The organism is Phaeovulum molybdatiresistens (assembly GCF_023544865.1).
Taxonomy (GTDB): domain Bacteria; phylum Pseudomonadota; class Alphaproteobacteria; order Rhodobacterales; family Rhodobacteraceae; genus Pontitalea.
Window position 1 is genome coordinate 1 of sequence record NZ_JAMJFX010000007.1, and the last position, 53472, is coordinate 53472.

The 53472-nt window shown below is 66.7% G+C and carries 59 protein-coding genes, 1 tRNA gene and 1 pseudogene (1 of these 61 only partly in view); 40 read left to right on the forward strand and 21 right to left on the reverse strand.

What is annotated here, in order from left to right; translation table 11 throughout:
• Positions 1-86: 86 nt before the first annotated feature.
• Both MXB90_RS06705 and gph read left to right on the forward strand, forming a co-directional pair.
• Positions 87-212, forward strand: a pseudogene (locus tag MXB90_RS06705) (IS5/IS1182 family transposase); the annotation flags it as partial.
• A 113-nt stretch (positions 213-325) separates the two neighbouring features.
• A complete protein-coding gene (gph, locus tag MXB90_RS06710; protein WP_250042699.1) occupies positions 326-982 on the forward strand; it encodes a phosphoglycolate phosphatase in 657 nt (218 codons plus the stop codon).
• A gap of 185 nt (positions 983-1167) precedes the next feature.
• Here gph and MXB90_RS06715 read toward each other — a convergent pair whose 3' ends face one another.
• The 3 genes from MXB90_RS06715 to MXB90_RS06725 all read right to left on the reverse strand — a co-directional run bounded on the left by MXB90_RS06715 (position 1168) and on the right by MXB90_RS06725 (position 3648).
• Positions 1168-1656, reverse strand: a complete 489-nt coding sequence (locus MXB90_RS06715; RefSeq protein ID WP_250042701.1) for a bactofilin family protein — start codon at positions 1654-1656, stop codon at positions 1168-1170.
• Entirely contained in the window at positions 1646-2956 is a 1311-nt protein-coding gene (locus MXB90_RS06720; RefSeq protein WP_250042704.1) for a M23 family metallopeptidase, read from the reverse strand. The genes MXB90_RS06715 and MXB90_RS06720 overlap by 11 nt, the downstream gene beginning before the upstream one ends.
• 212 nt (positions 2957-3168) lie before the next feature.
• Positions 3169-3648: a peroxiredoxin gene (locus tag MXB90_RS06725; RefSeq protein ID WP_250042706.1), complete on the reverse strand. Its 480-nt coding sequence runs from the start codon at positions 3646-3648 to the stop codon at positions 3169-3171.
• Positions 3649-3788: 140 nt separating this feature from the next.
• Here MXB90_RS06725 and MXB90_RS06730 point away from each other — a divergent pair, with 140 nt between their 5' ends.
• From MXB90_RS06730 to lpdA, 5 genes are read left to right on the forward strand one after another with little or no spacing between them, the layout of a single operon-like run.
• Complete coding sequence (locus MXB90_RS06730; protein ID WP_250042709.1) at positions 3789-7160, forward strand: hypothetical protein; 3372 nt, start codon at positions 3789-3791, stop codon at positions 7158-7160.
• A complete protein-coding gene (queA, locus tag MXB90_RS06735) occupies positions 7157-8221 on the forward strand; it encodes a tRNA preQ1(34) S-adenosylmethionine ribosyltransferase-isomerase QueA (protein WP_250042711.1) in 1065 nt (354 codons plus the stop codon). The genes MXB90_RS06730 and queA overlap by 4 nt, the downstream gene beginning before the upstream one ends.
• Before the next feature lie 60 nt (positions 8222-8281).
• On the forward strand, positions 8282-9541 hold the full coding sequence (locus MXB90_RS06740; RefSeq protein ID WP_250042714.1) for an MFS transporter: 1260 nt from the start codon (positions 8282-8284) through the stop codon (positions 9539-9541).
• A gap of 45 nt (positions 9542-9586) precedes the next feature.
• Positions 9587-10162 (forward strand): DUF924 family protein, encoded by a 576-nt coding sequence (locus MXB90_RS06745; protein ID WP_250042716.1) that lies wholly within the window; start codon positions 9587-9589, stop codon positions 10160-10162.
• Between the two features lie 53 nt (positions 10163-10215).
• On the forward strand, positions 10216-11610 hold the full coding sequence (lpdA, locus tag MXB90_RS06750; protein WP_250042718.1) for a dihydrolipoyl dehydrogenase: 1395 nt from the start codon (positions 10216-10218) through the stop codon (positions 11608-11610).
• A gap of 169 nt (positions 11611-11779) precedes the next feature.
• Here lpdA and MXB90_RS06755 read toward each other — a convergent pair whose 3' ends face one another.
• Complete coding sequence (locus MXB90_RS06755) at positions 11780-12160, reverse strand: rhodanese-like domain-containing protein (protein WP_250042720.1); 381 nt, start codon at positions 12158-12160, stop codon at positions 11780-11782.
• A gap of 224 nt (positions 12161-12384) precedes the next feature.
• Between MXB90_RS06755 and uvrA the strand changes: the two genes are divergently transcribed.
• Entirely contained in the window at positions 12385-15246 is a 2862-nt protein-coding gene (uvrA, locus tag MXB90_RS06760) for an excinuclease ABC subunit UvrA (protein ID WP_250042729.1), read from the forward strand.
• A gap of 21 nt (positions 15247-15267) precedes the next feature.
• Here uvrA and MXB90_RS06765 read toward each other — a convergent pair whose 3' ends face one another.
• The 6 genes from MXB90_RS06765 to MXB90_RS06790 all read right to left on the reverse strand — a co-directional run bounded on the left by MXB90_RS06765 (position 15268) and on the right by MXB90_RS06790 (position 20818).
• Positions 15268-15633, reverse strand: coding sequence for a hypothetical protein (locus tag MXB90_RS06765; protein WP_250042731.1), 366 nt, complete (start codon positions 15631-15633; stop codon positions 15268-15270).
• A 97-nt stretch (positions 15634-15730) separates the two neighbouring features.
• Positions 15731-15931, reverse strand: a complete 201-nt coding sequence (locus MXB90_RS06770; protein ID WP_250042733.1) for a YgaP family membrane protein — start codon at positions 15929-15931, stop codon at positions 15731-15733.
• Between the two features lie 98 nt (positions 15932-16029).
• Positions 16030-16902, reverse strand: a complete 873-nt coding sequence (mmsB, locus tag MXB90_RS06775; RefSeq protein ID WP_250042736.1) for a 3-hydroxyisobutyrate dehydrogenase — start codon at positions 16900-16902, stop codon at positions 16030-16032.
• A gap of 3 nt (positions 16903-16905) precedes the next feature.
• A complete protein-coding gene (locus MXB90_RS06780) occupies positions 16906-17949 on the reverse strand; it encodes an enoyl-CoA hydratase/isomerase family protein (protein WP_250042738.1) in 1044 nt (347 codons plus the stop codon).
• 1 nt (position 17950) lies between these two features.
• The gene (locus MXB90_RS06785; RefSeq protein ID WP_250042741.1) at positions 17951-19096 is read right to left on the reverse strand and encodes an acyl-CoA dehydrogenase family protein; all 1146 of its coding nucleotides are present in this window, start codon (positions 19094-19096) and stop codon (positions 17951-17953) included.
• 222 nt (positions 19097-19318) lie between these two features.
• Positions 19319-20818 carry a CoA-acylating methylmalonate-semialdehyde dehydrogenase gene (locus tag MXB90_RS06790; protein WP_250042744.1) on the reverse strand — a complete coding sequence of 500 codons (1500 nt, stop codon included), beginning with the start codon at positions 20816-20818 and terminating at the stop codon, positions 19319-19321.
• Between the two features lie 103 nt (positions 20819-20921).
• On the opposite strand from MXB90_RS06790, the gene MXB90_RS06795 reads away from it, so the two are divergent.
• The 3 genes from MXB90_RS06795 (at position 20922) to coaD (ending at position 22923) form a co-directional block, all read left to right on the forward strand.
• The gene (locus MXB90_RS06795) at positions 20922-21854 is read left to right on the forward strand and encodes a LysR family transcriptional regulator (RefSeq protein ID WP_250042752.1); all 933 of its coding nucleotides are present in this window, start codon (positions 20922-20924) and stop codon (positions 21852-21854) included.
• A gap of 55 nt (positions 21855-21909) precedes the next feature.
• Entirely contained in the window at positions 21910-22344 is a 435-nt protein-coding gene (locus MXB90_RS06800) for a CBS domain-containing protein (protein WP_250042754.1), read from the forward strand.
• An 87-nt stretch (positions 22345-22431) separates the two neighbouring features.
• Positions 22432-22923 carry a pantetheine-phosphate adenylyltransferase gene (gene coaD, locus MXB90_RS06805; protein WP_250042757.1) on the forward strand — a complete coding sequence of 164 codons (492 nt, stop codon included), beginning with the start codon at positions 22432-22434 and terminating at the stop codon, positions 22921-22923.
• A 155-nt stretch (positions 22924-23078) separates the two neighbouring features.
• Here the strand turns inward: coaD and MXB90_RS06810 are convergent, their stop codons facing one another.
• The 5 genes from MXB90_RS06810 to purB all read right to left on the reverse strand — a co-directional run bounded on the left by MXB90_RS06810 (position 23079) and on the right by purB (position 27207).
• Positions 23079-23222, reverse strand: a complete 144-nt coding sequence (locus MXB90_RS06810; protein WP_250042759.1) for a hypothetical protein — start codon at positions 23220-23222, stop codon at positions 23079-23081.
• Between the two features lie 2 nt (positions 23223-23224).
• On the reverse strand, positions 23225-24229 hold the full coding sequence (gap, locus tag MXB90_RS06815) for a type I glyceraldehyde-3-phosphate dehydrogenase (protein ID WP_250042761.1): 1005 nt from the start codon (positions 24227-24229) through the stop codon (positions 23225-23227).
• 262 nt (positions 24230-24491) lie between these two features.
• Complete coding sequence (locus MXB90_RS06820; protein WP_462982233.1) at positions 24492-25580, reverse strand: flagellar motor switch protein FliG; 1089 nt, start codon at positions 25578-25580, stop codon at positions 24492-24494.
• A 62-nt stretch (positions 25581-25642) separates the two neighbouring features.
• On the reverse strand, positions 25643-25795 hold the full coding sequence (locus tag MXB90_RS06825) for a hypothetical protein (protein WP_250042763.1): 153 nt from the start codon (positions 25793-25795) through the stop codon (positions 25643-25645).
• Positions 25796-25902: 107 nt separating this feature from the next.
• The gene (gene purB, locus MXB90_RS06830) at positions 25903-27207 is read right to left on the reverse strand and encodes an adenylosuccinate lyase (RefSeq protein ID WP_250042766.1); all 1305 of its coding nucleotides are present in this window, start codon (positions 27205-27207) and stop codon (positions 25903-25905) included.
• A gap of 79 nt (positions 27208-27286) precedes the next feature.
• On the opposite strand from purB, the gene MXB90_RS06835 reads away from it, so the two are divergent.
• The 5 genes from MXB90_RS06835 (at position 27287) to MXB90_RS06855 (ending at position 29915) form a co-directional block, all read left to right on the forward strand.
• On the forward strand, positions 27287-27694 hold the full coding sequence (locus MXB90_RS06835) for a DUF6314 family protein (RefSeq protein WP_250042768.1): 408 nt from the start codon (positions 27287-27289) through the stop codon (positions 27692-27694).
• 212 nt (positions 27695-27906) lie between these two features.
• Positions 27907-28314, forward strand: a complete 408-nt coding sequence (gene rpsF, locus MXB90_RS06840; protein ID WP_250042771.1) for a 30S ribosomal protein S6 — start codon at positions 27907-27909, stop codon at positions 28312-28314.
• Positions 28315-28341: 27 nt separating this feature from the next.
• Positions 28342-28569, forward strand: coding sequence for a 30S ribosomal protein S18 (gene rpsR, locus MXB90_RS06845; protein ID WP_068765176.1), 228 nt, complete (start codon positions 28342-28344; stop codon positions 28567-28569).
• Between the two features lie 12 nt (positions 28570-28581).
• The gene (gene rplI, locus MXB90_RS06850) at positions 28582-29160 is read left to right on the forward strand and encodes a 50S ribosomal protein L9 (RefSeq protein ID WP_250042773.1); all 579 of its coding nucleotides are present in this window, start codon (positions 28582-28584) and stop codon (positions 29158-29160) included.
• 158 nt (positions 29161-29318) lie between these two features.
• Positions 29319-29915: a hypothetical protein gene (locus tag MXB90_RS06855; protein WP_250042774.1), complete on the forward strand. Its 597-nt coding sequence runs from the start codon at positions 29319-29321 to the stop codon at positions 29913-29915.
• Here the strand turns inward: MXB90_RS06855 and MXB90_RS06860 are convergent.
• Together MXB90_RS06860 and tig are read right to left on the reverse strand one after the other, a co-directional pair.
• On the reverse strand, positions 29906-30235 hold the full coding sequence (locus tag MXB90_RS06860; RefSeq protein WP_250042777.1) for a hypothetical protein: 330 nt from the start codon (positions 30233-30235) through the stop codon (positions 29906-29908). The genes MXB90_RS06855 and MXB90_RS06860 overlap by 10 nt on opposite strands.
• A 234-nt stretch (positions 30236-30469) precedes the next feature.
• Positions 30470-31804, reverse strand: a complete 1335-nt coding sequence (tig, locus tag MXB90_RS06865) for a trigger factor (RefSeq protein WP_250042779.1) — start codon at positions 31802-31804, stop codon at positions 30470-30472.
• 200 nt (positions 31805-32004) lie between these two features.
• Between tig and MXB90_RS06870 the strand changes: the two genes are divergently transcribed.
• Positions 32005-32265, forward strand: a complete 261-nt coding sequence (locus MXB90_RS06870; RefSeq protein WP_250042789.1) for a glycine zipper 2TM domain-containing protein — start codon at positions 32005-32007, stop codon at positions 32263-32265.
• 67 nt (positions 32266-32332) lie between these two features.
• Here the strand turns inward: MXB90_RS06870 and MXB90_RS06875 are convergent.
• Both MXB90_RS06875 and MXB90_RS06880 read right to left on the reverse strand, forming a co-directional pair.
• Positions 32333-32417: transfer RNA gene (locus MXB90_RS06875), tRNA-Leu, on the reverse strand.
• A 99-nt stretch (positions 32418-32516) separates the two neighbouring features.
• A complete protein-coding gene (locus MXB90_RS06880) occupies positions 32517-33374 on the reverse strand; it encodes an NAD(P)H-hydrate dehydratase (RefSeq protein WP_349665900.1) in 858 nt (285 codons plus the stop codon).
• Positions 33375-33712: 338 nt separating this feature from the next.
• Between MXB90_RS06880 and MXB90_RS06885 the strand changes: the two genes are divergently transcribed.
• The gene (locus MXB90_RS06885) at positions 33713-34051 is read left to right on the forward strand and encodes a P-II family nitrogen regulator (RefSeq protein ID WP_250042791.1); all 339 of its coding nucleotides are present in this window, start codon (positions 33713-33715) and stop codon (positions 34049-34051) included.
• A 76-nt stretch (positions 34052-34127) separates the two neighbouring features.
• Complete coding sequence (gene glnA / locus MXB90_RS06890) at positions 34128-35537, forward strand: type I glutamate--ammonia ligase (RefSeq protein WP_250042793.1); 1410 nt, start codon at positions 34128-34130, stop codon at positions 35535-35537.
• A 70-nt stretch (positions 35538-35607) separates the two neighbouring features.
• Here glnA and MXB90_RS06895 read toward each other — a convergent pair whose 3' ends face one another.
• Positions 35608-36615, reverse strand: coding sequence for a lysine-2,3-aminomutase-like protein (locus tag MXB90_RS06895; RefSeq protein ID WP_250043025.1), 1008 nt, complete (start codon positions 36613-36615; stop codon positions 35608-35610).
• A gap of 345 nt (positions 36616-36960) precedes the next feature.
• Between MXB90_RS06895 and MXB90_RS06900 the strand changes: the two genes are divergently transcribed.
• A complete protein-coding gene (locus MXB90_RS06900; RefSeq protein ID WP_250042795.1) occupies positions 36961-37536 on the forward strand; it encodes a YceI family protein in 576 nt (191 codons plus the stop codon).
• 149 nt (positions 37537-37685) lie between these two features.
• Here the strand turns inward: MXB90_RS06900 and MXB90_RS06905 are convergent, their stop codons facing one another.
• The gene (locus tag MXB90_RS06905) at positions 37686-38939 is read right to left on the reverse strand and encodes a cytochrome b/b6 domain-containing protein (protein WP_250042797.1); all 1254 of its coding nucleotides are present in this window, start codon (positions 38937-38939) and stop codon (positions 37686-37688) included.
• Between the two features lie 228 nt (positions 38940-39167).
• Here MXB90_RS06905 and fabD point away from each other — a divergent pair, with 228 nt between their 5' ends.
• From fabD to MXB90_RS07005, 20 genes are all read left to right on the forward strand, one after another.
• The gene (gene fabD, locus MXB90_RS06910) at positions 39168-40097 is read left to right on the forward strand and encodes an ACP S-malonyltransferase (protein WP_250042799.1); all 930 of its coding nucleotides are present in this window, start codon (positions 39168-39170) and stop codon (positions 40095-40097) included.
• 164 nt (positions 40098-40261) lie between these two features.
• Entirely contained in the window at positions 40262-40999 is a 738-nt protein-coding gene (fabG, locus tag MXB90_RS06915; RefSeq protein ID WP_250042801.1) for a 3-oxoacyl-ACP reductase FabG, read from the forward strand.
• Positions 41000-41170: 171 nt separating this feature from the next.
• Positions 41171-41404 carry an acyl carrier protein gene (locus tag MXB90_RS06920; RefSeq protein ID WP_068765186.1) on the forward strand — a complete coding sequence of 78 codons (234 nt, stop codon included), beginning with the start codon at positions 41171-41173 and terminating at the stop codon, positions 41402-41404.
• 116 nt (positions 41405-41520) lie between these two features.
• Positions 41521-42072, forward strand: coding sequence for an RNA 2',3'-cyclic phosphodiesterase (gene thpR, locus MXB90_RS06925; protein ID WP_250042802.1), 552 nt, complete (start codon positions 41521-41523; stop codon positions 42070-42072).
• 116 nt (positions 42073-42188) lie between these two features.
• The gene (gene fabF, locus MXB90_RS06930) at positions 42189-43451 is read left to right on the forward strand and encodes a beta-ketoacyl-ACP synthase II (RefSeq protein WP_250042803.1); all 1263 of its coding nucleotides are present in this window, start codon (positions 42189-42191) and stop codon (positions 43449-43451) included.
• Entirely contained in the window at positions 43451-44620 is a 1170-nt protein-coding gene (gene mltG / locus MXB90_RS06935) for an endolytic transglycosylase MltG (RefSeq protein ID WP_250042804.1), read from the forward strand. Before fabF ends, mltG begins: the two co-directional genes overlap by 1 nt.
• A gap of 200 nt (positions 44621-44820) precedes the next feature.
• A complete protein-coding gene (locus MXB90_RS06940) occupies positions 44821-45144 on the forward strand; it encodes a hypothetical protein (RefSeq protein WP_250042805.1) in 324 nt (107 codons plus the stop codon).
• On the forward strand, positions 45095-46441 hold the full coding sequence (locus MXB90_RS06945) for a DNA-packaging protein (RefSeq protein ID WP_250042806.1): 1347 nt from the start codon (positions 45095-45097) through the stop codon (positions 46439-46441). The genes MXB90_RS06940 and MXB90_RS06945 overlap by 50 nt, the downstream gene beginning before the upstream one ends.
• A 91-nt stretch (positions 46442-46532) precedes the next feature.
• Positions 46533-47726, forward strand: a complete 1194-nt coding sequence (locus MXB90_RS06950; RefSeq protein ID WP_250042807.1) for a phage portal protein — start codon at positions 46533-46535, stop codon at positions 47724-47726.
• A gap of 1 nt (position 47727) precedes the next feature.
• The gene (locus MXB90_RS06955) at positions 47728-47961 is read left to right on the forward strand and encodes a GTA head formation protein, RCAP_rcc01685 family (protein ID WP_250042810.1); all 234 of its coding nucleotides are present in this window, start codon (positions 47728-47730) and stop codon (positions 47959-47961) included.
• A 9-nt stretch (positions 47962-47970) separates the two neighbouring features.
• Entirely contained in the window at positions 47971-48534 is a 564-nt protein-coding gene (locus tag MXB90_RS06960; protein ID WP_250042819.1) for an HK97 family phage prohead protease, read from the forward strand.
• 38 nt (positions 48535-48572) lie between these two features.
• Positions 48573-49772 (forward strand): phage major capsid protein, encoded by a 1200-nt coding sequence (locus MXB90_RS06965; protein WP_250042820.1) that lies wholly within the window; start codon positions 48573-48575, stop codon positions 49770-49772.
• Positions 49773-49924: 152 nt separating this feature from the next.
• On the forward strand, positions 49925-50521 hold the full coding sequence (locus tag MXB90_RS06970) for a head-tail connector protein (RefSeq protein WP_250042821.1): 597 nt from the start codon (positions 49925-49927) through the stop codon (positions 50519-50521).
• On the forward strand, positions 50518-50856 hold the full coding sequence (locus MXB90_RS06975) for a head-tail adaptor protein (protein ID WP_250042822.1): 339 nt from the start codon (positions 50518-50520) through the stop codon (positions 50854-50856). Before MXB90_RS06970 ends, MXB90_RS06975 begins: the two co-directional genes overlap by 4 nt.
• Complete coding sequence (locus tag MXB90_RS06980) at positions 50853-51260, forward strand: DUF3168 domain-containing protein (RefSeq protein WP_250042823.1); 408 nt, start codon at positions 50853-50855, stop codon at positions 51258-51260. The genes MXB90_RS06975 and MXB90_RS06980 overlap by 4 nt, the downstream gene beginning before the upstream one ends.
• 54 nt (positions 51261-51314) lie before the next feature.
• The gene (locus MXB90_RS06985; protein WP_250042824.1) at positions 51315-51728 is read left to right on the forward strand and encodes a phage major tail protein, TP901-1 family; all 414 of its coding nucleotides are present in this window, start codon (positions 51315-51317) and stop codon (positions 51726-51728) included.
• The gene (locus tag MXB90_RS06990) at positions 51728-52084 is read left to right on the forward strand and encodes a gene transfer agent family protein (protein ID WP_250042826.1); all 357 of its coding nucleotides are present in this window, start codon (positions 51728-51730) and stop codon (positions 52082-52084) included. The genes MXB90_RS06985 and MXB90_RS06990 overlap by 1 nt, the downstream gene beginning before the upstream one ends.
• Complete coding sequence (locus MXB90_RS06995; protein ID WP_250042828.1) at positions 52081-52344, forward strand: rcc01693 family protein; 264 nt, start codon at positions 52081-52083, stop codon at positions 52342-52344. The genes MXB90_RS06990 and MXB90_RS06995 overlap by 4 nt, the downstream gene beginning before the upstream one ends.
• Positions 52292-52954 carry a phage tail tape measure protein gene (locus MXB90_RS07000; protein WP_250042830.1) on the forward strand — a complete coding sequence of 221 codons (663 nt, stop codon included), beginning with the start codon at positions 52292-52294 and terminating at the stop codon, positions 52952-52954. The genes MXB90_RS06995 and MXB90_RS07000 overlap by 53 nt, the downstream gene beginning before the upstream one ends.
• 10 nt (positions 52955-52964) lie before the next feature.
• A protein-coding gene (locus tag MXB90_RS07005; RefSeq protein WP_250042832.1) for a DUF2460 domain-containing protein crosses the window boundary here: on the forward strand, positions 52965-53472 show its 5' portion. Its footprint extends 125 nt past the window's final position; only the first 508 of its 633 coding nucleotides appear in the window; it begins with the start codon at positions 52965-52967; its stop codon lies beyond the right edge, outside the window.

The window sequence follows — 53472 nt, forward strand, 5'->3', positions numbered from 1 at the left end:
GCAACTCTGGAAACTGAACCCATGGCCGCGTAACTAAATAAAATCAGCCTCCGGCAAACCCGGCGCGGTTCATTCCGAAGGTCCGCGAAGCGAAACTGCTGGGCCTGCGGCTCATGGCACGGGATTTCGAGCGTCAGGCCGCTGAGCTCAAAGTCCGGATTACCGTCCTGAACGGCTACACCGCGCTCGTCAGATCCGTCACAGAGACCGTGGATAAATCTGTCCGGGGAAAGGGGGAGCCGTGGTCAGCAGCCGATTTATGTAACCGTGCACCGCAAATGGCGCGCTCATGCGCCTTGAACTGCCCGCCTGACAGGAGACCGACATGGCCGCGATCATCTTCGACCTTGATGGAACGCTTGTGGACAGCGTGCCCGACATCCACGCCGCGGTGAACCGGATGCTGGCGGACCATGGCGATGGCCCGATGGATGTCGCGCAGGTGCGCAGCTTCATCGGCAACGGGGTTCCGGCCCTGATCGCCAAGGTGATGGCCGCCCGGGGCGAAAACCCCGGCGATGTCGCGCGCCATGCCGAACGCGAGGCCTGTTTCATGCGCCATTACATGGCCGCCCCGACCGACCTGGGCGCGCCGTTCCCCGGTGTCGTCGCCGCGCTGGATGCGCTGGCCGCTGCGGGGCATCGGCTGGGGGTCTGCACCAACAAGCCGGTGGAACCCGCCCGCGCCATCCTGCGCGATCTGGACCTTGCCGATCGTCTGCCGGTCGTGATCGGGGGCGATAGCCTGCCGGTGCGCAAGCCCGAACCGGCCCCCCTTCTGGCCGCCGCCGAGGCGCTGGGCGGCACGCCCGTCATCTATGTGGGCGACAGCGAGGTTGACGCTGAAACCGCGCAGCGGGCTGGCCTGCCGTTTCTGCTGTTTTCCGGCGGCTATCGCAGGACCCCCGTCGCCGAGCTTGCCAATGACGGGGTGTTCGACGCCTTCGCGGACCTGCCCGGGCTGGTGTCAAAGTTTCGCTAACGGCCTGCGGCAGCCCGGGCCAGCGTCACCGGAACAGGGGCGACAGCCGCGCGGTTGTTCAGCCGCGTCGCCACGCGCGGGGCTGCGCGGGGGGGGCCGGAAAATGCGTTCGGCCGCGATGGTGCCATCGCGGCCGTGCGGTCAGATCGGGGGGCGCGGCGGGCAGGGCCGGCCGCGCTTGGGGATCATTCGGTCGGCGGGGCCAGCTTGGGCGTGCCCTGACCGCTGGACAGCGGGTCATCCTGACGCTGGACCGAGCCTTCGAAATGCGCGCCTGATTCGATCGCGATGGTCTTGTGAATGATGTCGCCTTCGACCCGCGCGGTCGAGGTCAGGCGCACCTTCAGACCGCGCACGCGGCCGACCACGCGCCCGTTGACCACAACGTCATCGGCCACGATCTCGCCCTTGATGGTGGCGCTTTCGCCGACCGTCAGCAGATGGGCGCGGATGTCGCCTTCGACCACGCCTTCCACCTGGATGTCGCCCGTGGTCTTGATGTTGCCCACCACCGTCAGATCCGACGACAGAACCGAAGCCGCGGGCTTGGCGCGCGCCGGTGCGGGCATGAAATCACCTGCGGGCCGCGAGGGCGCCGCGTCAGGGGACTTGGCCTTTTCGGGTTCTGCCGCGGCTTTCGGGCCGGGATCGTGAATCTTGCTTTTAGAAAACATCTTTCGCCGCCTTGATGAAGGTCATCGGATTGACGGGCTTGCCGCCGACCCGGATTTCATAGTGCAGATGCGGCCCGGTGGACCGCCCGGTATTGCCCATATCACCGATCCGTTCCCCGCGCGAGACCTTTTGGCCGGCCTTCACATGCATTTTGGACAGATGGCCATAGACGGTTTGAACGCCGAAATCATGCTCGATCCGGATCATGTTGCCATAGCCCGATTCCCAGCCCGACTTGATCACGCGGCCATCGGCAGGGGCCAGGATCGGGGTGCCGACGGGGGCCGCGAAATCCACGCCCGCATGCAGCCGGCCCCAGCGATAGCCATAGGGCGAGGTGAAACGGTGGCTTGCCCGCACCGGCATCGCAAAGGGCAGTTGGTCGGCCGCGATGCGATACATGTTCATTTCATCCAGGCGGCGCAGGATGTCGGCGGCGCGTTCTTCCTCGGGGGTCAGCCGGCCCTTGGACGAAAAGGCCACCGGCATCAGCGGCCCGCCCTTGCCCGAATAGCCGCGCCGGACCTGCGACAGGATCTGGTCGGGGTTCATGCCGGCGGCCTTGAACATCTTGTCCAGCGGCGCCATCGAGACGCTGACCGCGCCTTCCAGCGTGGTAAAGATCTCGTCGTTGCGTTCTTCCAGCAGCCGCTTTTCCAGCGCGATCTGATCGGCCTCCAGGCGCGCGGCCTCGGCATCGCGGGCCAGCGCGTCGCGTTCGGCGGCGGTCTGGCCAAGGGCGCTGGACAGCACATCCAGCGTCTGCGCCAGATCCTCGGATTGCGCGACGGTCCGGGCCGGGCCATCCGCATCGCCCGCGGCTGCCGCGGCCAGTTCGGCCCGCGCGGCATCGCGTTCGGTCATGGTGCGGCGCAGGGTGGTCTGGATCACCTTGATCCCGGTTTCCAGCTCACGCCTGCGTTCCTCGCTGTCCAGCAGCGCCGATTGCATGGTCGAGACCTGTTCCAGCGCGGTCTGGAACCGGCCCTGAGCGGCCAGCGCCTCGGCGGCGCGGGCATCGCGTTCGCGCGACAGGCTGTCCAGCCGGCGTTCAAAGGCCGCCTGCGCCAGCACCGTCTGGTCGCGCGCGGTGCCTGAACTGATCCCGTCGATGAACAGAAGCGAGGTGGCAATCACCGCCCAGCCAAAGACCACCCCTGTCACCCCCAGCGCTGTCGCCTGGGTTAGCGGCCGCAGCCGCACGAAGCGTGTGGCCGTGTCCGATTTCAGAAACAGCCGCTGTTCGGGCAGCCAGCGTTCCAGTGAACTGTTCAGTCGGTCGATGATGCGTCTGGGCAAACCCTGCGTCCTGTCCTGTCTTTTAACTGGTCCCTCCGCCGGATGGCCGGCGCCCCGTGCCGCCTGCCGCGGTCTGTGTGGTTGTTGGCAGGGGCTTAGCAAGCGGCTGGACCGTCGCGCAACCGGTTTTGCCCGCCCCGGGCGTCAAAGGGGCGGGCCGGGCGCGCATTTGGCGGTTTCCCGCCGATTGCGACGGGGGCAGGGAACCGGGTCTAGCGGGGCAGCGCGCGCACCGCGGCCAGCACCTCTTCGGCATGGCCTTTGACCTTGACCTTGGGCCAGACCTGCACCACGCGGCCGGTGCCGTCGATCAGCACGGTGGACCGCTCGATCCCCATGTAGGTCTTGCCATACATGTTCTTTTCCACCCAGGTGCCATAGCGTTCGCAGGTGTCGGCACCTTCATCGGACACCAGGATCACGCCCAGCCCGTGCTTGGCGCAGAATTTTTCGTGCTTGGCCGGGCTGTCCTTGGACAGGCCCACCACGACCGCGCCTGCGGCGGCGAAATCGGCGGCCAGGCGGGTAAAGTCCAGCGCCTCGGTGGTGCAGCCGGGGGTGTCGTCCTTGGGATAGAAATACAGCACCACCGGCGCCGGGCGCAGCGCCGACAGCGTCAGCGTATCGGTGTCACCGCCATTGGCGGTGCGGGGCAGGGTAAAATCAGGCGCGGTTTCGCCGATGCCGATCATGTCATTCTCCTGTCACTGGGTTCGGGATTTACGTTCTATGGCGTTGTGCGCAAATATAAAGGCGAAGTTGCGGCCCGGTCGCGCGGCCCCGTCAGGGCGCGGTGGCGCGGGGCCGTCCGGATTGGCCCGTTCGAGGTGGAATGACACAACCAGACGCCGCGCATCGGACCGACGGGGCCGACCGCCCCGGGGCTGTGCCCGACGGGCCCGCACAGGCGGGTGCGCCGCGCCCGCGCGGGCGGATCGGCATCTGGCTGCTGCTTAGCCTGCCGCTGATCGTGGCGGCGGCGGCCTTTGCGGTGATGGCGCTGACCCATCGCCCGCTGCCGGCGCCCGGCTGGCTGATCACCCGGCTGGAGGCGCGCGCCAATGATGCGCTGGCGGGGCGGTTGTCGCTGCGGCTGGCCGAGGGCGCCGACCTGATCATCGATGAGGGATTCGTGCCCCGGCTGCGCTTCAAGGGCGTGGTGCTGATGCGCCCCGATGGCCGTCCGCTGGCGGTGCTGCCCGAATTGCGCAGCACGTTGCACGCCCAGCCGCTGTTGCGCGGCAAGCTGCAACCCAAAAGCTTTCGCATCCGCGGCGCCAGCCTGTCGCTGCGCCGGCTGGCCGATGGCACGCTGGATCTGGACCTGGGCGGCGGCGCGATGGCGCTGCCGCGCCCCGGGTCGCTGGCCGATTTGACCGAACTGGTGGAACGGGTCTTTGCCACGCCCGCGCTGGCCGCGCTGGACCGCATCGAGGTGCAAGAGGTCGCCCTGCGCCTGGATGACCGCCGCCTGGATCGCGTCTGGCAGGTGTCGCAGGGCCGGCTGGTGCTGACCCAGACCGATCAGGATATTTCGGTCACGCTGGGGCTGGATGTGGCGGCGCGCAACGAAAGCCCGGCGCGGGTGTCGCTGTCGGCCAGCACGCGCAAGGGCAGCGCCGAGGCCAGCTTTGGCGCCTCGGTCACGGGCGTGAAGGCGCGCGATCTGGCGGTGCAATCGCCCGCGCTGGCCTGGCTGGGGGTGCTTGAGGCGCCGATTTCCGGCGCGATCCGGTCGGGGATTGATGCGGCCGGGCGGGTGGCGCGGCTGGATGCGATGCTGGAAATCGGCGCAGGCGCGCTGTCGCCGGTGCAGGGCGCGCAGCCCTTGGCCTTCGACGGTGGCAAGGTCTATCTGGGCTATGATCCGGTCAGCCAGCGCGTGACCTTCACCGATCTGTCGGTGCAAAGCCGCGCGCTGCGGCTGCGGGCGACGGGCCATGCCGATCTGAAGGATTTTGCCGCCGGCCTGCCCGGCACGCTTCTGACGCAGGTCGCGATCAGCGATCTGCAGCTGGACCCCGAAGGGCTGTTCGAACAACCCGCGCGGTTTTCCAGCGGCGCGGTAGACCTGCGGCTGCGGCTGCAGCCCTTTGCCATCGATCTGGGCCAGTTGCAGCTGATCGAGGGCGACCGGCAGATATCGGCCAAGGGGCGGGTCGGCGCGGATGCGGCGGGCTGGCGGGTGGCGCTGGACATGGGGGTGAACCGGATCGGGCAGGCCGATCTGCTGGCGCTGTGGCCACCGGCGCTGGTGCCGCGCACGCGGGTTTGGGTGGCCGATAATGTCGCCACCGGCCAGTTGCACAACGTGCAGGCCGCGCTGCGCCTGGCGCCGGGGGCCGAGCCGCGGCTGGCGCTGGGCTATGAATTCCAGGGCGCCGAGGTGCGGGTGCTGCGCACCCTGCCGCCCGTGCAGGACGGGCGCGGCTTTGCCACGATCCGCGACACCACCCATGCGCTGCTGGTCGAACAGGGCCATGTCACCGCGCCCGCGGGCGGGCGGGTGGATGTGACCGACACGGTGATGACCGTGCCCGACATCCGCATCAAGCCCGCGCCCGCGCGTGTGCGGCTGGTCACGCGTTCCACCATCCCCGCGGCGCTGTCGTTGCTGGATGAACCGCCCTTCGAATTCCTGACCAAGGCCGGCCAGCCCACCGATATCGCGCAAGGCATGGCCCATGCGGTGACCGATCTGGACTTCGTGCTGAAACCCAAGGTGCCCCCCAATGAGGTGGGCTATGCCGTCACCGCGCGCCTTGACGATGTGCGATCCGACAAGATCGTCCCCGGCCGGGTGTTGGAGGCCGAAACCCTGACCTTGCGCGCCGATCGTGACGAAGGGCTGGTGCTGTCGGGGCAGGGGCGGCTGTCGGGTGTGCCTTTCGACGCCACCTGGCGCCAGCGGTTAGGCCCCGAATACCGCGGGATTTCCGAAGTCGAGGGGCAGATCCAGATCTCGCCCGCGGCGCTGGACGCCTTTGCCATCGGCTTGCCGAAGGGCAGCTTGACGGGCACCGGGTGGGGGCGGATCGCGCTGGACCTGCGCCGGGGGGAACCCACGCGCTTTCGCCTGCAATCGGATTTGCGCGGGCTGGCGCTGGCGATCCCGCAGATCGGCTGGTCCAAGGGGGCGGCAACCGCGGGCCAGCTGGATCTGTCGGGCCGTCTGGGCGCGCCGCCCGCGGTCGAGGCGCTGCGCCTTGAGGCCCCGGGCCTGAGCGCGCAGGGCAGCATCAGCCTGCGCCCCGGCGGCGGGCTGGATCTGGCGCGCTTCGATCAGGTCAGCGCCGGGCGGTGGTTTTCCGGCGCGGCGGAATTGCGCGGGCAGGGCGCGGGCCGGGCGGCGGATGTCTTTGTCACCTCGGGGCGGGCCGATCTGCGCCGCGCGCCCTTTGGCGCGGGTGGCGGTGCCAGCGGCGGCGGTGGCGGGGCAGGGGGCGCGGGCGGCGCGATTCGGGTGGCGCTGGACCGGCTGACCCTGTCCGACAGCATCGCGCTGACCGGATTTCGCGGCGATTTCGTCACGCGCGGCGGGTTCCAGGGCCGCTTTGCGGGCCGGGTCAACGGCGCCGCCCCGGTTGAGGGCGAACTGACCCCCGGCCCGGGCGGGCGCGCGGCGGTCGCCTTGCGCGCGCCCGATGCGGGGGCCACGCTGGCCGCGGCGGGGATCTTTGCCCGCGCGGGCGGTGGCAGCCTGGACCTGCGGCTGACGCCGGTGGGGGGGGCGGGCAGCTATGACGGGGTGGCGGTGATCCGCAACCTGCGGGTGCGCGATGCGCCGGTGCTGGCCTCGATGCTGTCGGCGGCCTCGGTGATCGGGCTTCTCGAACAGTTGAACGGCGAGGGCATCCTGTTCTCGGATGTCGAGGGCGCCTTCCGCTTGACGCCGCAGGGCGTCACCCTCACAAGGGGCGAGGCCGTCGGCGCCTCGCTTGGGGTGACGATGACGGGCCGCTATATTCCGGGGCAGGGCGCAGGCAGCGGGCAGATCGACATGGCAGGCGTGGTTTCGCCCTTCTACCTTCTCAATTCCATCGGCCAGATCCTGACCCGCCGGGGCGAGGGGCTGTTTGGCTTTACCTACACAATGGCCGGCCCCACCGCCGTGCCGCGGGTGACGATCAACCCGTTGTCGATCCTGACGCCGGGGATGTTCCGCGAAATCTTTCGCCGCCCGCCGCCGCAGGTTGCGCGATGAAACTGTCGGATTTCGATTTCCACCTGCCCGAGGCGCTGATCGCGACCCGCCCCGCCCGGCCGCGCACCGCCGCGCGGCTGCTGCTGGCCGAAGGCGACCGGATCAGCGATCTGCATGTGGCCGATCTGGTCGATATCTTCCGCCCCGGCGACCGGCTGGTGCTGAACAACACCAAGGTCATCCCCGCGCGGCTGACCGGGACGCGCACGCGCGCCACCCCGCAGGGCGCGGCGGTCGCGAAGATTGAAGTCACGCTGCTGGAACCCGCCCCGGGCGGCGAATGGACAGCGCTGGCCAAGCCGCTGCGCAAGCTGCGCGCGGGCGAGGTGATCCGCTTTTCCGAGGCGCTGTCGGCCACGGTGCAATCGATTGGCGACGCGCAATTGCGCCTGGCCTTCAACCTGTCGGGCGATGATTTCGACGCCGCCCTGGCGCAGGCCGGGGCGATGCCGCTGCCGCCCTATATCGCCGCGCTGCGCCCGCCGGATGAAGCCGACAAGCACGATTACCAGACCGTCTTTGCCCGCCATTCCGGCGCCGTGGCTGCCCCCACCGCCAGCCTGCATTTCACGCCCGAGCTGCTGAAGGCGCTGGCCGCCAAGGGCGTCCAGTTCACCGAGGTCACGCTGCATGTGGGCGCGGGCACCTTTCTGCCGGTCAAGGTGGACGACGTGACCACGCACCGCATGCATGCCGAATGGGGCGAGGTCAGCGCCCGCGCCGCCGAAGAAATCAACGCCACCCGCGCCGCGGGCGGCCGCGTCATCCCGGTGGGCACCACCGCGCTGCGGCTGATCGAAAGCGCCGCAACCGCGGGTCGGGTTGCGGCTTTTTCCGGCACGACGGATATCTTCATCTATCCCGGCTACCGCTTTCAGGTGACCGATGCGCTGATGACGAATTTCCACCTGCCGAAATCGACGCTGCTGATGCTGGTTTCGGCGCTGATGGGCAAGGACCGGATCGACCGGATCTATGCCCATGCGGTGGACAAGGGCTATCGTTTCTTTTCTTATGGCGATGCGTCGCTTCTGATCCCCGAAGGTCGCTGCGGCGCGTGACGGCTTCCTGCCGGGGGTCAGACTGGCCCGGCACTGGATTGTTTGCGAAAGGTTTTCCCGATGCTGTCGGTATTGCGCAGTTCCTGGGCCCTGCTTTTGGGCATCATGCTTCTGATGGTCGGCAACGGCATGCAGGGCACGCTTCTGGGCATCCGCGGCGAGATCGAGGCGATCGGCACATTCGAGATGTCGGTGGTGATGTCGGCCTATTTCGCGGGCTTCCTGCTGGGGTCGCGCACGGTGCCCGACCTGATCCGCAATGTGGGCCATGTGCGCGTCTTTGCGGCGCTGGGCAGCCTGATTTCGGCGGTGCTGATCCTGTATGCCGCCGCCCCCAACTGGATCGCCTGGACTTTGATGCGGGTGCTGATCGGGTTTTCCTTTTCCGGGGTCTACATCACCGCCGAAAGCTGGCTGAACGCGGCCTCGACCAATGAAAACCGCGGTCAGGCGCTGTCGGCCTATATGATCGTGCAGATGATCGGCATCATCGCGGCGCAGATCCTGCTGAACACCGCCGACCCGGCGGGGTTCCTGCTGTTCGTGATCCCCTCGGTCCTGGTGTCGATCGCCTTCACGCCGATCCTGTTGTCGGCCGCGCCCGCCCCCGCCTTCGCCACCCTGCAGCGGATGAGCTTTGCGCGCCTGTGGGTGGCCTCGCCGCTGGGCTGCGTGGGTATCTTCCTGCTGGGCGGGATATTTTCGGCGCTGTTCGGGATGGCGGCGGTCTGGGGCACGCAGGCGGGGCTGACGGTGCCGCAGATCTCGGCTTTCGTGGCGGCGATCTATGTCGGCGGGCTTTTGTTCCAATATCCGATCGGCTGGGCTTCGGACCGGATGGACCGGCGCAAGCTGATCCTGGGGCTGGCGGTGGCAGGCGCTTTGGCGATGGCGGCGACCTACCTGGCCAATCCGCCCTTCGTGGTGCTGCTGGTGATGGCCGCGCTGATCGGGGGCATCGCCAACCCGCTTTACGCGCTGCTGTTGGCCTATACCAACGACTTTCTGGACAATGCCGACATGGCGGCGGCCTCGGCGGGGCTGTTGTTCATCAACGGGGTGGGGGCGATCGGCGGGCCGATCGTCACCGGCTGGCTGATGGCGACGGTCGGGACGAACGGCTTTTTCCTGTATCTGGCGCTGCTGAATGCGGTGCTGGCGGTCTATGCCGGCTGGCGCATGACCCGCCGCCCGGCCCTGCCGACCGAGGAAACCGGCGCCTTCGCCGTGATCTCGCCCGCCGCGACCCCGCTGGCGGTCGAGGCCGCGCTGGAGGCCGCGCAGGACATTACCCCCCCCGAAACCCCGCCACAGGATTGATCGCGCGCGCCACCTCTGTCAGCCTGTGCCAAACAGGGGGGCGCCATGGATCACATCACCGACATCCTTCAGTTCTGGGACCGGATCGGCCCCGAGGGCTGGTATCGCGGGGACGACGCGCTGGACCGCGATATCCGCACACGCTACGCGGGCCTGTGGGAAGAGGCGCGCGACGGCGGATTGTCCGGCTGGCAGGCCACCGCGCCGGGGGCGCTGGCGCTGATCCTGTTGCTGGACCAGTTTCCGCGCAACATGTTCCGCGATCATGCCGACAGCTTCGCCACCGATGCCCGCGCCCTGGATGAGGCCACCCGCGCCATCGCCGCCGGCCACGACCTGGCCACCGACCCGCCGCTGCGCCAGTTCTTCTACCTGCCCTTCATGCATGCCGAGGATCGCGCCGCGCAGGACCGCTGCATCGCCTTGTTTGCCGAACGCATGCCGGGCGACAACCTGCGCCACGCTCGGGCACATGCCGATGTCATCGCCCGCTTTGGCCGCTTTCCCTGGCGCAACGCGGCGCTGGGCCGGGTGACCACCGCTGCCGAACAGGCCTTTCTGGATGCCGGCGGCTATGGCGCGGCGCTGCAACGGATAGGCCCGGCGGATGCGGGCCATTGAAGCGCGCGGGAAAATAGTTTAAGGCCAAACTAGTTTTTTGATGGGGGAATGACATGGCAGCCAGAAGCTTCGACATGATCGTGATCGGCGCAGGCCCCGGCGGCTATGTTGCCGCCATCCGCGGCGCGCAGCTGGGCCTGAACGTGGCGATTGTCGAACGCGAACACCTGGGCGGCATCTGCCTGAACTGGGGCTGCATCCCGACCAAGGCGCTGCTGCGTTCCGCCGAGGTGTTCCACCTGATGCACCGCGCCAAGGACTTCGGGCTCAGCGCCGAAAAGATCGGTTTTGATCTGGATGCCGTGGTGGCCCGGTCGCGCGGGGTGGCCAAACAGCTGTCGGGCGGTATCGGCCACCTGATGAAGAAGAACAAGGTCACCGTGGTGATGGGCGAGGCCAGCCTGCCAAAGCAGGGCATGGTCGCGGTCAAGACCGACAAGGGAACCGAGGAGCTGACCGCGAAGGCCATCGTTCTGGCCACCGGCGCGCGCGCGCGCACCCTGCCGGGGCTGGAAGCCGACGGCGATCTGGTCTGGACTTACCGCCACGCGCTGCAACCCAAGCGCATGCCCAAAAAGCTCCTGGTGATCGGATCGGGCGCAATCGGCATCGAATTCGCCAGCTTCTTCAATACGCTCGGCGCCGACACCACGGTGGTCGAGGTGATGGACCGCGTCCTGCCGGTGGAAGATGCCGAAATCTCGGCCTTTGCGAAAAAGCAGTTCGTGAAGCAGGGGATGAAGATCCTGGAAAAGACCACGGTCAAGAAACTCGACCGGGGCAATGGCAAGGTCACCGCGCATCTCGAAGACGCCAAAGGCACCACCACGGCGGAATTCGACACGGTGATCTCGGCCGTGGGCATCGTGGGCAATGTCGAGGGCCTGGGACTGGAACAGCTGGGCGTGAAGATCGACCGCACCCATGTCGTGACCGATGACTATTGCCGCACCGGGGTGCCGGGGCTTTACGCCATCGGCGATATCGCCGGTGCCCCCTGGCTTGCGCACAAGGCCAGCCACGAAGGCGTGATGGTCGCGGAACTGATCGCGGGCAAACATCCCCATCCGATCAAACCCGGTTCGATCGCGGGCTGCACCTATTGTCATCCCCAGGTCGCCTCCGTCGGCCTGACCGAGGCGAAGGCGAAGGAACAGGGATATCAGGTCCGCGTCGGCCGCTTCCCCTTCGTCGGCAACGGCAAGGCGATCGCGCTTGGCGAACCCGAGGGGCTGGTGAAAACCGTCTTTGACGCCAAGACCGGCGAGCTTCTGGGCGCCCATATGGTCGGCGCCGAGGTGACCGAGCTGATCCAGGGCTATGTCATCGGCCGCACGCTGGAAACCACCGAGGAAGACCTGATGAACACCGTCTTCCCGCATCCCACGCTCAGCGAAATGATGCACGAATCCGTGCTGGACGCCTACGGTCGCGCGCTGCATTTCTGACATGGATTTCTGACCGGATCGGGCAGGGGGCGCCGCCCCCTCTGGCCTGCGGCCATTCACCCCCGAGGTATTTCGGGCAAGATGAAACGGCCGCTTTCACCTTGCCGAAAATACCTCGGGGGGAGTCGCGCAGCGACGGGGGGCAGCGCCCCCCGCCTTGGGCGCTTGATCAGCGCTCGATTGCGCCGCCCGCGGCGTGCCAGTCATGCAGGCCGCCCAAGTTGTAGACCGTCTTGTAGCCCATCTGCGCCAGCATTTGCGCGGCGCCTGCGCTGCGCCCGCCGCTGGCGCAATAAAGCGCCACCGGCTTGTCCACCGACAGGCCGGGCAGGCATTCCGGGCTGGCGGGGTCGCATTTCATCCGCAGCACCATCAGCGGCACATGCAGCGCGCCCGCCGCCTTGCCCGAGGCGCGCAGTTCCGCGACCTCACGCACGTCGATCAGGGTCATCTCCCCCGCCGCGACCTGGCGGACGGCCTCTTGCGGGGCGATCCGGTCGGCGCGCGCGAAGGACGGGCGCAGGAAGTTCAACATGTCGAAACCTTTCATCAAGCAGGCCGCGTGGCTTTGACGCTGATCTGGCAGATCGGGGACGGGAATCAAGAGGCTCTGCTGATAATTATATTCACAAAATGGAATTCGACGAGGGAAATCCGCTGCGGCCCGCCCGCCCCGGGTTACATGTTCATTTTTCGTTCGCATATTTGGGTTGGAGACTCGGGCGCCATGCCCTATCTAGGGCGGGGATCACCGGCGGGGTCACGGGGGCTGCCATGGCAGAGCAGAAATTCATCGAAGTGCGCGGCGCGCGCGAACATAACCTTAAGGGCGTGGATCTGGATATCCCGCGCGACCAGTTTGTGGTGATCACCGGGCTGTCGGGGTCGGGCAAATCCAGCCTGGCGTTCGACACGATCTATGCCGAGGGTCAGCGGCGCTATGTCGAAAGCCTGTCGGCCTATGCGCGCCAGTTCCTTGACATGATGGGCAAGCCCGATGTCGACCATATCTCGGGCCTGTCGCCGGCGATCTCGATCGAGCAGAAGACGACCTCGAAGAACCCGCGGTCCACCGTCGGCACCGTGACCGAAATCTATGACTATCTGCGCCTGCTGTTTGCGCGCGCGGGCACCCCCTACAGCCCCGCCACCGGTCTGCCGATCGAGGCGCAGCAGGTCCAGGACATGGTCGACCGCGTCATGGCCCTGCCCGAGGGCACGCGCGCCTATCTGCTGGCCCCCGTGGTGCGCGACCGCAAGGGCGAATACCGCAAGGAATTTCTGGAATGGCGCAAGGCGGGCTTTCAGCGCGTCAAGGTGAACGGCGCCTTCTACGACCTTGAAGAACCGCCCACGCTGGACAAGAAGTTCCGCCACAGCATCGATGTGGTGGTGGACCGGATCGTCGTGCGCGCGGGGCTGGAAACGCGGCTGGCCGACAGTTTCCGCACCGCGCTTGATCTGGCCGACGGGATCGCGCTGTTCGAAACCGTCGCGCCTGAAGGCGAGGCGCCCGAGGTCATCACATTCTCGGAAAAATTCGCTTGTCCCGTGTCCGGCTTCACCATCCCCGAGATCGAGCCGCGGCTGTTTTCCTTCAACGCGCCGCTAGGCGCTTGTCCGGTCTGTGACGGGCTTGGGGTCGAGCTGTTCTTTGACGAACGGCTGGTGGTGCCCGATGTGTCGCTGTCGGTGGCGGCGGGGGCGCTGGCGCCCTGGGCCAAGACGAAAAGCCCCTATTTCACCCAGACGATCGAGGCGCTGGCCAAGCATTACGGTTTCGATAAACGCAAGCCCTGGAAGGACTTGCCGGACGACGTTCAGAAACTTTTCCTGTATGGGTCCGGCAAGGATGAGATCAAGTTCCGCTTTGATGAAGGCGGCCGCGTCTATGAGGTTAGCCGCAGTTTCGAAGGCATCATCCCCAATATGGAACGCCGCTACCGCGAGACCGACAGTGCCTGGTCGCGCGAAGAGATGGAGCGCTATCAGAACAACCGCCCCTGCGGCGCCTGTGGCGGCCACCGGCTGAAGCCCGAGGCGCTGGCGGTGAAGATCGGCGGCAAGCATATCGGCCAGCTGGTGGAGCTGTCCATCCGCGACGCCCATGCGCGGATCGAGGAGGTGCCCGGCCAGCTGAGCGCGCAGAAGAATGAAATTGCCCGGCCCATTCTGAAGGAGATCCGCGAACGCCTTGGATTCCTTGTCAATGTCGGGCTGGACTATCTGACGCTGTCGCGCGCGGCCGGCACGCTTTCGGGCGGCGAAAGCCAGCGGATCCGGCTGGCCAGCCAGATCGGATCGGGCCTGACAGGGGTGCTTTATGTGCTGGATGAACCCTCGATCGGGCTGCATCAGCGCGACAATGACCGCCTGCTGGGCACGCTGAAGAACCTGCGCGATCAGGGCAATTCGGTGCTGGTCGTGGAACATGACGAGGATGCGATCCGCCACGCGGATTACGTGTTCGACATCGGCCCGGGTGCGGGCGTGCATGGCGGGCGCGTGGTCGCCCAGGGCACGCCCGAGGCGATTGCCGCCGATCCGGCCAGCCTGACGGGGCAGTATCTGTCGGGCAAACGCGCCATTCCGGTGCCTGCCGAACGGCGCACTGGAAATGGCAAAAAGATAACCGTGGAAAGGGCTTGCGGGAACAACCTCAAGCATGTCACGGTGGATTTCCCGTTGGGGGAATTCGTTTGCGTCACCGGTGTGTCGGGGGGCGGAAAATCCACGCTGACCATCGAGACGCTGTTCAAGACCGCCTCGATGCGGCTGAATGGCGCGCGCCAGACGCCCGCGCCCTGCGACACGGTCAAGGGGCTGGAACATCTGGACAAGGTCATCGACATCGACCAGCGCCCGATCGGGCGCACGCCCCGGTCAAACCCCGCGACCTATACCGGCGCCTTCACGCCCATCCGCGACTGGTTCGCAGGCCTGCCCGAGGCGCAGGCGCGCGGCTACAAGCCCGGGCGGTTCAGCTTCAACGTCAAGGGCGGCCGGTGTGAGGCCTGTCAGGGCGACGGTGTCATCAAGATCGAGATGCATTTCCTGCCCGATGTCTATGTCACCTGCGAAACCTGCAAGGGCCAGCGCTACAACCGTGAAACGCTGGAAGTTAAGTTCAAGAACAAAAGCATAGCCGACGTTCTTGACATGACGATTGAAGATGCGCAGGCGTTTTTCCAGGCCGTTCCGGCGATCCGCGAAAAGATGGATGCGCTGGTCGAGGTGGGGCTGGGCTATATCAAGGTGGGCCAGCAGGCCACGACACTGTCGGGCGGCGAGGCGCAGCGCGTCAAGCTGGCCAAGGAACTAAGCCGCCGCGCCACGGGCCGCACGCTTTACATCCTGGACGAACCCACCACCGGCCTGCATTTCGAGGATGTGAAAAAGCTGCTTGAGGTGCTGCACAGCCTGGTCGATCAGGGCAATACCGTCGTGGTGATTGAACATAATCTGGATGTCATCAAGACCGCCGACTGGATCATCGACATCGGTCCCGAAGGTGGCGATGGCGGCGGCGAGGTCGTGGCCGAGGGCACACCCGAAACCATCGCGACCGTGCCCGGCAGCCATACCGGGCGCTATCTGGCGCCGATGCTCAAGGCGCGGCGGGTGGCGGCGGAATGACCGCCGCCGCCTGCGGTTGACTTAGTTCAGCACCCGCGACAGCGCGCCCATCAGTTCCAGCACCTCGCCGGTCTTGCGGTTGACGCGGTAGAAATCGTCGCCGACGCGATAATAGGTCGCGCCGCGATCCAGGCCATAGCGCCAGGGGTCACGCACCAGGACATAGCCGTCGCGGATGCGGTCGCCCTTGCGGAAGCCGGACCATTTCTTGGCCTGACCGGGTGGCACGCAGGGCGGGTTCTTCTTGGCCAGGCCCGGCGGGCAGCCCTGCACGCGGTATTCGTGGCGGAACTGGTCCTGATGGTTGAAACGGTGCTTGCCCTTGCCATCGGCCAGCGCCACGGCGGGCGCCAGCGCGATCAGGGCTGCTAGGGTCATGGTCTTCATCGGTTGCCTCCGAAAGCTTTCCCCCCTCAATGCATCAGGTCCGCCGCCGGTTCCAATCACCTGGCGGTGAAGCGGCGGAACCTTGCCACCGCCCGGCTTACTTGCGCGGGCAGGTGTTCATCCCAAGGATCGAATACAGCGGGCAGGTCGAGAAGATCCCGGTCAGCAGCGGCACGATGCCAATCAGGTAGGCCCAGCGATAGGTCGCCTCGGCGTTAAGGAAAAACCCCAGCAGCAGGGCGGCGCCCACGACGATGCGCAGGATGCGGTCGATGCCGCCGACATTGGTCTTGAACATGGCACACTCCATCAAAAAGGCGGGCGTTCTGCCCGCCTTATCGAAGTGTAACGCAAGAAAGCCCGTTCTGTCAGTGGCTTGTTTCGGCGCTGCGCGTCTCAGCCACGCCCGCGCTTTTCAAAGCGCGGCAGCATGGCGGAAAAATCGCGGCCCTTGCCATCCTCGGCTTCCACGAAGCTGGTATAAAGCGCCGCGGCCAGCTGGCCCATCGGCGTGTCGGCATCGGCGGCCTCGGCGGCCTGTTGGGACAGGCGCAGATCCTTCAGCATCAGCTCGGCGGCAAAACCGGGCTTGTAGCCATTGTCGGCAGGCGAGGTCGGCCCGACACCCGGCGCCGGGCAATAGGCGTTCATCGACCAGCTGTAACCCGACGAGGTGGACACCACATCAAACATCTTCTGCCGGTCCAGCCCCAGCTTGTCGGCCAGGGCAAAGGCCTCGCAGGTGGCGATCATGGTCACGCCCAGGATCATGTTGTTGCAGATCTTGGCGGCTTGGCCCGCGCCCGCGGCGCCGCAGTGAACCGCCTTCTGGCCCATGATGTCAAACAGCGGCTTGACCGTGGCAAAGGCCGCGTCCGACCCGCCGACCATGAAGGTCAGCGTGCCCGCCGCCGCCCCGCCGACGCCGCCCGACACCGGGGCATCCAGCGCGCCAAGCCCCGCCGCCGCTGCCTGATCGGCCACCGCGCGGGCGCTTTCCACATCGACGGTGGAACAGTCGCACAGCACCGCGCCCGCGGCCATCGCCGGGATCACCTCGGCCGCGACGGCGCGCAGGATCGCGCCATTGGGCAGCATGGTGATGACCACATCCGCGCCCGTGGCGGCCTCGGCCGCGCTGGCGGCCTTGGTGACGCCTTCGGGCATGGGCGCGGCCAGGTCAAAGCCCGTGACCGCGTGGCCTGCCTTGACCAGGTTCGCGGCCATCGGGCCGCCCATGTTGCCAAGGCCGATAAATCCGATCTTCATCCTTCACTCCTCCCAGATGGCCGCCTCGGGGCCCAGTGGTTCCAGCATTGCCGCGACCTCTTGCGGGCGCAGGCTGTCAATGGTGTGTTGCCAGCGCGGGTTGCGGTCCTTGTCGATGATCTGCGCGCGCACGCCTTCCAGGAAATCGCCCTGCGCGCAGGCCCGCCAGGTAAAGCGGAATTCATGCGACAGCGCCGCGCGGATCGTGGGATTGGCCCGCGTCATCCGCACCAGCGCCAGCGTGGCGGCCATCGAAAGGGCCGAATTGCGCCCGATCGGCTTCAGCGTCTCGGCGGCGAAGGCATCGCCCTGCGCCTGAAGCGCTGCGACGATGCTGGCAAGATCCGCCCCGCCAAAGGCCGCATCCACCGCGGCCTGATGGTCCGCAAGCCGGCTGGCCGGGGCAGGGTGGGCGGGGATCACGCCCGGATCGCCCGTGTCGATCAGCCGGTCCTTCAGCGCGGGCCAGTCGGCCTCGGGGACGAAGGCATCGGCAAAACCCGCATGGATCGCATCGCCCGCATCCATCCGCGCGCCGGTAACGCCCAGATATTCGCCCAGATAGCCCGGCGCGCGCGCCAGGATCAGCGTGCCGCCGACGTCGGGGATCAGGCCGATGCCGCTTTCGGGCATCGAGACTTGCGTGCTTTCGCCGACGATGCGGTGGCGCGCATGGCCACCCACGCCCACGCCCCCGCCCATCACAAAGCCCTGCATGAAGGCCACGATCGGCTTGGGGTAATCGGCGATCTTGGCGTTCATGCGGTATTCGTCGCGCCAGAATTCGCGCCCCAGCGTGTAATCGCCCGCCCGGCCCGCGTGATAGACCGCCGCGATGTCGCCGCCCGCGCAGAAGGCACGATCGCCCGCCGCGTCGATCAGCACGATCTGCACCTCTTCATCCTCGCGCCAGTCATCCAGTGCGCTTTCGATCACCAGCGCCATGTCGTGGCTGAGCGCGTTGAGCGCCTTTGGCCGGTTGAAGGTCAACCAGCCCGCGCGGCCCTGCTTGCGCGCGATCATCTCGGGTTCCGGAGCCTCAGTCATCTCAGCCCCTTTCCGCCAGCAGCGTGCGCGCCACGATCAGGCGCATGATCTCATTCGTGCCTTCCAGGATCTGGTGCACGCGCAGGTCGCGCACGATCTTTTCAATGCCGTAATCGGCCAGATAGCCATAGCCGCCATGCAGTTGCAGGCACTGGTTGGCCACGTCAAAGGCCGCGTCGGTGACATGCATCTTGGCCATAGCGCAGAACTTGGTGGCATCGGCCGCGCCCTGATCCAGCTTCCAGGCGGCCTGGCGCAGGAAGGTGCGGGCGGCCTGCAGCCGGACCTCCATCTCGGCCAGGCGGAACTGCAGCGCCTGGAACTGATCCAGCGTCTGGCCAAAGGCGCGGCGTTCGCCCATATAGGCCAGCGTCTGGTTCAGCGCCTGTTGCGCGCCCCCCAGGGCCGAGGCCGCGATGTTCAGCCGCCCGCCATCCAGACCGGCCATGGCATAGGCAAAGCCCTTGCCCTCAACCCCCAGCAGGTGATCGGCCGGCACGTCGCAATCGTCGAACTGCACCTGCGCGGTCGGCTGCGCGCGCCAGCCCATCTTGTCTTCCAACGCGCCGAAGGACAGCCCCGGCGTGCCGTTTTCCACCAGCATGGCGGAAATGCCCTTGGGGCCGTCGCCCCCGGTGCGGACCATGCACAGATAGACATCCGAATAGCCCCCGCCCGAGATGAAGGCCTTGGTGCCGTTGATCCGAAATCCCGCCTCGCTCCGATCGGCGCGGGTGCGCAGCGCCGCCGCGTCAGACCCCGATCCCGGCTCGGTCAGGCAGTAGGAAAACACCTTGGTCATGCTGCAGGCATCGGGCAGCCAGCGGGCCTTGGCCGCGTCGCTGCCATAGCGGTCGATCATGCCCGCGCACATGTTGTGGATCGACAGGAAGGATCCGACCGAGGGGCAGGCCATCGCCAGCGCCTCAAAGACCAGCGTCGCATCCAGCCGCGACAGCCCCGATCCGCCATACGCCTCGTTGACATAGATCCCGCCTAGGCCCAGCTCGGCCACCTTCCCCCACAGATCGCGCGGGATCGTACCTTCCGCTTCCCACGCACGGGCAAACGGCGCGATCTGCTCTTGCCCGAAAGTCAGGGCCATGTCGAAAATCGCCTGCTGCTCCTCGCTCAAGGCAAAATCCATCCTCTCCTCCCACAGTTCTGGTCGATGTCCCGGAAATCCGCCGCCTGTCTGACTGTGAAACCTTGCAGGAATTTTGCAAGGGCCGCGCCGCTGGCGGGCGGCGGCGGGGGCGCTGCCCCCGCACCCCCGAGGTATTTTCGGCAAGATGAAGAGGGCGGCTTTTCATCTTGCCCCAAATACCTTCGCCGAAGGCAAGGCCGCCCGGGGGGCGGCCTTATCCCGTCAGTCCATGGCCTTGAAGTTGAAGGCCGACCCTTCCTTGATCCCGCTCGGCCAGCGCGAGGTGACCGTTTTCGTGCGGGTGTAGAAGCGGAAGGCATCGGGGCCGTGCTGGTTCAGGTCGCCGAAAGAGGATTTCTTCCAGCCGCCGAAGGTGTGATAGGCCAGCGGCACCGGGATCGGCACGTTGATGCCGATCATGCCGACATTGACGCGGGCGGCGAAATCGCGCGCGGTGTCGCCATCGCGGGTGAAGATCGCGGTGCCGTTGCCGTATTCGTGGTCCATCGCCAGCTTCAGCGCCTCTTCATAGGTCTTGGCGCGCACGGTCGACAGGACCGGACCGAAGATTTCCTGTTTGTAGATGTCCATGTCGGGGGTGACGTGGTCAAACAGGTGCGGGCCGACGAAGAAGCCATCCTCATAGCCCTGCAGGCTGAAGTCGCGACCATCGACCACCAGCTTTGCGCCCTGCGCCACGCCGGTTTCCACCAGCCGCAGGATATTGGCCTTGGCCGCGCCGGTCACCACGGGGCCGTAGTCGACGTCGTTGCCCGCCGTCCAGGGACCGACCTTCAGCTTTTCGATCCGCGGAACCAGCTTCTCGATCAGCCGATCGGCGGTTTCCTCGCCCACCGGCACCGCGACCGAGATCGCCATGCAGCGTTCGCCCGCCGCGCCATAGCCTGCGCCCACCAGCGCATCGGCGGCCTGATCCAGGTCCGCGTCCGGCATGATGATCATGTGGTTCTTGGCGCCGCCAAAGCACTGCACGCGCTTGCCGTTCGCCGTGCCGCGCGAATAGATGTAATGCGCGATCGGGGTCGAGCCGACAAAGCCGATGCCCTGGATCGTTTCATTGTCCAGGATCGCGTCGACCGAGTCCTTGTCGCCGTTGATCACCTGCAGCACGCCATCGGGCAGGCCCGCTTCCTGGAACAGCGCCGCCAGCATCAGCGGCACCGAGGGGTCGCGCTCCGAGGGCTTGAGGATATAGGCATTGCCCGCGGCCAGCGCCGGGCCCATCTTCCACAGCGGGATCATGGCGGGGAAGTTGAACGGCGTGATGCCCGCGGCCACGCCCAGCGGCTGGCGCATGGAATACATGTCGATGCCGGGGCCGGCGCTGTCGGTGAATTCCCCCTTCAGCAGATGCGGCGCGCCGATGCAGAATTCGATCACCTCCAGCCCGCGCTGGATGTCGCCCTTGGCGTCGGGGAAGGTCTTGCCATGTTCGGACGACAGCACCTCGGCCAGCTTGTCCATGTCGCGGTTGATCAGGCGCACCATTTCCATCATCACGCGGGCGCGTTTCTGCGGGTTGGTGGCGCCCCAGGCGACCTGGGCGCGGGCCGCATCGGCCACGGCCTGATCCAGTTCCGCCTTGGTGGCCAGCGCCACGCGGGCCTGCACCTCACCGGTGGCGGGGTTGAAGACATCTGCGAAGCGGCCCGACGTGCCCGCGACCAGCTTGCCGTTGATCCAATGTCCGATCTCTTTCATGGCATCCTCCCGAGGATTGATCTGCCTGATCTTAGGCTTGCAATTTTGGTGGCAAAAGAGGAAGGATGGCAAAAGCGTTTTGCATTTTTGCAAAGGTGGCCCGATGCCCGACTGGGATGACCTGCGGATTTTCCTGGCTGTTGCCCGATCTGAAAGCCTGTCGGGGGCGGGCCGGGGGCTAAAGCTGGACGCCGCGACCGTGGGCCGGCGCATCGCGCGGCTGGAGGAGGCGCTGGCCGCCAAGCTTTTCGTGAAATCCCCGCAGGGCTATGCGCTGACCGATGCCGGGGCGCGGCTTTTGCCGCATGCCGAACAGGCCGAACAGGCGCTGGCGCGCGCGACCGAGGATCTGGGCGGCGCGGCGGGCCTGTTGTCGGGGCAATTGCGTATCGGCGCGCCCGATGGCTGCGCCAATTACCTGCTGCCGCAGGTCTGCGCCGATCTGTGCGATGCCCATCCGGGGCTGGAAATCCAGATCGTCGCCCTGCCGCGTGTCTTCAACCTGTCCAAGCGCGAGGCGGACATGGCGATTGCCGTCTCGCCCCCGGCCGCGGGGCGGCTGACCGTGCAGCGGCTGACCGATTACCGGCTGCACCTGGCCGCGCATGAGGACTATCTGGCGCGCCATCCGCCGATTCGGTCCAAGGCGGATCTGCGGGGGCACCGGATGATCGGCTATATCCCGGACATGATCTTTGACAAAGAACTGGATTACCTGGCCGAAACCGGGGCGGAAACCCTGGGCCTGGCGTCGAATTCCGTTTCGGTGCAGATGCAGGCAGTGCGCGCGGGCGCGGGGCTGGCGATCGTGCATGATTTCGCGATCCCCTTCACACCGGGCGTGCGCAAGGTGCTGACCGATCAGATCGCGCTGACGCGGGCCTTCTGGCTGATCCGCCATGCCGATGACCGCCGATCCGAACGGCTGACACGCCTGGCCGAGGCGCTGGGGCAGGGGCTGCGGCGCGAGGTCGCCCGGCTTGAGGCGCTCGGCGACGGGCCGCCCATGCAACCCTGCGCTGAACGCCCCGCTTGACAGATTTCCCCGGGGGAAGGACGCTGGATCTCCGCGTTGCAGATGGGAGGTTGTCATGCAGGTGCTTCAGATCCTCAAGTCCAAGGCCGATGACGGGGTGGTCACCATCGCCCCCGGCGCAAGTGTCACACAGGCGGCCGAGCTGCTGTCGACCCGCCGCATCGGCGCGGTGATCGTCTCGCCCGATGGCAAGGCCGTGGCGGGCATCCTGTCGGAACGCGATATCGTGCGCGAACTGGGCCGGCGCGGCCCCGGCTGCCTGACCGACCGGGTCGATGACCTGATGACACGGGAAATCGTGGGCTGCCGGCGCGACGACAGCGCCGATCAGGTGCTGGAACGCATGACCGAGGGCCGGTTCCGCCACATGCCGGTGATGGAGGGCGAGGACATGATCGGCCTGATCTCGATCGGCGATGTGGTCAAGGCGCGGCTGTCGGAACTGTCGATGGAAAAAGAGGCGCTGACCGGCATGATCATGGGCTCCTGACGCCGCATTGCGGCACGCTGCCTCTTGCAATTTCTGACGCAATATTGTTGCGTGCCGCAAACGTTACGCGGGCTCAGGAGGATCCCCATGCGCATCGGCCTCTATCCCGGAACCTTCGACCCGGTGACACTTGGGCATATCGACATCATCCAGCGCGCCCTGGCGCTGGTGGATCGTCTGGTGATCGGCGTGGCCATCAACCGCGACAAAGGCCCGCTTTTCCCGCTGGACCAGCGCGTGGCGATGCTTGAGGCCGAATGCGCCGAAATCACCGCCCGCTGCGGCGGTGAGATCGTCGTGCATCCGTTCGAAAACCTGCTGATCGATTGCGCCCGCGATGTCGGCGCCCAGGTCATCATCCGCGGCCTGCGGGCGGTGGCGGATTTCGAATATGAATTCCAGATGGTCGGCATGAACCGCGCGCTGGATTCCAGCATCGAGACGGTGTTCCTGATGGCCGACGCGCGCCGGCAGGCGATTGCTTCGAAACTGGTCAAGGAAATCGCGCGTCTGGGCGGGGATGTGTCGAAATTCGTGACCCCCGCCGTGCGCGACGCGCTGGTGGCCCGCTACGCCTGACGCCCCCGGGCGCGCGCCTTTGGCGGGCCTGCGCCTCCGGCGGGAGTATTTGGGCCAAGAAGAAGCCCGCGGGTCTTTTCATCTTGAAGAAGTCCGCGGGTCCTTTCATCTTGCCGAAAATACCTCGGGGGTGCGGGGGCGGCGCCCCCGTTACGTCAACGCCAAAAGGCGACGTAAGACACAAGATCCAGAAATTTCCGCGCAATAAACAGGAAACCGCCCCCGCCGTTGGCCAGGCCATCGACAAGGGCGATCAGCACGATCAGGGCCGCGAGGCCGAAGGCGACGCGGTTGGGCATGGTTATTGCAGCAGGCGCCCCATCGCGGCGGCGACATCGGCCATCCGGCACGAGAAGCCCCATTCATTGTCATACCAGGCCAGCACCCGCACCAGCTTGCCGCCGGTGACCTTGGTCTGGTCGGGCGCGAAGATCGAGGAATAGGGGGTGTGGTTGAAGTCGATCGAGACCTTGGGTTCCGGGTCATAGGCCAGCACCATGCCCATGTAGCCCTGGGCGGCCTCGCGCACGATTTCGTTGACTTCGTCCTTGGTCACCGACTTGCCGGCGATGAAGGTCAGGTCCACGGCCGAGACATTCGGGGTGGGCACGCGCAGCGCGGTGCCATCCAGCTTGCCGGCCAGTTCGGGCAGCACCTCGCCGATCGCCTTGGCAGCACCGGTCGAGGTGGGGATCATCGACATGGCGGCGGCGCGGGCGCGATACAGATCCTTGTGGCGGCGGTCCAGCGTCGGCTGGTCGCCGGTGTAGGAATGCACCGTCGTCATGATGCCCGATTCGATGCCGATCGTGTCGTTGAGCACCTTGGCCAGCGGCGCAAGGCAGTTGGTGGTGCACGACCCGTTCGACACGACCAGGTGTTCGGGCAGCAACTGGCGGTGGTTCACGCCATAGACCACGGTCTTGTCGGCATTCTTGGCCGGGGCCGAAACCAGCACGCGTTTCGCGCCGCGGGTCAGGTGCACGGCGGCCTTGTCGCGGTCGTTGAACTTGCCGGTGCATTCCAGCACGACATCGACTCCGTCCCAGTTCAGTTCCTCGGGGTTGTAGGTCGACATCACCTCGATCGGGCCGCGGCCCAGGTCCAGCGTATTGCCGCTGACCTTGACCGGACCGGCGAAGCGGCCATGCACGCTGTCGTATTTCAGAAGATGGGCATTCGTCTCAATCGGGCCGGTGGCGTTGATCTTGACCACCTGCACGTCGTTGCGCGATGCTTCGGCGATATGGGCCAAGGTGCAGCGGCCGATGCGGCCGAAGCCGTTGATCCCGATGGTGACGGTCATGTGCGCTCTCCAAATTCTGCGACGCCAGATGCTGCAGGGCCGGGGCCCGCGGCATTGTTCCTGAACCCGGATACCATGGCCTGAGCGTTGGGAAAACCCGTGTGCACAAGGTGATAGCGGAAACATCCCGCCGTTGGCGATAACGTGAGCGGGGCAAGCGCGCGTCCGCGCGCCCCGCCGCCTGTTCGGCCCATTCATCGTTAGGCAGTTTGGGTCGGGGAAATGGGGTGAGTCGGCCCATCCCTATGCCCGGCGCAAGGGGTCAGTCGCTGTCTTCGGCCACCAGGAACAGCTCGCCCGCCGCCTCCATTCCCCGGATCGCGGCGACGATCGCGGCCATCGCCTCTTCTGCGTCCTTGTCCTTGACCTTGCCCAGATTGGCCATTTCGTCGCGCAGGCCGGCGGCCATGCGCTGGGACATGTTGGAAAGGATGAATTCAGCCGATTTTTCATCGGCCGCCCCCTTTGCGCCGGCCAGCGCGGTGACCAGTTGGGCCTGATCCACCACGCGCAGGATCCGGGGAATGTCGCGCGGGTCGATGCGGGTGGGGATGTTGGTGAAGGTGAAGATCGCCTTTTTCACCTGATCGGCAAAGACCTGATCGTCTTCTTCCAGACCCTTGAGCACGGCATCGCGCGTGGCGGCGGGTGAATAGTTCAGGATCGCGCCCACGCGTTCGACCGGGCCGGTGTCGAAGGCCTTGGGCGGGATCGCATCCAGTTGTGCTGCGATCGCCTGGCCGATGCGTTGCACCGTCTCGGGGGCGACATTTCCGGTCAGCGACACCGCATAGGCCACGCGGCGCGCCTTTTCCCCCGGCAATTTCCCCAGAAGTTCCGCGGCCTTGGCGACCGACAGCTTGGACAGCATGACGGCCCCCACCTCGATGCTTTCCTCTTCCAGGATCGGCAGCAGCATATCAGCCGAAAGCCCCGAGATCCGGTCCCAGGGATCGCCGCGGCCGCTTGCGCCGGCCATCCGGCGCAGCCGGTTTGCCGCCGAGGCCGACAGATGCCCATCCAGCAGCGACAGCGCGCCATCCAGCCCGCCGGGGAAGGACAGGCCCACTGATTCCAGATGGTGGCAGAATTCCTCGACGACCGACGACAGCGTGTCGCGGTCGACCATCCGCATTGCGGCGATTTCCTCGGTCAGGCTGGTCTGCATATCCTCGGGCAGGTCGGCCAGGGGCAGCCGCGCCCCTTCCGACATCAGCAGACGCACGATCACGGCGGCCTTTTGGCGCCGCGACAGGCGCGGGGTCGCAAAGACCGACCCCATTGGCCGCCCGGGCGACCCCGCCGGGGACGATAGCTGGCCAAGACCGTTCAGCGGTGCGATTGCGTTCACAACATCCTCCGTCGTGCATTCCGAAGGGAAGGCTCGCACAGAGGCGTTAAGGCGCGGTTACGTCAGCTGGACTGAAGCACACAGGCCTTGCTGGCGCTGTCCCAGACCTGACCTTGCGGGCAGGACATGGCGGCGTGGGTTTCGCTGCAGCGGGCATTGGCGCTGGCGGTCATCGGCACAAGGGCCAGCAGGGCGGCAAAGAAAAGACGGGTCATCGTGATCTCCCTGATCGCTTGGAACTACAGCAGACCACGATTCCCGGTTTACGCAAAGTCACGCGACCGTGAGGCCGGTCGCGTGACCCATCAGACGCAGGGGCCGATCAGGCGCCGAAGACGCGGGCGAAGATCGTGTCGACGTGTTTGGTGTGATAGCCAAGGTCGAATTTTTCCTCGATCTCGGCAGGGCTTAGCGCGGCGGTCACCTCAGGGTCGGCCAAAAGCTCGGTCTTGAAATCCGCACCCTGTTCCCAGACCTTCATCGCGTTGCGCTGGACCAGACGATAGCTGTCTTCGCGCGACACGCCCGCCTGGGTCAGCGCCAGCAGAACCCGCTGCGACATCACCAGCCCTTTGAACTTGTTCATGTTTTTCAGCATGTTGTCAGGGTAGATCACCAGCTTTTCGACGACACCGGCCAGCCGGTTCAGCGCGAAATCCAGCGTGATGGTGGCGTCAGGCGCAATGCCGCGTTCAACCGAGCTGTGCGAGATGTCGCGTTCGTGCCAAAGCGCCACGTTTTCCATCGCCGGGATCACCGCCATCCGCACCAGACGGGCAAGGCCAGTCAAATTTTCGGTCAGCACCGGGTTGCGCTTGTGCGGCATCGCGCTGGACCCCTTCTGGCCGGGGCTGAAGAATTCTTCGGCCTCCAGCACCTCGGTGCGCTGCATGTGGCGGATTTCAGTGGCGATATTCTCGATGCTGCTGGCGATCACGCCCAGCGTGGCAAAGAACATCGCGTGACGGTCGCGCGGGATGACCTGCGTGCTGATCGGCTCGGGGCGCAGGCCCAGCATCTTGCAGACATGTTCTTCCACCGCGGGGTCGATGTTGGCGAATGTGCCGACCGCGCCGGAAATCGCGCCGGTGGCCACTTCCCAGCGGGCCTTTTCAAGACGGTTCTTGTTGCGGTCCATTTCCGCATAGAAGCGCGCGAAGGTCAGGCCCATCGTGGTCGGTTCGGCGTGGATGCCGTGGCTGCGGCCGATGCGGATGGTGTCCTTGTGTTCATAGGCGCGCTTTTTCAGCGCGGCCAGAACCTTGTCCATATCGGCCAGAAGGATGTCGGCGGCGCGCACCAGCTGGATATTCAGCGTGGTGTCCAGCACATCCGAGGAGGTCATGCCCTGATGGACAAAGCGCGCATCCTCGGACCCGATGTGTTCGGCCAGATGCGTCAGGAAGGCGATCACGTCGTGCTTGGTGACGGCCTCGATCTCATCGATGCGGGCGACGTCGAATTCCACATCCTTGGCGCGCCAGACGGCTTCGGCATTGGCCTTGGGGATCACGCCCAGTTCGGCCTGCGCGTCACAGGCATGGGCCTCGATCTCATACCAGATCTTGAACTTGGTCTCGGGCGACCAGATGGCGACCATTTCGGGGCGGGCATAGCGCGGGATCATCGGCGGGCCTTTCGGTTGTGGCGGGGTTGGCGGGCTAATAGACTGCGTGGGGGACTGGGGCAAGGAAAAGGGGGCGCCGATGGTGCCGGCATTGGCGGATTTCGAGGGGCGCTGGCGGCTGGTGCGGATGATCCGGCAGGCGGATGGCCAGACGATGCGGTTTCAGGGCGAGGCGGTCTTTGCGCCGGTCGCCGGGGGTTTGCGCTATCGCGAGGCGGGCGTGCTGGTGATCCCGGGCGAGGGCACGCTGCGGGCCGAGCGGGACTATCTGTGGCGCGATGCGGGCGGGCGGATCGCGGTGGATTACGCTGACGGGCGGGCGTTTCACGATTTCGACCCCGCTGATCCGCAGGCGCACCACCGCTGCGACCCCGACGATTACCGCGTGCGCTATGATTTCGCGCGCTGGCCCGATTGGCGGGCGGATTGGGCCGTGACCGGGCCGCGCAAGGATTATGCGATGACCTCGGATTACACGCGCGGCTGAGGCCGGGCAGGGGGGCGCTGCCCCACCTCGGGCTGCGCCCTCACCCCCCGGGATATTTGGGCAAAGTCGAAGGGGATTTGCCTTGCAAGGGGGGCGCGGTTCCCCTAAAAGCCAGTATCCTTCCGCATTCACGAAACCGGCGCAGCCTCTCGTGGCGGGGCGCGGAAGGGGTGACCCGCCTATGAAGCGCGCCTGCAAAGACAGGAGCACACATGCCGCTTTACGAGCATGTCCTCATTGCGCGTCAGGACCTTTCCAACGCGCAGGCCGAAGGCCTGGTTGAACATTTCTCCACCGTCCTGGCGGATAACGGCGGCAAGGTCGTCGAATCCGAGTACTGGGGCGTGAAGACCATGGCCTACAAGATCAACAAGAACCGCAAGGGCCATTACGCCTTCCTGAAAACCGACGCGCCCTCGGCCGCGGTGCAGGAAATGGAACGTCTGGCCCGTCTGCATGACGACGTGATGCGTGTGCTGACCGTGAAGGTCGATGCGCATGAAGAGGGCCCCTCGGTCCAGATGCAGAAGCGCGACGAGCGTGGTGAGCGCGGCGAGCGTGGTGATCGGGGTGACCGTGGCGAGCGCCGCGAGCGTTCCGACCGCGGCGACCGTCGCTGATCCGGCCTGAAGGAAAGGACATAATCCATGGCGAACAAACCGTTTTTCCGCCGCCGCAAAGTCTGCCCCTTCTCGGGCGAAAATGCGCCGAAGATCGACTACAAGGATGTGCGTCTGCTGCAGCGCTACATCAGCGAGCGGGGCAAGATCGTGCCCGCCCGCATCACCGCCGTTTCGGCCAAGAAACAGCGTGAGCTGGCCCGTGCGATCAAGCGCGCCCGCTTCCTTGCGCTGCTGCCCTATGCCGTGAAGTAAGGAGAGAGGCACATGCAAGTCATCCTTCTGGAACGTGTGGCCAAGCTTGGCCAGATGGGCGAGGTCGTGAACGTCAAGGACGGTTACGCCCGCAACTTCCTGCTGCCGCAGGGCAAGGCGCTGCGCGCCAACGACGCGAACATCAAGTCGTTCGAGACCCGCAAGGCGCAGCTGGAAGCGCGCAACCTGGAAACCCGCAAGGAAGCCGAAGCACTTGGCGAAAAGCTGGACGGCCAGCAGTTCGTGGTGATTCGGTCCGCCTCGGATTCGGGCGCGCTTTATGGGTCGGTCACGCCGCGTGACGCGGCCGATGCCGCCACCGCCGCGGGCTTCAGCGTTGACCGCAAGCAGGTCGTGCTGATCGCGCCGATCAAGTATCTGGGTCTGCACACCGTGTCGGTCTTGCTGCATCCGGAAGTCACCGTCTCGATCGCGCTGAACGTCGCGCGTTCGGCCGAAGAGGCCGAGCTGCAGGCGTCGGGCAAGTCGATCCAGGAACTGGCCGCCGAGGCCGAGGCCCAGGCAGAATTCGAGATCGCCGAACTGTTCGACGAAATCGGCGCTGCCAACGAGCACGAAGACGAGCGCTGATCGCGCCAACACAGCTATCAGACCGCGCCCTTCGGGGCGCGGTTTTCGTTTGTGGGTCGGGGGCCTTGTGGGGGCTGCCCATATCTCATACTGATAGGAAGCCGTCGTCTGGCGCAGGCCAGGACACCCCGTCACCCCAGGTTCTCACCGAGTTGAACATGAGCACAGGCCGGACCCACGCGCTGCGCACCGGTGCCCTTTCGTTGGCGCTTGTTCTGAGTTTTACGGTAACGTCCGAGGTGCTTTATCCGCTGCAGCGCCTGTTTGTGCCCGAAACCTGGCAGATCTTTCACGTTCTGTATCTGCCCCATGCGGTGCGGGTGATTGCGGCCTGGCTGTTCGGCTGGGCCAGCATCCTGTATCTGGCGCCGGGCACATTTCTTGTCATTTTGATCTGGGACCCGGTGGCGGCCAGTGGTTGGCAAGCGGCGGTGGTCTATCTGGCGGTGAATGTCGCGTCACCGCTGACCTTTCAGCTGCTGTGCATGGGGCGCGGGGCGCCGACCGTGCCGAGGCGGCGGGCGATGAACTGGCGCGGGCTGGTTCTGGCGGGCCTGATCGCGGCGCTGATGAACGCGCTGGCCCTTGTGGCGATGGCCGGATCACAGCTGTTCCCGGCGCAGCTTCAGGTGATGCTGGGCCTTGTTCTGGGCAATGTGCTGGGCATTGTCGTCAGCCTGTTCCTGTTGCTGGCGCTGTTTCGTGCGAACGAAAGGCGCCTGCTGGCCCCGGGGCGGGGGCGCGATCAGGCGTGACTGGTGCCTGCGCGCGGGCCCAGAACATAGGCGCGGGCGCGGGTTTTCGGCGCGCGCGCGACAAAGCCTTTGTCGATCAGTGACCGCAGGCCGCGGTGAAAGGTCGGCGTCGGGATCTTGGCGCAGAGCGAATGCTTGCGGATCGCCTCGGACCGGATGACGCCGTCGCTGTCGACCGCCAGCAAACGCACCGCATACAGGATGTCGAGTTCGTTTTGCGACAGGGTGTCGATCCCCAGATCGCGCTCAAGACCGAACAGCAGCTCTCGCAAACGCGCTACGCTTTCGAAGCGTTTGGTGCTGAAATTCTGATCGTCCATCATAGGATCACCCTGAAATACTGGTATTCGCACACGGCAACCGTGCCGTGGGTTCTTGATACTGGCAGCCTTTCATCAGGTTTTCAATTGCAACTCAACCGCGAAATTGGCCGCGGACGGCTTGCGGCAAGGCTGCGCCAATTTGCGCCGATCGGCCGGGGCGGCGGGCGACCGCGCGCATGAAAAAGGCCGCGCCCGAAGGCGCGGCCCGATGCCTGGATAAGGCGCGTGGGATCAGAGTTCGTCCAGCGCTTCGATCGCTTTTTGCAGATCGTCCTTCGAGACTTCCTTGTCCGAAACTTCGGCGCCCGAGACGATGAAATCCACCACCTTGTCTTCGAAGATCGGCGCGCGCAGCTGCTGTTGCATCTGGGCGTTCTGCTGCACGAATTCGAAGAAGGCGCGTTCCTGGCCCGGATACTGGCGCGCCTGGTTCAGCACGGCCTGGGTCATTTCGGCGTCGGTCACCTCGACCTTTTCCTTGCGGCCGACTTCGGCCAGCAACAGGCCCAGACGCACGCGGCGTTCGGCCAGTTTCTTGTGCTCATCCGTCGGCTCGATCGACCCGTGGTTATGGTCGTGAACCTCGGGGTTTTCCTCGTGCCACAGCTGGTGGGCGATCTGGGCGGCCTCGGCCTCGACCAGGCTGGGGGGCAGATCGAATTTCACCTGGGCATCCAGCTGATCCAGCAGCGCGCGCTTCATCACCGCGCGGGCGGCGCCTTTGTATTCGGCTTCCAGACGTTCGGCGATCTGCGCCTTCAGCGCGGCCAGATCCTCGGCGCCATAGCGCTTGGCCAGTTCATCGTCGAGTTCGGCCGGTTTTGGGGCCTTCACCGCCTTGACCGTGCACTTGAACACGGCGTCCTTGCCGGCCAGATGCTGCGCGCCATACTGTTCGGGGAAGGTGACCTTGACCTCAACCTCTTCCTCGGCCTTGGCGCCGACCAGCTGCTCTTCGAAGCCCGGGATGAACGAGCCCGAACCCAGCACCAGCGGATAATCCTCGCCCTTGCCGCCTTCGAAGGCTTCACCGTCGACAAAGCCTTCAAAGTCGATCACGACCTGATCGCCGTCCTTGGCCTTGGTGCCCTTCTTGCGGTCTTCGAAATTCTGGGCGTTCTTGGCCAGGTTTTCCAGCGCCTCGGTGACCGCGGCTTCTTCGGCCTTCACGGTCAGGCGTTCCAGCTTCAGGCCCTTGAGGTCGATTTCCGGGATCTCGGGCAGCTTCTCATACGAGACGTTGACCACGACATCCATGCCTTCTTTCCAGCTTTCGCCGTTTTCCATTTCGATCTTCGGCTGCATCGCGGGGCGGTCGCCGGACTTTTCGAAATGATCGTTCATCGCGCCATCGACGGCTTCCTGCATCGCATCGCCCAGAACGCGGGCGCCGAATTGCTTGCGCAGCATCGGCAGCGGCACCTTGCCCTTGCGGAAGCCCTTGATCTCGACCTCGGGCTGCGCCTCGATGAGTTTCGCGGTGACTTTCTCGTCCAGCTCGGCGGCGGTGACGGTGATCGTGTAGCCGCGCTTGAGGCCTTCGTTGAGGGTCTCGGTGACCTGCATTGGCATTCCTCTGTGTCTTGGGCCGCCTCACGCGGCATCGTGCAAAATCAGCCGCCCTTCTATTGGGCGCGGGCTTTGGTGGCAAGGCGAAAACGGGGCCGGGCCGCGCATTCGGCGCGGCTGGGAACCGGATCGGGGGCTGGCGCGTTATGGGCCCGTGACGCCCCCGGGGCGCTACCTTCACAACAAGGAGAGATCTGATGACCCGTTTCCTGTTCCTTCTTCCCGCGCTGGGTCTGCTTGCCGCCTGCGAAGACCCGGCCCAGTCGGCCCTGGCGGGGGCGGCCACGGGGGCCGTGGTGGGCGCGGCGGTGGCCGATGATGACGACCGCTGGGCGGGGGCTGCCATCGGCGGCACGCTGGGCGCGATCGCGGGCGATTACATCGGGCGCACGCAGGATGGCAAGCAGTGTGTCTACCGCGATGCCTATGGCCGCGAATATGTCGCCGCCTGCCCGTAAGCGCGGCCGCTGACACCCGCGTGCAACGCGTGATCGGTGGCGGGGCTGGGGATGATGCTGGGGGTGATGGTGCGGGTGGAGGGACTTGAACCCCCACGCCTTGCGGCGCCAGAACCTAAATCTGGTGCGTCTACCAGTTTCGCCACACCCGCACTGCCCGCCTTCTAGCAAGTGCTTGCGGCGGGTGCGAGGGGTAATTTGCACCTGTGGCCCCGGTTTTCAGCGCGTGGGCCAGCGGGCAGTGGGCGGTGCTACAGCCCCAGGTCGCGGAACAGGCCCGGGATCTGTTCGGGCAGATCCTCGGCGATCAGGCCGGGGCCAAAACGGCGCGCGGCCTCGGCATGTAGCCAGGTTGCGGTGCTGGCCGCCGCCACGGTTTGTAGGCCGCGGGCAAGAAGCCCCGCGATCAGCCCCGCCAGCACATCGCCCGACCCGGCGGTGGCAAGCCAGGGCGCCGCGCGCGCGCCGGTGGCGTCATGCACCGACGGTTCCACGCCGGGGGCCGCGATCACCGTTTGCGCGCCTTTCAGCAGCACCGTGCAGCCCGTCCGATCCGCCGCCGCCGCAGTGGCCCCGACGCGCGCGTCAAGCCCCGCCCCCGGCAGCGGCGCGGCCAGATCGGGGAAAAGCCGCGCGAATTCGCCCAGATGCGGGGTCAGAACCACGTCGGGGTGCAGCAGCGTGAACAGATGGCCGGGGTCGTCCTCAAAGGCCGTCAGCGCATCGGCATCCAGCACCGTGGGTCGCGCGCCCCAAAGCGCGGCGGGCACCATTTCCTGCGCGCGCGCCAGGCCCAGCCCGGGCCCCAGCAGCAGCGCCGTCAGCCGCCGGTCTTGCAGCAGACCGCGCAGCGAAAAGGAATCGGGCAGGGCGGTCAGCATCACCGCCGTCAGTTGCGCCGCGTTTTCATCCAGCGCGCGGGGCGGGCAGGCCAGCGTCACCAGCCCCGCCCCCACACGCAGCGCCGCCCGCGCCGCCAGCCGCGCCGCCCCGCCCTTGCCGGCCCCCCCCGACAGGATCAGCGCATGGCCGTGGTCGTATTTGTGCTGCGCCTCGGCCTTGGTCAGGGCCTGGCGCATCTGGTCGCTCAGCGTGATCGGGTGGGGCATGAAACCTCCGTCAGGGGCGGCAAATGTCGGTCACCATGGCCATACCCCCTTGTCCTGAGGATTTGGTGAACGGCGCCCGGGCGGGGGCGTTTCGGACGGCGGGCGGTCCGATGCCCGGAATCGGGGGCGATGGCGCAGAATTGGGCGATGGTCAGAAATTCAGCCATTTTGCCGCCCCCGGATTTCAATTTCCGCCCGATTTTCGTGCAACATGCACAAATTTTAATCATTGTGGCGGGATTCCCGCAGCCCGGCCCGATGCGACAAGGCTAACCGATTGCCGGGGGGCGGGGAAAGTGGTGACTGGGGACAGAACGGAAGTCAGACGGAGTCGACCGATGAAAAAGGTTGAGGCGATCATCAAGCCCTTCAAACTCGATGAGGTGAAAGAAGCGCTGCAAGAGGCCGGGATTCAGGGCCTTTCGGTGATCGAGGTCAAGGGCTTCGGCCGTCAGAAGGGCCATACCGAGCTATATCGCGGGGCGGAATATGTTGTCGACTTCCTGCCCAAGGTGAAGATCGAGATGGTCCTGCCCGACGATCTGGTCGAACCCGCGATCGAGGCGATCGTCGCGGCGGCACGGACCGAAAAGATCGGCGATGGCAAGATCTTTGTGTCGCCCGTCGAACAGGCGATCCGCATCCGCACCGGCGAAACCGGCGACGATGCACTGTGAAATCCGCGCCGCGAACCCGGCGCTGTGAACTCTTGGGCCGCGGCCCGACCCCCATGCTCTGATGAAAGGGTAGACCATGAGCAAGATCAAGGATGTGCTCCAGCTGATCAAGGATGAAGACATCGCCTATGTCGATGTGCGCTTCACCGATCCCAAGGGCAAACTGCAACACGTGACGCTGGATGTGGATCTGGTCGATGAGGACTTCTTTGAAGAAGGCTTCATGTTCGACGGCTCGTCCATCGCGGGCTGGAAGTCGATCGACCAGTCCGACATGAAGCTGATGCTGGATCCGGCTTCGGTCTATATCGATCCGTTCTACGCCGAAAAGACGCTGTGCGTACATTGCAACGTAGTCGAGCCCGACACCGGCGAGCCCTATGCCCGCGACCCGCGCGGCACCGCGCTGAAGGCCGAGGCCTATCTGAAATCGACCGGCATCGGCGATACGGCCTATTTCGGCCCCGAGGCTGAATTCTTCGTCTTTGACGACGTGCGCTATTCCGTCACCCCGCAGAAGGTGGCCTATCAGATCGACGCGGTCGATGCGGCCTGGAACACCGATACCGAATACGAAATGGGCAACCAGGGCCACCGTGCCCCGCTGAAGGGCGGCTATTTCCCGGTCAACCCGATCGACGCGGGCCAGGATCTGCGGTCCGAAATGCTGTCCACGATGAAGCGCATGGGCATGAAGGTGGACAAGCACCACCATGAGGTCGCCACCGGCCAGCACGAACTGGGCCTGATCTTTGGCGGGCTGACCGAACAGGCCGACAACATCCAGAAATACAAATACGTCATCCACAACGTGGCCCATGCCTATGGCAAGTCGGTCACCTTCATGCCCAAGCCGATGAAGGGCGACAACGGGTCGGGCATGCATGTGAACATGTCGATCTGGAAGGATGGCAAGCCGCTGTTCGCGGGCGACAAATATGCCGATCTCAGCCAGGAGGCGCTGTGGTTCATCGGCGGCATCCTGAAGCATGCCAAGGCGCTGAACGCGCTGACCAACCCGTCCACCAACAGCTACAAGCGCCTGATCCCGGGCTTTGAGGCCCCGGTGCTGCGCGCCTTTTCGGCCCGCAACCGGTCGGGCTGTGTCCGGATCCCGTGGACCGAATCGCCCAAGGCCAAGCGCGTCGAGGCCCGTTTCCCCGATCCGGCAGCCAACCCCTACCTGGCCTTTGCCGCGCTGCTGATGGCCGGTCTGGACGGCATCCGCAACAAGATCGACCCGGGCCCGGCCTCGGACAAGGATCTGTATGACCTGCCGCCCGAGGAACTGGCCGAAATCCCGACCGTCTGCGGCAGCCTGCGCGAAGCGCTGGAAGAGCTGGAAAAGGACATGGACTTCCTGCTGGCGGGCGATGTCTTCACCCGCGATCAGCTGGAAGCTTATATCGGGCTGAAGTGGGAAGAGGTCTATGCCTATGAACACACCCCGCATCCGGTTGAATATGCGATGTATTATTCCTGCTAAGGGATTGCATGACCACGAAAGGGCGCCTTCGGGCGCCCTTTTTCTTTACCGCGCGGGCCTTGTGCGGCGGTCAGGCCGGATCGTCATAGCGGTGCAGCCCGCCTTTCGGGTCGCGCACCTGCCAGCTGCCGTCCGGGGATTGGGTCAGATAGCCGGGCCCGATCGGCACCTTGCCAAAGCCGCCGGGGATATCCAGCACATAGGTCGGCATCGCCAGCCCCGAGATGCGGCCCCGCAGCGCCGCCATGATCGCCTGACCCTCGGCAATCGTGGTGCGGAAATGTCCGGTGCCGCGCGCCAGATCGCAATGGTGCAGGTAATAGGGCTTGACCCGGTTGCGCACCAGCATGCGGAACAGATCGGCCAGCGTGTCGGCATCGGCATTCACGCCGCGCAACAGCACCGTTTGTGACATCAGCGGCACCCCCGCATCCGCCAGCCGCGCCAGCGCCGCGCAGGCCGCGGGCGTCAGTTCGCGCGCGTGGTTGGTGTGGATCACCATGCTGACCGCCGGGCGCACCTTCAGCGCCGCGATCAGCGTAGGCGTGATCCGCCCCGGCGCCACCACCGGCACGCGGGTATGAAAGCGCACCGCCCCGATATGCGGGATGTCCGCCAGCCGGGCCAGAATGTCGCCGATGCGCCGCGCCGACAGGCTAAGCGGGTCGCCCCCGGTCAGGATCACCTCAAAGATGTCCGGCGTTGCCGCCAGATAGGCCATGACCGCATCCAGATCCTGCGCGGGCAGGGGGCCGTCGCTGCCCACGGTTTCGCGGCGGAAGCAGAACCGGCAATAGACCTCGCAGCTTTGGGTGACATGCACGATCACCCGGTCGGGATAGCGATGCGTCAGCCCCGGCACCGGGCTGTGGGCGTGATCGCCGATCGGATCGGTCAGTTCCTCGGGGCGGATCAGCGCCTCGCGCGGGTCGGGGACGAATTGCGCGGCCACCGGATCGGTGCCGGGATCGGTGGCGATGGCGGCGCGCATGTCCGGCGTCAGGCGGATGCGGAACTGCGCCGCGATCGGGTCCAGCGCCGCAGAGTGATCGGCGCGCACCAGCCCGTCGCGGACCAGATCCGCAACGCTGACAGAGGCGCGATCGGCGGCGCGATCGGGCGCGCGATCTGGGGCGCGATCGGCGGCGGTATCGGGCGGGGTCTGGTTGCGCACGGGGCCGGCTGTCCTGTGACGGGTTGGGCCGCGGCGCTTGGCCTGCGGCGGATCGCAGCCCCCTTAGCGGGATGGGCGGCGCGGCGCAATCGGCAAGCGGCGGGAGGCCGCGAATTGTGCGCATCGCGGGAAAGGCGCGCCCTTCTGCGCAGGCGTGAACAGACTTTGTTTGCGCGTGCAGAATTGCGGGTCGTGTATAGCGGGCGCATGTTCCACCGGCCACCATTCATCCGAATAGGAGTCTCTGTGATGAAATCCGTTTTTCTTGCTGCCGGTCTGGCCTTTGGCCTGTCCACCGCCGCGCTGGCCGCGCCGGAACAATATGTCCTGGACCCGAGCCACAGCCAGATCGTGTTCAGCTATAACCACCTGGGCTTTTCCACCACCACGGGCATGTTCTCGGGGTTCGAAGGCACGATCCAGTTCGATCAGGAAGACCCGGCCGCCTCGTCGGTCAGCGTGTCCTTCCCGGCCAAGTCGATGATCACCGGCTGGACCGCGCGCGACGAACATTTCATGTCGCCCGACTTCTTCGGCGCCGATGACGCCGAAATGGTCAGCTTCACCTCGACCGCGATTGAGGTGACGGGCGAAAAGACCGCGCTGATCACCGGCGATCTGACGATCAATGGCGTGACCAAGCCGGTCGTGCTGGACGCCGTGCTGAACCAGGCGGGTCAGCACCCGATGGAAAACAAGCCCTGGGCGGGCTTCTCGGCCACCACCTCGGTGCTGCGGTCGGATTTCAATCTGGGCATGTTCGCCCCCTATATCAGCGACGAAGTCGCCATCCAGATCTCGATCGAGGCCGTCAAGGCCGAGTGATCGGGCGGTGTGTAACGAGTGTGCCTGTCTTGGTGCGTAAGAAGTTCCGGCCGCCAGGGGAAGCCCTGGCGGCCTTTTCAATGATATCAATGATATGTGGCGCGATGCTGCGGTGATGGATGCAGCGCGCCGTTGTGCCTGCGCCCCGATCACATCGCCGGACCGCTGCCGGTTGCGGGCGCGGTGCGGGTCGCGCGCAGGCCGATCGCCACCTCGACGGCAAAGCCCACGGTGGCCTCATCTGGATAGCTGGCGCCCATGCCGAAATCGCGCCGGTCCAGCGTGACGCGGCCCTGCATCTCGGCGCTGTCGCCCGCCACCGTCAGCTGGAAGGGCAGCGTCACGGGCATACTGACCCCGCGCAGCGTCAGCGTGCCGCTGGCCAGATGGGTCGCCCCGTCCGCGGTATCATGGTCCGCGGCATCATGGGGTGCCGTTATGGGGGCGATGGTCGCGGCAAAGACCGCGTTAGGATGGGTGGCGGTGTCAAAGAATTCCGCGCCTTTGGCCTGATCGCTGACGGCGCCCAGGGCAAGGGCGGTGGTGTCGATGGTCACGGTGACCTGACCCGCGCCGGTGGCGGGGTCAAAGTCGATCGAGGCGGTCCAGCGCGGTAGGCTGCCGGTGACGGCCGCGCCCATCTGGCGCAGGGTGAAATCCAGCGTGCCCTCGGCCACGGCCCAGCTGCCGGGCTGGGCGGTTTGCGGCATCGGCGCGGGGGCGGCGGCGGTCTGATCCGCGGGGGCGGCGGTCAGCACCGGGGCGGCGATCACCCCGGCCCAAAGCGCCAGCGCCGCCAGCGGGGTCAGCCATGCGGCGCGATGGCGCCCGGGCTGGCCCGCGGCCACGCCCCGCAGCATCCGCGCCAACGTCGCATCGCGGTCGATCAGCGCATGTTTCAGCGCGCCCGCGACATGCAGCCCGATCGCGGCATACAGCACCCAGGCCGCGCTGGCATGGATCAGCCCCGCGGCATGGGCCAGCCCCGCCGATTGCGGCACGAAGGGCAGGCCTTGGCCCAGCGGCCACAGGATCGGCGCATAGCCCGCCTGGGCCGCGTGATGCACCCAGCCCGAGGCGGGCATCACCAGCATCGCGCCGTAAAGCGCCCAATGCACGACCTCGGCCAGGGTGGTTTCCAGCCGCCGGTCGGGATGCAGCGCGGCCGGGCGGGGTTGCGTCAGCGCCCAGAGGATGCGGGCCAGCGCCACGCCAAATGCCGCGATGCCGATGGTCTTGTGCAGCGAAAAGACGCGGATCGCGGCGGCGGCCTGCGCATCCGATCCGGTGGGTAGGCTGGCGCCGTAAAGCCCAAGGGCGATGGCCGTGGCGATCAGCAGCGCGGTCAGCCAGTGAAAGGCGCGCGCGATGCCGCCATAGCTTTGTTGGGTGTTGGACAGCATGGGATTTCGGGTCCGGTATGAAGACGTTTTCAGGCGCAACCTAGACGCGCGCGGGCGCGCCGCCCATCGCCGCAGGTGCACAGGTTCTGTGCGACAGGGCGGCGCCCTGCGCGGGCGCCGGGTGAACTTGTGCGGGCCATCGCGCGCCTGGGATGTTGTGCCGGGGGGGCAGGTTCGCTAGACCGGGGCAAATCTGGTGCAGGCCGATCAGGGCCAGAGGAGGATCGCATGAGCAGGGCATTCGTATTTCCGGGGCAGGGCGCGCAGGCCATCGGCATGGGCCGCGCCCTGGCCGAGGCCTATCCCACCGCGCGCGCGGTGTTTGACGAGGTGGACGCGGCGCTGGGGGAAAAGCTGTCCGCGCTGATCTGGGACGGGGATGCGGCGGAACTGACGCTGACCGCCAATGCCCAGCCCGCGCTGATGGCGACCTCGATCGCGGCGCTGCGCGCGCTGGAGGCGGAAGGTTTCACGGTGACGGATGGGGCCTTTGTCGCGGGGCATTCCCTTGGCGAATATTCCGCGCTGTGTGCCGCGGGCGCGCTGACCCTGTCCGATACCGCGCGGCTTTTGCGTCTGCGCGGGCAGGCGATGCAATCGGCGGTGCCGGTGGGCGTGGGGGCGATGGCCGCCCTTCTGGGGCTGGATTTCGAAACCGCCACCGCGGTCGCGGCCGAGGCCGCGCAGGGCGAGGTCTGTCAGGCCGCCAATGACAACGACCCCGCGCAGGTGGTGGTGTCGGGTCACAAGGCCGCCGTGGAACGCGCGGTCGAGATTGCCAAGGGTCGCGGTGCCAAGCGCGCGGTGATGCTGCCGGTGTCGGCCCCCTTCCATTGTGCGCTGATGCAGCCTGCCGCCGATGCGATGGCCGCGGCGCTGGCCGATGTGGCGATTGCCGCACCCGCCGTGCCGCTGGTGGCCAATGTGCGCGCCGAGGCGGTGAGCGACCCCGAGCTGATCCGCAAGTTGCTGGTGGAACAGGTCACCGGGTCCGTGCGCTGGCGGGAATCGGTGGCCTGGATGGTGGGCCAGGGCGTGACCGAGTTCTGGGAAATCGGCGCGGGCAAGGCGCTGTCGGGCATGATCCGGCGTATCGCGCGCGAGGCCGAGTGCAAGGCCGTCGGCACGCCCGAGGATATTGCGGCGCTGAAGGGCTGAGGGTTTGCCCGTGGCTGGGCGCCGGGGGCTTCGCGCCCCCGGACCCCCGCGGGATATTTGGACAAAGCCGAAGGCAGGCCCCGCGGGGCCGGGCTTGGGCAAATCTGTAGTCAAGGGGCGCGTGCGCTGGTATGAGGCGCGCAAGCCATCGAACGGGGGACATCATGTTTGATCTGACGGGAAAATGCGCGCTGGTCACCGGGGCCTCGGGCGGAATCGGGGGCGAGATCGCGCGGGCGCTGCATGGGGCGGGGGCGACTGTTACCCTGTCGGGGACGCGTGAGGCGCCGTTGCGCGCCTTGGCCGAAGAGTTGGGCAGCCGCGCGCATGTGGTGGTGGCGAACCTGTCGGACGCGGCCTCGGTCGAAGGCCTGCCGAAGGCGGCCGCCGAGGCGATGGGAGCCTTGGACATTCTGGTCAACAATGCCGGCATCACCCGCGACAATCTGTTCATGCGGATGTCGGATGAGGACTGGCAGTCGGTGATCGATGTCAACCTGACCTCAAGTTTCCGGCTGATGCGCGGGGTCTTGCGCGGCATGATGAAGGCGCGCTGGGGGCGGATCGTCAACATCACCTCGATCGTGGGGCAGACCGGCAACCCGGGGCAGGGCAATTATGCCGCGGCCAAGGCGGGGCTGGTGGGCATGTCGAAAAGCCTGGCGCAAGAGGTGGCCAGCCGCGGCATCACCGTGAACTGCGTGGCCCCCGGCTTTATCGCCACCGCCATGACCGACAAGCTGAACGAGGAGCAGAAGGCGCGGATTGCCACGCAGATCCCCGCCGGGCGCATGGGCACGCCGGCCGAAATCGCCGCCGCGGTGCTGTATCTGGCCAGCCCCGAGGCAGGTTATGTGACCGGCGCGACACTGCATGTGAACGGCGGAATGACCATGGTCTGAGCCACCGCCCGCCGCTTGCGAAACGGCTTGCCTTGGGGCATGACTGTGCTATTAGCGGCGGGACTTGCCGGGGGGCGATCCTTCGGCTGCCTTGCGCAAGCGGGGCGCTTGAGCCGCTCGGAACGAGCAAGGAAGTGACAGGGCTGCGGCCCTCGAATTTGAGGAATGAACATGAGCGACATCGCTGATCGCGTGAAGAAGATCGTCGTGGAGCATCTGGGCGTGGAAGAAGACAAGGTCACCGAGACCGCGTCCTTCATCGACGATCTGGGCGCCGACAGCCTGGATACCGTGGAACTGGTCATGGCCTTCGAGGAAGAGTTCGGCATCGAGATCCCCGATGACGCCGCCGAGACCATCCAGACCTTTGGCGATGCGGTGAAGTTCATCTCGGAAGCCGTCTGATCGCTTGCCGATCGGAGCTTGCGGCGCCCCTTGGGGCGCCGTTTTCATTTTGGGGTTCCCGAAGGCGCGCGGCTTTGGCAGGGTGCGGGCGGTAGGGTGGCAGATTGGGGGGCGTGATGCGGGCTTTCGTGGCCATCGAACTGCCCGAGGCGGTGATTGACCAGATCGTCGCCGTGCAGGAGCATTTGCGCGCGGGCCGCCACGTCGAGGCCGACAATCTGCATCTGACGCTGGCCTTTCTGGGCGAGCAGAGCGACAGCGCGATGGTGGCGGTGGATGAGGCGCTGCAGGCGCTGCGCGCGCCGGGATTCGATCTGGAACTGGCCGGGATCGACACCTTTGGCGGGGATGCGCCGCATGTGGTCTATCTGGGCGCGCGGCCCAATCCGGCGCTGGAGGCGTTGCATCGCAAGGTGATGGCGGCGCTGCGTGGCGCGGGGCTGGATCTGGGGCGGGTGCGGTTTCGCCCGCATGTGACGCTGGCGCGGTTCGGCCGCCGGCTGGACGGGGTGGAGCGCGACCGGCTGGGGCGGTTCCTGTCGGCCCATGCCGATGCGCATCTGGTGCCGTTTGCGGTGGATCATTTCACGCTTTTCCGCTCGATCCTGGGCAAGGGGGCGCCGGTGCATCAGGCGCTGGCCGATTATCCGCTGGGCACGGTGGGCTGAGGCGGGCTTTGGCCGGGTGCCTGATCTGGGCCCCGATCTGTTGCCCCGATCTGTTGCGCGGTGGGCCGGGCGCGTGTATCAACGCGCGGACAGAGGGTTAACCGGAGAGGTCGGGCATGCGTCGGGTTGTCGTCACGGGGTTGGGAATGGTCACGCCGCTGGCTTGCGGTGTCGAGGAAACCTGGTCGCGGCTGCTGGCCGGGCAATCGGGCGCGGGCCCGATCACGCGCTTTGACGCCAGCAATGTGGTGACGAAATACGCCTGCGAGATCCCGTTTGGGGATGGCAGCGATGGCACCTTCAACCCCGACGACTGGATGGAGCCGAAAGAGCGCCGCAAGGTCGATGATTTCATCCTTTATGGCATGGCGGCGGCCGATCAGGCGGTGCGCGATGCGGGCTGGATGCCGCAGGATGAGGAAAGCCGTCTGCGCACGGGCGTGATGATCGGGTCCGGCATCGGCGGGCTGAGCACGATTGCGGAAACGGCGGTGCTGATCAAGGAAAAGGGCCCCAAGCGCGTCAGCCCCTTCTTCATTCCGGGCGCGCTGATCAACCTGATCTCGGGTCAGGTCAGCATCCGCTATGGCTTCAAGGGGCCGAACCATGCGGTGGTGACGGCCTGTTCCACAGGCGCGCATGCGATTGGCGATGCGGCCCGGCTGATCATGCTGGGCGATGCCGATGTGATGCTGGCGGGGGGCGCGGAAAGCCCGATTTCGGAAATCGGGATTGCGGGGTTCAACGCCTGCAAGGCGCTGTCGACCAAGCGGGCCGATGATCCGACGGCGGCCAGCCGGCCCTATGACGCGGACCGCGACGGGTTTGTGATGGGCGAGGGCGCGGGCGTGGTCGTGCTGGAGGAATATGAACACGCCAAGGCGCGCGGGGCCAAGATTTACGCCGAGGTTCTGGGCTATGGCCTGTCGGGCGATGCCTATCACATCACCGCACCGTCCGAGGATGGCGATGGCGGCTTCCGCAGCATGAGCGCGGCGATTGCGCGCGCCGGGATCACGCCTTCGGAGATCGATTACATCAACGCGCATGGCACCAGCACCATGGCCGACACGATTGAACTGGGCGCGGTTGAGCGGCTGATGGGCAATGCCGCGGCCACGGCCACGATGTCGTCCACCAAGTCGAGCATCGGGCATCTGCTGGGTGCGGCGGGCGCGGTCGAGGCGATATTCTGCGTGCTGGCGATCCGCGACCAGATCGCGCCGCCGACGCTGAACCTGGACAACCCGGCGGTCGAGGCCAAGCTGGATCTGGCGCCGCTGAAGGCGGTCAAGCGCAAGATCGACGTGGCGCTGTCCAACAGCTTCGGCTTTGGCGGGACGAATGCCAGCCTGGTGCTGGGCAAGGTTCGCGGCTGATGTGGCGGCACATCGTTTCGAACTTTCTGACGGTTCTGGTGGTGGTGCTGATCGCCGTGGGCGGGGCTGTCGCCTGGGCGAAGAAGCAGTATCAGGACCCCGGACCACTGGCGCAGGCGGTTTGCCTGCAGGTCGGGCGGGGGGCCAGTTTCTCGGCCGTGTCCGATGATCTGGTGGCGCAGGGCGCGATCCGGTCGGGCTATATCTTCCGGGCGGGGGCGGATTATGCGGGCAAGGCGGATGATCTGAAGTTCGGGTCCTATCTGATCCGGCCCGGGGCCTCGATGTCCGAGATCGTCGATCAGATCACGGCGGGCGGCCCGTCAACCTGCGGGACCGAGGTGAACTTTCGCATCGGCGTCAATGCCAATGACGTGATCCTGCGCGAGCTGGACCCGGCGACGGGGCGCTATGTCGAGAAGGTGAAGTTCGATCCTGCGGCGGAAGCGGCGCCGGCGGAATTCATTGATGTTGCGGGCAAGCCCGACACCCGGCTGCGGGTGACGCTGGCCGAGGGGGCGACCAGCTGGCAGGTGGTCGAGGCGCTGAAGCGGGCTGATTTCCTGACCGGCGATGTGGCGGAAATCCCGGCCGAGGGCAGCCTGGCGCCCGACAGCTATGAGGTGGCGCGCGGGTCGGAACGTGCGGCGCTGTTGGCGGAAATGCAGCGGCGTCAGGCAGTTATCCTGGACACGGCCTGGGCGGCGCGGGCCGAGGGGCTACCCTATCAGACGCCGGAACAGGCGCTGACAATGGCCTCGATCGTGGAAAAGGAAACCGGCGTGGCGGATGAACGCCGCCAGGTGGCCAGCGTTTTTGTGAACCGGCTGGAACGGGGGATGCGGCTGCAGACGGACCCGACGGTGATTTATGGCGTGACAGAGGGCAAGGGCGTGCTGGGGCGCGGCCTGCGCCGCAGCGAGTTGGACCGGGCGACACCCTACAACACCTATATCATCGAGGGGCTGCCGCCGACGCCGATCGCCAACCCGGGCCGGGCCGCGATCGAGGCGGCGCTGAACCCGGATCAGACCGAATATCTGTTCTTTGTGGCCGATGGCACGGGCGGGCATGCGTTCGCGGTGACGCTGGATGAGCACAACCGCAACGTCGCGCGCTGGCGCGAGATCGAGGCGCAGCAACAGCAGGAAGCGCCGGCAGACAATTGATAACGTTGAAAAACCCGGGGTTTGGCCCCGGGTTTTTTCGGGGCGCGCGGTGCAACCTTGAATTTAAAGCTTGACTTAGAGAACGCCTTAAGGTAGAAATATGACATGCTAGGAGAAGTGGGCAAGCGGCACGGGGAAACCCGGCGCCGCTTTTTCATTTCGCTCGTGCGGAACAGGCATGAGAGGCGGGACCAGCACATATGAAAATGACTTTCTCGGACGAGGAAGCGGCTCCGGCGGATTTGCTGGCGGAGACGGAAGTTCTGTATCGGGAGATCGCCGCCGAGCTTGCGGCCGCCATGGACCGGGTCCGGCGGGGTGAGATCGGCGAGGCCAAGGCCGCCATGCAGGCGGTCAAGGACCTGCGCGCGGCCTTCCAGATGGTGATGGATGAAAGGACCAGGGTTGAGAAACTTCGCAAACAGGTTGCCGGATGCGTCCGCGACCATGCGCTCGACTTCGACGCGGCGCGCGATGAGATCGGGCGCCGCCTGGCTTGCCTGCGCGACGCCGCAGGAGGTTGACGGCTTTCTGGACGGGCTGGGGGACAATGCGCTTCTGGCCCTGCCGTGGATCTTTGAATTCTGGGCGCTGCCGCATCAGTTGCCCCCCGAGGGGGCCTGGAAAAGCTGGGTGATCATGGGCGGGCGCGGTGCGGGCAAGACCCGGGCCGGGGCGGAATGGGTGCGCGCGCAGGTGGAAGGCGCGGGCCCCACCGACCCCGGCCAGGCGCGGCGCGTGGCGCTGGTGGGGGAAACCTTCGACCAGGTGCGCGATGTGATGGTGTTTGGCGACAGCGGCATCCTGGCCTGTTCGCCGCCCGACCGGCGCCCCGAGTGGGAGGCGGGGCGGCGCCGGCTGATCTGGCCCAATGGCGCGACGGCACAGGCGTTTTCCGCGCATGAGCCTGAGGCGCTGCGGGGGCCGCAATTCGATGCGGCCTGGGTCGATGAGTTGGCCAAGTGGAAGAAGGCCGAGGAGACCTGGGACATGCTGCAGTTCGCGCTGCGGCTGGGCGATCATCCGCAGCAGGTCATCACCACGACGCCGCGCAATGTGGGGGTGCTGAAGGCGATCCTGAAGAACCCCTCGACGGTGGTGGCGCATGCGCCGACCGAGGCGAACCGGGCCTATCTGGCGGCGTCTTTCCTGGAGGAGGTGCAGGCGCGCTATGCCGGCACGCGGCTGGGCCGGCAAGAGCTGGAGGGGGTGCTGCTGGAGGATGTCGAGGGCGCGCTGTGGACCACCGCCGCGCTGGAGGCGGCCCGGGTGGACCGCGCGCCCGATCTGGACCGGGTGGTGGTGGCGCTGGACCCGGCGGTCAGTGGTCATGCCGGGTCGGATGAATGCGGGATCGTGGTCGTGGGGGCGGTGACGCGGGGCCCGGCGCAGGATTGGCGCGCGTTTGTGCTTGAGGATGCCTCGGTCCGGGGGCGGCCCACGGACTGGGCGCGCGCGGCGATTGCGGTGATGGAGAAATATGGCGCCGAGCGGCTGGTGGCCGAGGTCAATCAGGGCGGTGATCTGGTGGAAAGCGTGATCCGGCAGATCGACCCGCTGGTGCCGTTTCGCGCGCTGCGGGCGGGCCGGGGCAAGGGGCTGCGGGCCGAGCCGGTGGCGGCGCTGTATGAACAGGGCCGGGTCAAGCATCTGCGGTCGGCGCGTCTGGGCGCGCTGGAGGATCAGATGTGCCGCATGACGGTGCAGGGCTATGCCGGGCGCGGATCGCCCGACCGGGTGGATGCGCTGGTCTGGGCGCTGCATGAGCTGATCATCGAGCCCGCCGCGCATTGGCGCCGCCCGCAGGTGCGCAGGCTTTAGGCGCGACAGCAGGGTTCACGTGAAGGGTCGGGTTTCCGGCCCTTTTTTCATGCCCGGGCCCCGGGGGCCGCGGTGCTACGAGGAGATCGGGATGGTGATGCAATTCTTTCGCAAGGGGGGCGCGGGCGGCGCCGAGGGGGCGGGCGCGCCCGAGCAGAAAGCCTCGGCCACGGGGCGGGTGGTGGCGCTGGCGCATGGGGCGGGCCGCGTCGTCTGGAGCGCGCGCGACACCGCCAGCCTGACGCGCAACGGCTTTACCGGCAACCCGATCGGGTTTCGCTGTGTCAAGCTGATCGCCGAGGCGGCGGCGGCGGTGCCGCTTTTGTGCCAGGATGCCGAGCGGCGCTATGACCAGCATCCGATGCTGGATTTGATCCGGCGGCCCAATGCGGGCCAGGGGCGGGCCGAACTGTTCGAGGCGCTGTATGGCCAGTTGCTGCTGTCGGGCAATGGCTATCTGGAGGCGGTCGCGCCCGTGCCGGGCCTGCCGCGCGAATTGCATGTGCTGCGCGCCGACCGGGTCAGCATCGTGCCGGGCGCGGACGGTTGGCCGGTGGCTTATGACTATACGGTGGGCGGGCGCCGGCATCGGTTTGACATGACGGGCCATCCCGATCCGATCTGCCACATCCGCAGCTTCCATCCGCAGGATGACCATTACGGCCTGTCGCCGATGCAGGCGGCGGCGGTGGCGATGGATGTGCACAACAGCGCCAGTGCCTGGTCAAAGGCGCTGCTGGACAATGCCGCGCGCCCCAGTGGCGCGATCATCTATCGCGGCGCGGATGGGCAGGGCACGCTGTCGCCCGAGCAATATGACCGGTTGGTCTTTGAGATGGAGACGCATCATCAGGGCGCGCGCAATGCCGGGCGGCCGATGCTGCTGGAAGGGGGGCTGGACTGGAAGCCGATGGGGTTCAGCCCCTCGGACATGGAGTTTCACCAGACCAAGGTGGCGGCGGCGCGGGACATCGCGGTGGCCTTTGGCGTGCCGCCGATGCTGTTGGGGATTCCGGGGGACGCGACCTATGCCAATTACGCCGAGGCGCATCGGGCGTTTTACCGGCTGACGGTGCTGCCGCTGGCGACGCGGGTGACGGCGGCGGTGGCGTGGTGGTTGTCGGCGCATTTGGGCCAGGGGGTCGAGCTGCGGCCCGATCCCGACCAGATCCCGGCGCTGGCGGCCGAACGCGAGGCGCAGTGGAAGCGGGTCGGCGAGGCGACCTTTCTGACGCAGGCGGAAAAACGCGCGATCCTGGGGCTGCCGCCCGTGGCGGAGGGTTGAGATGGCCGAGGGGGGATCGCGCTATCTGAAAGAGCCGTTCGAGATTCACGAGCAGCGCTTTGAGGCGACCGAGCGGATCATGGAGCTGCAGTTCAGCCAGGTGGACCGGCGGCTGGGCCGGATCGAGGCGCTGATCGAGGGGCTGGAGCGGCGGCTGTGGATGACGGTCTATGGCGTCGTGGCGGTGATCCTGACGCAGGCGGTTCAGGGCATTCTGGAATATGCCCCAAGGTAGGAAAGTCACATGAATACAGCAGAATATGGGCTGGAATTGAAGTTCTGCCAGCAGGGCGCGGTGCAGCTGGAGGGGCTTCGGGTCGAAGGCTATGCCAGCCTGTTCGGGCTGGCCGATCAGGGCGGCGATGTGGTGCAGCGCGGGGCCTATGCGCGGTCGCTGGAACGCCTCGCGGCGCGCGGCGGATCGGTCAAAATGCTGTGGCAGCATGATCCGGGCGAGCCGATCGGGATCTGGGAAGAGATCCGCGAGGACGATCGCGGGCTGTTCGTCCGCGGCCGGCTTTTGCCCGAGGTGGCCCGCGCGCGTGAGGCGGCGGCGCTGATCGCGGCGGGGGCGATTGACGGGCTGTCGATCGGTTATCGCACGATCGCGGCGGGAAAGGATGCCCAGGGCCGACGCAGCCTGATGGAGCTGGAGCTGTGGGAGGTGTCGCTGGTGACCTTTCCGATGCTGCGTGAGGCGCGGGTGGCGGCCAAGGCGGGGGACATTGTCGGCGACCGGGCCGGGGCTGCGTTGCAGGATCTGGCGGGGGCGCTGCGTGAAGCGACGGCCAGCCTGGCGGATCGCTGAGGCGAGCGGATTTTTCCAACCATCGAGATGGAGGCAAGATGAAGACCGAGATCGCGGCCGGGGCCGGTGTGCCCCTGGCTGAAGGCCCGGAGGCAATCCGGGAAGTTACGGCCGAGCTGGCCGGTTTCCTGAGGGAAGTCAAAGGCTTTCAGGACGATATCAAAGTGAAGTTTCAACAGCAGGAAGAGCGTTTTACCATGCTTCAGACCAAGACCATGACCACCGGGCGTCCGGCCCTTTCGGCCGCCGCCCATGATGAGGCGCCGCATCTGAAGGCCTTTGGCGCCTATCTGCGGACCGGCGATGATGATGGCCTGCGCGGCCTTGTGCTGGAGGGCAAGGCACTGAACACGCAGGTGGCGGCCGAGGGCGGCTATCTGGTGGATCCGCAGACATCCGAGGCGATCCGGGGCGTGCTGAAGGCCACCGCCTCGATCCGGCAGATCGCCAATGTGGTGAATGTCGAGGCGACCTCGTTCGATGTGCTGGTGGATCATTCCGAGATGGGATCGGGCTGGGCCACCGAAACGGCCAGCCTGACCGAGACCGGCACGCCGCAGATCGACCGGATCAGCATTCCGCTGCATGAGCTGTCGGCGATGCCGAAGGCCAGCCAGCGGTTGCTGGACGACAGTGCCTTTGACATCGAGGGCTGGCTGGCGGGCCGCATCGCCGACAAATTCGCCCGCGCCGAGGCGGCGGCCTTTGTCGGCGGCGATGGCGTGGACAAGCCCCGCGGCTTTCTGACCCATGCCACCGTGCCCGAGGAGGCCTGGAGCTGGGGCAACCTGGGCTATGTCGCCACCGGCAATGAGGGCGATTTCGCCGCGACCAATGCCAGCGATGCGATCGTCGATCTGGTCTATGCGCTGGATGCCGAATACCGCGCCAATGCGACCTTCGTGATGAATTCGAAGACCGCCGGTGCGGTGCGCAAGATGAAGGATGCCGATGGCCGTTTCCTGTGGACCGACGGTCTGCAGGCGCATGAGCCGGCGCGGCTGATGGGCTATCCGGTGCTGATCGCCGAGGACATGCCCGATATCGGCCCGAATGCCCATGCGATTGCCTTTGGCGATTTCCGCAACGGTTACACGATTGCCGAGCGTCCCGACCTGCGGGTGCTGCGCGATCCCTTCTCGGCCAAGCCGCATGTGCTGTTTTATGCGTCCAAGCGCGTGGGCGGCGATGTCAGCGATTTCGCGGCGATCAAGTTGCTGAAGTTCGCCATCGCCTGAGGCTGGCGGATCGGGCCGGGGGGTGACCCCCGGTTTCGGGCGGGCGCGGGCTTGACCGCTGTTGTCTAGCTGCTCCCTCCGTCCGAGCGATGGCGGGAGGGTCCGCGCCCGATGCCCCGGGGCCCCCGGGGGAGGATTTCAGGAGAGTTCCGATGATGCTGAACGAAGTGACGGCGGTGCCCGGCGCGGCGCTGCCGCTGGCGCAGTTTCGCGACCATTTGCGGCTGGGCACGGGCTTTGCCGATCCGGGCGCCGAGGATGCCGCGCTGGAGGCCTATCTGCGCGCGGCGATGGCCGCGATCGAGGGGCGGACCAGCAAGGTGCTGATGGCGCGCGAATTCGTGCTGGTGCTGGAGCGTTGGCGTGGCGAGGCCTGTCAGCCGTTGCCGGTGGCCCCGGTGCGCGCGCTGGGTGCGGTGCGGATGCGGGCGCGCGACGGGGCCGAGGTGCTGGTTGATCCGGCGCGCTACCGGCTGGTGGCGGATCTGGCGCGGCCCCGGCTGCAGGCGGTGGGCGGGGCGCTGGTCGCGATCCCGCCGGGGGGCGTGGTTGAGGTTGCCTTTATCGCGGGATTCGGGCCGGACTGGGCGGACCTGCCGGTCGATCTGGCGCAGGCGGTGTTCCTGCTGGCGGCGCAGTATTACGAGCTGCGCCATGAAGGTATGGGCGCGGGCGGGGCGATGCCCTTTGGCGTTATGGCGCTGATCGAGCGCTGGCGCACGGTGCGCAGCCTGGGGAGCCGGGTATGAAGCCCCCCGTTCTGAACCGTGCGCTGGTGCTTGAGGCGCCCGAGCGGGTGGCCGATGGCGCGGGGGGCTTTGATCTGGTCTGGCGCGCGCAGGGCACGCTTTGGGCCGAGGTCAGGCCCGGCACCGGGCGGGCGCGGGCGGGCGCGGTGGGGACGCTGGCCAGCGTGTCGTTGCGCATCACGGTGCGGGCCGCACCCGTGGGGGCGCCCGCGCGGCCCCGGCCCGATCAGCGCTTTCGCGAGGGCGCGCGGATCTTTCGCATCCTGGCCGTCACCGAGGCCGATCCGCGCGGCCATTACCTGGTCTGTTTTGCCCAAGAGGAGGTGGTCGCATGAGCTATGGCATGGGCGCGGCGTTGCAGGCGGCGGTCTATCAGCGACTGCGGGGCGATGCACAGGTGGCGGGGCTGGTGGGCGAGGCGGTGTTCGATGCGGTCCCGCCCGGGCCCGTGGCGGGAACCTATGTCAGCCTTGGCCCGGAAGATGTGCGTGATGCATCGGATGTCAGTGGCAGCGGGGCGGAGCATGATTTCACCGTTTCGGTGATCACGGATGCGGCGGGCTTTCAGGCCGCCAAGGCGGTGGCGGCGGCGGTGTCGGATGCGCTGGTGGGCGCGGCGTTGACGCTGACGCGCGGGCGGGTCGTGGGGATCTGGTTCCTGCGCGCGCGGGCGCGGCGGGTGGACACGGGCGCGCTGCGGCGCATCGATCTGGTGTTTCGCGCCCGGCTGGAGGGCTGAGCGCATCGGGCTGGCCCGGCGGCGGGCAATTCATCATTCAATCGGAGAGACAATATGGCGGCGCAGAATGGCAAGGACCTTCTGATCAAGCTCGACCTGAATGGGGGCGGGCAGTTTGAGACCATCGCGGGGCTGCGCGCCTCGCGCATCAGCTTCAACGCGGAAACGGTGGATGTGACCAGCCTGGAATCGCAGGGCGGATGGCGCGAATTGCTGGGCGGCGCGGGGGTGCGATCAGCAGCGATTTCGGGGTCGGGGGTGTTTCGCGATGCCGCGACGGATGAACGCGCGCGGCAGATCTTTTTCGACGGCGAGGTGCCGCAGTTCCAGGTCATCATCCCCGATTTCGGCATCGTGCAGGGGCCCTTCATGATCACGGCGATCGAATATGCGGGCAGCCACAATGGCGAGGCCACCTATGAGCTGAGCATGGCCTCGGCCGGGGCCCTGAGCTTTACGGCGATCTGATGGCGAACCCCTGGGCAGGAGAGGTGGCGGTCTGGCTGGATGGCCGGCGCCATGTCGCGCGGTTGACGCTGGGGGCGCTGGCCGAGCTGGAGGCGGAGCTGGCCGAGGGCAGCATGATCGCCATGGTCGAGCGTTTTGAAACGGGGGCGTTCAGCACGCGCGATGTGCTGGCGCTGCTGGTGGCGGGGCTGCGGGGTGGCGGTTGGCAGGGCACGGTCGAGGATCTGCGCACGGTCGAGATCGGCGGTGGCCCTGTCGAGGCGGCACGGGTGGCGGCGACGTTGTTGACGCGGGCCTTCACGGTTCCGGGATCGGCGCCGGGAACGGCGTCAGGAATGGGGCCGGGGCGGCGATGAGCGGGCTGGATTGGCCGGGGCTGATGCGGGTGGGCATCCGGGGACTGGGGCTGGAGCCTGCGGCCTTCTGGCGGCTGACGCCTGCGGAACTGGCGTTGATGCTGGGCGAGGCGGCCGGGGCGCCGCCGCTGACGCGCGCGCGGCTGGAGGAGCTGGCCGCGCGCTGGCCGGATGCGGTTGGGCCGGATGGTGGAAAAGGAACGGGTGATGATCGAGGTGGATGGGCTGGACGGTCTGGGCCAGCAGGCGGCGGCGCTTGAGCGCGGTCTGGGCGGGGCCGAGGCGATGGCGGGGGCGTTCAATGCCGAACTGGGGCGCATGCGCGAAAGCCTGGTGTTCACCGGGCGCGAGGCGGGCGTTCTGAGCAACAGCCTTGGCCGCGGCCTGCGGCGGGCCTTTGACGGGTTGGTCTTTGACGGGATGAAGCTGTCGGACGCGCTGCAGGGCGTGGCGCGGACGATGGCCGACAGCGTCTATGGCGTGGCGATGCGGCCGGTGCAAAACGCGGTGGGCGGGGCGATTGCACAGGGGGTGACCGACCTGCTTGGCGGGGTGATGCCCTTTGCCGCGGGTGGGGCCTTTGCGCAGGGGCGGGTGATGCCCTTTGCCAAGGGGGGCGTCGTATCCTCGCCGGTGACGTTCCCGATGCGGGGCGGACGCGGGTTGATGGGCGAGGCCGGCCCTGAAGCGATCATGCCGCTGGCGCGTGGGCCTGACGGGCGGCTGGGGGTGCAGGCCGCGGGCGGGGGGCGTGCGGTCAATGTGGTGGTGAATGTCACCACCCCCGATGTGGCGGGCTTTGCCCGCAGCCAGAGCCAGATCGCGGCACAGCTGTCGCGCGCGCTGGCGCGTGGCGATCGCAACCGTTGAGGAGAAGACCATGGCCTTTCACGAAATCCGCTTTCCCGCGAACCTGAGCTTTGGGTCCATCGGGGGACCCGAGCGGCGCACCGAGATTGTCACCCTGTCCAATGGCTATGAAGAGCGTAACAGCCCCTGGGCCCATTCGCGCAGGCGGTATGATGCGGGTGTGGGGCTGCGCAGTCTGGACGATGTCGAGGCGCTGATCGCCTTTTTCGAGGCGCGTCAGGGGCAGCTGCACGGCTTTCGCTGGAAGGACTGGGCGGATTACAAATCCTGCGCGGCCTCGGGGGTGGTGGGGTTTGAGGATCAGCGCATCGGCACCGGCGACGGGGTCACCACGGCGTTCCAGCTGGTCAAGACCTATGTCTCGGGCGGGGTCAGCTATGTGCGCCCGATTGCCAAGCCGGTGGCAGGCAGCGTGCAGGTCGGGCTGCAGGGCGATCATCAGGCCGAGGCGGTGCAGTTCGGGGTCGATCCGGCGACAGGGCTGGTCACCTTTGCCGAGGCGCCGCCACCGGGCGCGC

Coding starts and splice junctions, on each gene's coding strand:
- MXB90_RS06765 (WP_250042731.1), bottom strand. CDS start 15,633: ATGAAGACCATGACCCTAGCAGCCCTGATCGCGCTGGCGCCCGCCGTG.
- MXB90_RS06870 (WP_250042789.1), top strand. CDS start 32,005: ATGACCCGTTTCCTGTTCCTTCTTCCCGCGCTGGGTCTGCTTGCCGCC.
- queA (WP_250042711.1), top strand. CDS start 7,157: ATGAAACTGTCGGATTTCGATTTCCACCTGCCCGAGGCGCTGATCGCG.
- mmsB (WP_250042736.1), bottom strand. CDS start 16,902: ATGAAGATCGGATTTATCGGCCTTGGCAACATGGGCGGCCCGATGGCC.
- MXB90_RS07000 (WP_250042830.1), top strand. CDS start 52,292: ATGATCGAGGTGGATGGGCTGGACGGTCTGGGCCAGCAGGCGGCGGCG.
- MXB90_RS06715 (WP_250042701.1), bottom strand. CDS start 1,656: ATGTTTTCTAAAAGCAAGATTCACGATCCCGGCCCGAAAGCCGCGGCA.
- MXB90_RS06880 (WP_349665900.1), bottom strand. CDS start 33,374: ATGCCCCACCCGATCACGCTGAGCGACCAGATGCGCCAGGCCCTGACC.
- MXB90_RS06965 (WP_250042820.1), top strand. CDS start 48,573: ATGAAGACCGAGATCGCGGCCGGGGCCGGTGTGCCCCTGGCTGAAGGC.
- MXB90_RS06835 (WP_250042768.1), top strand. CDS start 27,287: ATGGTGCCGGCATTGGCGGATTTCGAGGGGCGCTGGCGGCTGGTGCGG.
- coaD (WP_250042757.1), top strand. CDS start 22,432: ATGCGCATCGGCCTCTATCCCGGAACCTTCGACCCGGTGACACTTGGG.
- glnA (WP_250042793.1), top strand. CDS start 34,128: ATGAGCAAGATCAAGGATGTGCTCCAGCTGATCAAGGATGAAGACATC.
- MXB90_RS06940 (WP_250042805.1), top strand. CDS start 44,821: ATGAAAATGACTTTCTCGGACGAGGAAGCGGCTCCGGCGGATTTGCTG.
- MXB90_RS06905 (WP_250042797.1), bottom strand. CDS start 38,939: ATGCTGTCCAACACCCAACAAAGCTATGGCGGCATCGCGCGCGCCTTT.
- MXB90_RS06985 (WP_250042824.1), top strand. CDS start 51,315: ATGGCGGCGCAGAATGGCAAGGACCTTCTGATCAAGCTCGACCTGAAT.
- MXB90_RS06855 (WP_250042774.1), top strand. CDS start 29,319: ATGAGCACAGGCCGGACCCACGCGCTGCGCACCGGTGCCCTTTCGTTG.
- MXB90_RS06755 (WP_250042720.1), bottom strand. CDS start 12,160: ATGAAAGGTTTCGACATGTTGAACTTCCTGCGCCCGTCCTTCGCGCGC.
- MXB90_RS06955 (WP_250042810.1), top strand. CDS start 47,728: ATGGCCGAGGGGGGATCGCGCTATCTGAAAGAGCCGTTCGAGATTCAC.
- MXB90_RS06770 (WP_250042733.1), bottom strand. CDS start 15,931: ATGTTCAAGACCAATGTCGGCGGCATCGACCGCATCCTGCGCATCGTC.
- MXB90_RS06945 (WP_250042806.1), top strand. CDS start 45,095: ATGAGATCGGGCGCCGCCTGGCTTGCCTGCGCGACGCCGCAGGAGGTT.
- tig (WP_250042779.1), bottom strand. CDS start 31,804: ATGCAGGTCACCGAGACCCTCAACGAAGGCCTCAAGCGCGGCTACACG.
- uvrA (WP_250042729.1), top strand. CDS start 12,385: ATGGCAGAGCAGAAATTCATCGAAGTGCGCGGCGCGCGCGAACATAAC.
- MXB90_RS06960 (WP_250042819.1), top strand. CDS start 47,971: ATGAATACAGCAGAATATGGGCTGGAATTGAAGTTCTGCCAGCAGGGC.
- fabG (WP_250042801.1), top strand. CDS start 40,262: ATGTTTGATCTGACGGGAAAATGCGCGCTGGTCACCGGGGCCTCGGGC.
- MXB90_RS06725 (WP_250042706.1), bottom strand. CDS start 3,648: ATGATCGGCATCGGCGAAACCGCGCCTGATTTTACCCTGCCCCGCACC.
- MXB90_RS06740 (WP_250042714.1), top strand. CDS start 8,282: ATGCTGTCGGTATTGCGCAGTTCCTGGGCCCTGCTTTTGGGCATCATG.
- rplI (WP_250042773.1), top strand. CDS start 28,582: ATGCAAGTCATCCTTCTGGAACGTGTGGCCAAGCTTGGCCAGATGGGC.
- MXB90_RS06800 (WP_250042754.1), top strand. CDS start 21,910: ATGCAGGTGCTTCAGATCCTCAAGTCCAAGGCCGATGACGGGGTGGTC.
- MXB90_RS06995 (WP_250042828.1), top strand. CDS start 52,081: ATGAGCGGGCTGGATTGGCCGGGGCTGATGCGGGTGGGCATCCGGGGA.
- MXB90_RS06990 (WP_250042826.1), top strand. CDS start 51,728: ATGGCGAACCCCTGGGCAGGAGAGGTGGCGGTCTGGCTGGATGGCCGG.
- MXB90_RS06950 (WP_250042807.1), top strand. CDS start 46,533: ATGGTGATGCAATTCTTTCGCAAGGGGGGCGCGGGCGGCGCCGAGGGG.
- MXB90_RS06790 (WP_250042744.1), bottom strand. CDS start 20,818: ATGAAAGAGATCGGACATTGGATCAACGGCAAGCTGGTCGCGGGCACG.
- MXB90_RS06885 (WP_250042791.1), top strand. CDS start 33,713: ATGAAAAAGGTTGAGGCGATCATCAAGCCCTTCAAACTCGATGAGGTG.
- MXB90_RS06975 (WP_250042822.1), top strand. CDS start 50,518: ATGAAGCCCCCCGTTCTGAACCGTGCGCTGGTGCTTGAGGCGCCCGAG.
- purB (WP_250042766.1), bottom strand. CDS start 27,207: ATGATCCCGCGCTATGCCCGCCCCGAAATGGTCGCCATCTGGTCGCCC.
- thpR (WP_250042802.1), top strand. CDS start 41,521: ATGCGGGCTTTCGTGGCCATCGAACTGCCCGAGGCGGTGATTGACCAG.
- MXB90_RS06825 (WP_250042763.1), bottom strand. CDS start 25,795: ATGACCCGTCTTTTCTTTGCCGCCCTGCTGGCCCTTGTGCCGATGACC.
- rpsR (WP_068765176.1), top strand. CDS start 28,342: ATGGCGAACAAACCGTTTTTCCGCCGCCGCAAAGTCTGCCCCTTCTCG.
- MXB90_RS06980 (WP_250042823.1), top strand. CDS start 50,853: ATGAGCTATGGCATGGGCGCGGCGTTGCAGGCGGCGGTCTATCAGCGA.
- lpdA (WP_250042718.1), top strand. CDS start 10,216: ATGGCAGCCAGAAGCTTCGACATGATCGTGATCGGCGCAGGCCCCGGC.
- MXB90_RS06920 (WP_068765186.1), top strand. CDS start 41,171: ATGAGCGACATCGCTGATCGCGTGAAGAAGATCGTCGTGGAGCATCTG.
- MXB90_RS06900 (WP_250042795.1), top strand. CDS start 36,961: ATGAAATCCGTTTTTCTTGCTGCCGGTCTGGCCTTTGGCCTGTCCACC.
- MXB90_RS06810 (WP_250042759.1), bottom strand. CDS start 23,222: ATGCCCAACCGCGTCGCCTTCGGCCTCGCGGCCCTGATCGTGCTGATC.
- gap (WP_250042761.1), bottom strand. CDS start 24,229: ATGACCGTCACCATCGGGATCAACGGCTTCGGCCGCATCGGCCGCTGC.
- MXB90_RS06745 (WP_250042716.1), top strand. CDS start 9,587: ATGGATCACATCACCGACATCCTTCAGTTCTGGGACCGGATCGGCCCC.
- mltG (WP_250042804.1), top strand. CDS start 43,451: ATGTGGCGGCACATCGTTTCGAACTTTCTGACGGTTCTGGTGGTGGTG.
- gph (WP_250042699.1), top strand. CDS start 326: ATGGCCGCGATCATCTTCGACCTTGATGGAACGCTTGTGGACAGCGTG.
- MXB90_RS06970 (WP_250042821.1), top strand. CDS start 49,925: ATGATGCTGAACGAAGTGACGGCGGTGCCCGGCGCGGCGCTGCCGCTG.
- MXB90_RS06860 (WP_250042777.1), bottom strand. CDS start 30,235: ATGGACGATCAGAATTTCAGCACCAAACGCTTCGAAAGCGTAGCGCGT.
- fabD (WP_250042799.1), top strand. CDS start 39,168: ATGAGCAGGGCATTCGTATTTCCGGGGCAGGGCGCGCAGGCCATCGGC.
- MXB90_RS06780 (WP_250042738.1), bottom strand. CDS start 17,949: ATGACTGAGGCTCCGGAACCCGAGATGATCGCGCGCAAGCAGGGCCGC.
- MXB90_RS06730 (WP_250042709.1), top strand. CDS start 3,789: ATGACACAACCAGACGCCGCGCATCGGACCGACGGGGCCGACCGCCCC.
- MXB90_RS06795 (WP_250042752.1), top strand. CDS start 20,922: ATGCCCGACTGGGATGACCTGCGGATTTTCCTGGCTGTTGCCCGATCT.
- rpsF (WP_250042771.1), top strand. CDS start 27,907: ATGCCGCTTTACGAGCATGTCCTCATTGCGCGTCAGGACCTTTCCAAC.
- fabF (WP_250042803.1), top strand. CDS start 42,189: ATGCGTCGGGTTGTCGTCACGGGGTTGGGAATGGTCACGCCGCTGGCT.
- MXB90_RS06785 (WP_250042741.1), bottom strand. CDS start 19,096: ATGGATTTTGCCTTGAGCGAGGAGCAGCAGGCGATTTTCGACATGGCC.